At 69.5% G+C, this 57671-nt stretch carries 52 protein-coding genes (1 of these 52 running past the window's edge); 25 read left to right on the top strand and 27 right to left on the bottom strand.

Translation table 11 applies throughout. From position 1 onward, the window contains the following. The 4 genes from AC1DX8_RS18520 to AC1DX8_RS18505 all read left to right on the top strand — a co-directional run. Nucleotides 1-352: the 3' portion of an RNA polymerase sigma factor gene (locus AC1DX8_RS18520; protein ID WP_477631425.1), read on the top strand. Its footprint begins 194 nt before the window's first position; 352 of the gene's 546 nt are visible here — the last part of the coding sequence; the start codon falls outside the window, past its left edge; it ends in the stop codon at nt 350-352. 457 nt (nt 353-809) lie between these two features. Next, on the top strand, nt 810-1202 hold the full coding sequence (locus AC1DX8_RS18515; RefSeq protein ID WP_477631424.1) for a hypothetical protein: 393 nt from the start codon (nt 810-812) through the stop codon (nt 1200-1202). A gap of 44 nt (nt 1203-1246) precedes the next feature. After that, nucleotides 1247-1882, top strand: coding sequence for a cupin domain-containing protein (locus tag AC1DX8_RS18510; RefSeq protein ID WP_477631423.1), 636 nt, complete (start codon nt 1247-1249; stop codon nt 1880-1882). Nucleotides 1883-2018: 136 nt separating this feature from the next. After that, on the top strand, nt 2019-2615 hold the full coding sequence (locus tag AC1DX8_RS18505; RefSeq protein WP_477631422.1) for a VOC family protein: 597 nt from the start codon (nt 2019-2021) through the stop codon (nt 2613-2615). A 229-nt stretch (nt 2616-2844) separates the two neighbouring features. Here the strand turns inward: AC1DX8_RS18505 and AC1DX8_RS18500 are convergent, their stop codons facing one another. Further along, a complete protein-coding gene (locus AC1DX8_RS18500) occupies nt 2845-3468 on the bottom strand; it encodes a hypothetical protein (protein WP_477631421.1) in 624 nt (207 codons plus the stop codon). A 137-nt stretch (nt 3469-3605) separates the two neighbouring features. After that, on the bottom strand, nt 3606-4346 hold the full coding sequence (locus AC1DX8_RS18495) for a hypothetical protein (RefSeq protein ID WP_477631420.1): 741 nt from the start codon (nt 4344-4346) through the stop codon (nt 3606-3608). 226 nt (nt 4347-4572) lie between these two features. Between AC1DX8_RS18495 and AC1DX8_RS18490 the strand changes: the two genes are divergently transcribed. Continuing rightward, nucleotides 4573-5295, top strand: a complete 723-nt coding sequence (locus tag AC1DX8_RS18490) for a DUF72 domain-containing protein (protein ID WP_477631419.1) — start codon at nt 4573-4575, stop codon at nt 5293-5295. A gap of 30 nt (nt 5296-5325) precedes the next feature. Here AC1DX8_RS18490 and AC1DX8_RS18485 read toward each other — a convergent pair whose 3' ends face one another. The 5 genes from AC1DX8_RS18485 to AC1DX8_RS18465 all read right to left on the bottom strand — a co-directional run bounded on the left by AC1DX8_RS18485 (nt 5326) and on the right by AC1DX8_RS18465 (nt 10794). Beyond that, on the bottom strand, nt 5326-6324 hold the full coding sequence (locus AC1DX8_RS18485; protein ID WP_477631418.1) for a molybdopterin-dependent oxidoreductase: 999 nt from the start codon (nt 6322-6324) through the stop codon (nt 5326-5328). After that, complete coding sequence (locus AC1DX8_RS18480) at nt 6321-6593, bottom strand: Smr/MutS family protein (protein WP_477631417.1); 273 nt, start codon at nt 6591-6593, stop codon at nt 6321-6323. Before AC1DX8_RS18480 ends, AC1DX8_RS18485 begins: the two co-directional genes overlap by 4 nt. Before the next feature lie 51 nt (nt 6594-6644). Further along, nucleotides 6645-9035 carry an FdhF/YdeP family oxidoreductase gene (locus AC1DX8_RS18475; RefSeq protein ID WP_477631416.1) on the bottom strand — a complete coding sequence of 797 codons (2391 nt, stop codon included), beginning with the start codon at nt 9033-9035 and terminating at the stop codon, nt 6645-6647. 256 nt (nt 9036-9291) lie between these two features. After that, the gene (locus AC1DX8_RS18470; RefSeq protein ID WP_477631415.1) at nt 9292-10146 is read right to left on the bottom strand and encodes a DMT family transporter; all 855 of its coding nucleotides are present in this window, start codon (nt 10144-10146) and stop codon (nt 9292-9294) included. A 132-nt stretch (nt 10147-10278) separates the two neighbouring features. Continuing rightward, nucleotides 10279-10794, bottom strand: coding sequence for a nitroreductase family protein (locus AC1DX8_RS18465; protein WP_477631414.1), 516 nt, complete (start codon nt 10792-10794; stop codon nt 10279-10281). Nucleotides 10795-10948: 154 nt separating this feature from the next. Here AC1DX8_RS18465 and AC1DX8_RS18460 point away from each other — a divergent pair, with 154 nt between their 5' ends. Then, entirely contained in the window at nt 10949-12847 is a 1899-nt protein-coding gene (locus tag AC1DX8_RS18460) for a potassium transporter Kup (protein WP_477631413.1), read from the top strand. A 691-nt stretch (nt 12848-13538) separates the two neighbouring features. Here the strand turns inward: AC1DX8_RS18460 and AC1DX8_RS18455 are convergent. Continuing rightward, on the bottom strand, nt 13539-13835 hold the full coding sequence (locus tag AC1DX8_RS18455) for an antibiotic biosynthesis monooxygenase (RefSeq protein ID WP_477631412.1): 297 nt from the start codon (nt 13833-13835) through the stop codon (nt 13539-13541). A 242-nt stretch (nt 13836-14077) separates the two neighbouring features. Here AC1DX8_RS18455 and AC1DX8_RS18450 point away from each other — a divergent pair, with 242 nt between their 5' ends. After that, on the top strand, nt 14078-14497 hold the full coding sequence (locus AC1DX8_RS18450) for a Cif family virulence factor (RefSeq protein WP_477631411.1): 420 nt from the start codon (nt 14078-14080) through the stop codon (nt 14495-14497). 219 nt (nt 14498-14716) lie between these two features. Here AC1DX8_RS18450 and AC1DX8_RS18445 read toward each other — a convergent pair whose 3' ends face one another. Next, on the bottom strand, nt 14717-15379 hold the full coding sequence (locus tag AC1DX8_RS18445) for an ArsR/SmtB family transcription factor (RefSeq protein ID WP_477631410.1): 663 nt from the start codon (nt 15377-15379) through the stop codon (nt 14717-14719). Nucleotides 15380-15860: 481 nt separating this feature from the next. Between AC1DX8_RS18445 and AC1DX8_RS18440 the strand changes: the two genes are divergently transcribed. The 3 genes from AC1DX8_RS18440 to AC1DX8_RS18430 are packed head-to-tail and all read left to right on the top strand — an operon-like array spanning nt 15861 to nt 18887. Continuing rightward, entirely contained in the window at nt 15861-16214 is a 354-nt protein-coding gene (locus AC1DX8_RS18440) for a cupin domain-containing protein (RefSeq protein ID WP_477631409.1), read from the top strand. Nucleotides 16215-16245: 31 nt separating this feature from the next. After that, nucleotides 16246-17619 (top strand): MBL fold metallo-hydrolase, encoded by a 1374-nt coding sequence (locus tag AC1DX8_RS18435; RefSeq protein ID WP_477631408.1) that lies wholly within the window; start codon nt 16246-16248, stop codon nt 17617-17619. Further along, entirely contained in the window at nt 17577-18887 is a 1311-nt protein-coding gene (locus AC1DX8_RS18430) for an MFS transporter (RefSeq protein WP_477631407.1), read from the top strand. Before AC1DX8_RS18435 ends, AC1DX8_RS18430 begins: the two co-directional genes overlap by 43 nt. A gap of 229 nt (nt 18888-19116) precedes the next feature. Here the strand turns inward: AC1DX8_RS18430 and AC1DX8_RS18425 are convergent, their stop codons facing one another. Beyond that, complete coding sequence (locus tag AC1DX8_RS18425; protein ID WP_477631406.1) at nt 19117-20226, bottom strand: TIGR03118 family protein; 1110 nt, start codon at nt 20224-20226, stop codon at nt 19117-19119. 301 nt (nt 20227-20527) lie between these two features. On the opposite strand from AC1DX8_RS18425, the gene AC1DX8_RS18420 reads away from it, so the two are divergent. Beyond that, nucleotides 20528-20920: a DUF6933 domain-containing protein gene (locus AC1DX8_RS18420; RefSeq protein WP_477631405.1), complete on the top strand. Its 393-nt coding sequence runs from the start codon at nt 20528-20530 to the stop codon at nt 20918-20920. 148 nt (nt 20921-21068) lie between these two features. Here AC1DX8_RS18420 and AC1DX8_RS18415 read toward each other — a convergent pair whose 3' ends face one another. Further along, a complete protein-coding gene (locus AC1DX8_RS18415; protein ID WP_477631404.1) occupies nt 21069-21407 on the bottom strand; it encodes a DUF4760 domain-containing protein in 339 nt (112 codons plus the stop codon). 317 nt (nt 21408-21724) lie between these two features. Further along, nucleotides 21725-22123, bottom strand: a complete 399-nt coding sequence (locus AC1DX8_RS18410) for a VOC family protein (RefSeq protein WP_477631403.1) — start codon at nt 22121-22123, stop codon at nt 21725-21727. Nucleotides 22124-22266: 143 nt separating this feature from the next. Between AC1DX8_RS18410 and AC1DX8_RS18405 the strand changes: the two genes are divergently transcribed. Beyond that, nucleotides 22267-23226, top strand: coding sequence for a cupin domain-containing protein (locus AC1DX8_RS18405; RefSeq protein ID WP_477631402.1), 960 nt, complete (start codon nt 22267-22269; stop codon nt 23224-23226). 150 nt (nt 23227-23376) lie between these two features. After that, nucleotides 23377-24003 (top strand): hypothetical protein, encoded by a 627-nt coding sequence (locus AC1DX8_RS18400; protein WP_477631401.1) that lies wholly within the window; start codon nt 23377-23379, stop codon nt 24001-24003. A 54-nt stretch (nt 24004-24057) separates the two neighbouring features. On the opposite strand, the gene AC1DX8_RS18395 is transcribed toward AC1DX8_RS18400, so the two are convergent. From AC1DX8_RS18395 to AC1DX8_RS18375, 5 genes are all read right to left on the bottom strand, one after another. Next, the gene (locus AC1DX8_RS18395; RefSeq protein WP_477631400.1) at nt 24058-24753 is read right to left on the bottom strand and encodes a lysophospholipid acyltransferase family protein; all 696 of its coding nucleotides are present in this window, start codon (nt 24751-24753) and stop codon (nt 24058-24060) included. A 54-nt stretch (nt 24754-24807) separates the two neighbouring features. Further along, nucleotides 24808-26418: a glutamine-hydrolyzing GMP synthase gene (guaA, locus tag AC1DX8_RS18390; RefSeq protein ID WP_477631428.1), complete on the bottom strand. Its 1611-nt coding sequence runs from the start codon at nt 26416-26418 to the stop codon at nt 24808-24810. A 63-nt stretch (nt 26419-26481) separates the two neighbouring features. Continuing rightward, entirely contained in the window at nt 26482-26820 is a 339-nt protein-coding gene (locus tag AC1DX8_RS18385; protein ID WP_477631399.1) for a DUF3817 domain-containing protein, read from the bottom strand. Continuing rightward, entirely contained in the window at nt 26813-27556 is a 744-nt protein-coding gene (locus AC1DX8_RS18380) for an SURF1 family protein (RefSeq protein WP_477631398.1), read from the bottom strand. Before AC1DX8_RS18380 ends, AC1DX8_RS18385 begins: the two co-directional genes overlap by 8 nt. Before the next feature lie 4 nt (nt 27557-27560). After that, nucleotides 27561-28820, bottom strand: a complete 1260-nt coding sequence (locus AC1DX8_RS18375; protein ID WP_477631397.1) for a YncE family protein — start codon at nt 28818-28820, stop codon at nt 27561-27563. 128 nt (nt 28821-28948) lie between these two features. On the opposite strand from AC1DX8_RS18375, the gene AC1DX8_RS18370 reads away from it, so the two are divergent. Further along, nucleotides 28949-30697 (top strand): ABC transporter ATP-binding protein, encoded by a 1749-nt coding sequence (locus tag AC1DX8_RS18370; protein ID WP_477631396.1) that lies wholly within the window; start codon nt 28949-28951, stop codon nt 30695-30697. A 38-nt stretch (nt 30698-30735) separates the two neighbouring features. Then, nucleotides 30736-32517 carry an ABC transporter ATP-binding protein gene (locus AC1DX8_RS18365; protein WP_477631427.1) on the top strand — a complete coding sequence of 594 codons (1782 nt, stop codon included), beginning with the start codon at nt 30736-30738 and terminating at the stop codon, nt 32515-32517. Between the two features lie 390 nt (nt 32518-32907). Here AC1DX8_RS18365 and AC1DX8_RS18360 read toward each other — a convergent pair whose 3' ends face one another. The 4 genes from AC1DX8_RS18360 to guaB form a co-directional block, all read right to left on the bottom strand. Beyond that, complete coding sequence (locus AC1DX8_RS18360; protein ID WP_477631395.1) at nt 32908-34626, bottom strand: GMC family oxidoreductase N-terminal domain-containing protein; 1719 nt, start codon at nt 34624-34626, stop codon at nt 32908-32910. Then, complete coding sequence (locus AC1DX8_RS18355) at nt 34623-36215, bottom strand: succinic semialdehyde dehydrogenase (RefSeq protein WP_477631394.1); 1593 nt, start codon at nt 36213-36215, stop codon at nt 34623-34625. The genes AC1DX8_RS18360 and AC1DX8_RS18355 overlap by 4 nt, the downstream gene beginning before the upstream one ends. Nucleotides 36216-36341: 126 nt before the next feature. Further along, nucleotides 36342-37463, bottom strand: a complete 1122-nt coding sequence (locus AC1DX8_RS18350; RefSeq protein WP_477631393.1) for a GuaB3 family IMP dehydrogenase-related protein — start codon at nt 37461-37463, stop codon at nt 36342-36344. A 370-nt stretch (nt 37464-37833) separates the two neighbouring features. Then, nucleotides 37834-39432, bottom strand: a complete 1599-nt coding sequence (gene guaB, locus AC1DX8_RS18345) for an IMP dehydrogenase (RefSeq protein WP_477631392.1) — start codon at nt 39430-39432, stop codon at nt 37834-37836. A 223-nt stretch (nt 39433-39655) separates the two neighbouring features. On the opposite strand from guaB, the gene AC1DX8_RS18340 reads away from it, so the two are divergent. Then, nucleotides 39656-39949, top strand: coding sequence for a WhiB family transcriptional regulator (locus AC1DX8_RS18340; protein WP_477631391.1), 294 nt, complete (start codon nt 39656-39658; stop codon nt 39947-39949). Between the two features lie 92 nt (nt 39950-40041). After that, nucleotides 40042-40266: an RNA-binding S4 domain-containing protein gene (locus AC1DX8_RS18335; protein ID WP_477631390.1), complete on the top strand. Its 225-nt coding sequence runs from the start codon at nt 40042-40044 to the stop codon at nt 40264-40266. 113 nt (nt 40267-40379) lie between these two features. Here AC1DX8_RS18335 and AC1DX8_RS18330 read toward each other — a convergent pair whose 3' ends face one another. Then, entirely contained in the window at nt 40380-41867 is a 1488-nt protein-coding gene (locus AC1DX8_RS18330; RefSeq protein ID WP_477631389.1) for an RNA polymerase sigma factor, read from the bottom strand. 1213 nt (nt 41868-43080) lie between these two features. On the opposite strand from AC1DX8_RS18330, the gene AC1DX8_RS18325 reads away from it, so the two are divergent. Then, nucleotides 43081-43350 (top strand): hypothetical protein, encoded by a 270-nt coding sequence (locus AC1DX8_RS18325; RefSeq protein WP_477631388.1) that lies wholly within the window; start codon nt 43081-43083, stop codon nt 43348-43350. A gap of 526 nt (nt 43351-43876) precedes the next feature. On the opposite strand, the gene groL is transcribed toward AC1DX8_RS18325, so the two are convergent. Together groL and groES are read right to left on the bottom strand one after the other, a co-directional pair. Further along, the gene (gene groL / locus AC1DX8_RS18320; protein ID WP_477631387.1) at nt 43877-45496 is read right to left on the bottom strand and encodes a chaperonin GroEL; all 1620 of its coding nucleotides are present in this window, start codon (nt 45494-45496) and stop codon (nt 43877-43879) included. Between the two features lie 133 nt (nt 45497-45629). Next, nucleotides 45630-45923 carry a co-chaperone GroES gene (gene groES, locus AC1DX8_RS18315; RefSeq protein ID WP_056882342.1) on the bottom strand — a complete coding sequence of 98 codons (294 nt, stop codon included), beginning with the start codon at nt 45921-45923 and terminating at the stop codon, nt 45630-45632. A 259-nt stretch (nt 45924-46182) separates the two neighbouring features. Here groES and AC1DX8_RS18310 point away from each other — a divergent pair, with 259 nt between their 5' ends. Together AC1DX8_RS18310 and AC1DX8_RS18305 are read left to right on the top strand one after the other, a co-directional pair. Then, entirely contained in the window at nt 46183-47022 is an 840-nt protein-coding gene (locus AC1DX8_RS18310; RefSeq protein ID WP_477631386.1) for a GNAT family N-acetyltransferase, read from the top strand. An 81-nt stretch (nt 47023-47103) separates the two neighbouring features. Continuing rightward, nucleotides 47104-49164 carry a class I SAM-dependent methyltransferase gene (locus AC1DX8_RS18305; RefSeq protein ID WP_477631385.1) on the top strand — a complete coding sequence of 687 codons (2061 nt, stop codon included), beginning with the start codon at nt 47104-47106 and terminating at the stop codon, nt 49162-49164. A gap of 103 nt (nt 49165-49267) precedes the next feature. Here AC1DX8_RS18305 and AC1DX8_RS18300 read toward each other — a convergent pair whose 3' ends face one another. Beyond that, entirely contained in the window at nt 49268-50098 is an 831-nt protein-coding gene (locus tag AC1DX8_RS18300) for a ribokinase (protein ID WP_477631383.1), read from the bottom strand. Then, nucleotides 50098-51078, bottom strand: coding sequence for a nucleoside hydrolase (locus tag AC1DX8_RS18295; RefSeq protein ID WP_477631382.1), 981 nt, complete (start codon nt 51076-51078; stop codon nt 50098-50100). The genes AC1DX8_RS18300 and AC1DX8_RS18295 overlap by 1 nt, the downstream gene beginning before the upstream one ends. A gap of 90 nt (nt 51079-51168) precedes the next feature. On the opposite strand from AC1DX8_RS18295, the gene AC1DX8_RS18290 reads away from it, so the two are divergent. Beyond that, a complete protein-coding gene (locus AC1DX8_RS18290; protein ID WP_477631381.1) occupies nt 51169-52431 on the top strand; it encodes a glycoside hydrolase family 3 N-terminal domain-containing protein in 1263 nt (420 codons plus the stop codon). Between the two features lie 199 nt (nt 52432-52630). Here the strand turns inward: AC1DX8_RS18290 and AC1DX8_RS18285 are convergent, their stop codons facing one another. After that, the gene (locus AC1DX8_RS18285) at nt 52631-53065 is read right to left on the bottom strand and encodes a MaoC family dehydratase (protein ID WP_477631380.1); all 435 of its coding nucleotides are present in this window, start codon (nt 53063-53065) and stop codon (nt 52631-52633) included. Nucleotides 53066-53267: 202 nt separating this feature from the next. On the opposite strand from AC1DX8_RS18285, the gene AC1DX8_RS18280 reads away from it, so the two are divergent. The 4 genes from AC1DX8_RS18280 to AC1DX8_RS18265 all read left to right on the top strand — a co-directional run bounded on the left by AC1DX8_RS18280 (nt 53268) and on the right by AC1DX8_RS18265 (nt 57262). Continuing rightward, a complete protein-coding gene (locus AC1DX8_RS18280) occupies nt 53268-54881 on the top strand; it encodes a bifunctional AfsR/SARP family transcriptional regulator/alpha/beta hydrolase (protein ID WP_477631379.1) in 1614 nt (537 codons plus the stop codon). 410 nt (nt 54882-55291) lie between these two features. Continuing rightward, nucleotides 55292-55570: a hypothetical protein gene (locus AC1DX8_RS18275; RefSeq protein ID WP_477631378.1), complete on the top strand. Its 279-nt coding sequence runs from the start codon at nt 55292-55294 to the stop codon at nt 55568-55570. A 17-nt stretch (nt 55571-55587) separates the two neighbouring features. Then, complete coding sequence (locus AC1DX8_RS18270; protein WP_477631377.1) at nt 55588-56172, top strand: MarR family winged helix-turn-helix transcriptional regulator; 585 nt, start codon at nt 55588-55590, stop codon at nt 56170-56172. Then, nucleotides 56165-57262, top strand: a complete 1098-nt coding sequence (locus AC1DX8_RS18265; RefSeq protein WP_477631376.1) for an MBL fold metallo-hydrolase — start codon at nt 56165-56167, stop codon at nt 57260-57262. Before AC1DX8_RS18270 ends, AC1DX8_RS18265 begins: the two co-directional genes overlap by 8 nt. Nucleotides 57263-57671: the final 409 nt, after the last annotated feature.

Here is a 57671-nt window from a genome sequence, read left to right as displayed (position 1 = left end):
CCGGCTGGATAACCCGGAGGCGTGGCTGCGCACGGTCGCCGTCAACGTCAGCCGCACCCGTGCGCGCCGACGCAGGCTGCTCGGCGAGCGCGAGCACGCGCAGGTCGCGCGACACCCGATGCTCGAGGACGACCGGTTGGCGCTCATGGCTGCGCTGCGGACGTTGCCCGCCAGCCAGAGGGAGGCAATCGCGCTGCACTACCTGGCCGACCTGCCGGTGCATGCGGTCGCCGAGGCGACCGGCGTCCCCGTCGGCACGGTGAAGACCCGGCTGCGCCGGGGAAGGGCTGCCCTCGCCCTGAAGCTTGCCGACCTTCCGGACCCCCGTCAGGAGGATGAGACCCATGCCTGACCTCGACCGGCTCCTGAACTCCGACATGTCCAACGCTGCGGCTCAGGCGGCACAGCCGCCCGACTTCTCGGTCATCGAGCGGCGTGGAGCACAGCGACACCGGACGCGCACCGTGCTCACCGCTGTTGCGGCCGCCGTGTTCATCGTCCTGGCCACGCTCGGAACGTCTTTCATGGCCGGGTTCGATCGCACTGCTCCGCAGCCGGCCAAGGATCCATCCCCCCAGCCCACGGGGTATCCGTCAGGGGCCCACGACCCGACCCCCCGGACAACAGGGGATCCGCTGGCGAGGCACTGGACTCCGCTTCGCCCGGACACCCTCAGACGGGTCACTGCGAGGCAGTCGCAGATCGATGCAGCAGATACCACCTACGGTGGGATCGACATCCGCGAGGTCAACTCCGGGGACCCATCGCATTCGCTGTCTTGGGGCATCAAGCTCCGAGAGAGACCCCAGTTGGCATCGACACTTGACCCCGCGAGCCGCGTCATCGAGCACGGACTCGTCTTCGACACCGATCGTGATGGAGCCGCCGACTGCCAGATCGGGATCAACACCGACGCCCCGAAACCCGGGCAGCTGCGGGTGTGGGTCAAGAACCTGACCACCGGCGTCACCGAAGAGCGGGTCGGCGGGCCGTACGGCATACCTTTCGACTTCGCCCACCCCAGCGAGAACGCGAGTGAACCGCCGCGAGATGTGAGCATCTTCTTCTTGTCGGGGGCATCCAAACCCTGCGTCTTCCCGGCCTCGACGGGCTACTACGCCTACGCGTCGGTGGCCGAGAACGGGCTGGTCACCGACGTGGACTACGCACCGGACGACGCCTGGCTCGAACTCACCAACTGACCCGGCCCGGGGTCGTGTCGTGGGTGCGGCGCCACCCTTTGACCATGGATGGCAGCACCGCCGCGAGGGGCGCCCGCACGTCGAAGCTTGAGTCAGGTACGGGCAGTCGCGACCGCACCGATGATCGGCAAGTCAACGCGGCGCCAAAGACGCTGTCGCTGCTCTGTTTCGTCTCGGCTATTGCTGTCAGGCCCCCACTCCCGCAACTCTGGCACATGGACCAAGGATTCGTCGTTCTTCCGGGTCAGGGCCGCCTCCTGGACCTGGGCAACTTCCAAGCCGTCGTGCTCGCAGGCGACCACACGTCGGGCGACCTGACCGTGTTGCAGACTCAGAATGAGCCGCCTGGCTTCGGCCCTCCTCTGCATCGCCATCGTGACGCGGCGGAGGCCTTCTACGTCCTCGAGGGCGAGTATTTGATGTTCCTGGACGACGAACAGCACCGATGCCCTCAGGGCGCCTTCGTCTACGTTCCCCGCAACGTGCCGCACACGTTCAGGGTGTCTTCCGAGGGCCCCGGGAAGAAGCTCAACCTCTTCACGCCAGCCGCGATGGTCGGCTTCTTCGAGGAGCTGTCTGCCGCCGAGGAGTCTGGAACCGCCACACCCTCCGCCCTAGACGGAATCGCGGCCAGGCACCACATGGAGGTGTTGGGCCCCGTGCCGGACAGCTACCTCTGACGATGCGCAATGCGGTCGGCGGCACGGGCCACACAAGAGCGCACTCACGTGTCGCGGCCTGTCCGGACAGTGGGCGGGGCGGCCTGGTGCGTCCACCCCACAACGCGTCTTACGATGAGGCCGAGAGGAGGCTGCGATGGCCGATCCGGTGAGCGACATCATCGGGGACTATCGGGCCTTCGCCGCGCAGCAGCAGTCCCGCCTCCTCGACCGCGGCATCGACATCCGCCCGTACCCCCTCAGCCACCTCGCCGTCCGCGTGCCGGAATGGGACCAGTACGTGCACGTGCGGACCCTGCTCGAACGCCACGCGGCCGCCAATCGCGAGAACATCTGGAACGGGCGCCCGATCTCCTTGATCGTGCCAGCTGAGCCGCTCGAGGTCCTCGATGGCAAGGTCGTGCCGCTCATCGAACTCATCCCACCCGTGCACCAGCGCGTCTACAAGATGGGACTGGAGCACCTCGGCGTCGTCATCGGGGACACCTTCGAACCGTTCGTCGAAGCCCACAAGCCCGTTCTGACGGGACAGCAGTTCCAGGGCCCGAACAGCACACCCGACCCCGTCTACATCTTGTTCGAGGACTTCACCCACGTGAAGTTCTACCGACTCTCACTGAGGGCGTCCGTCGAGCTCGACGCTGGCCCGTTCGAAGACGGGTTCCATCACGTCGATGACTGGGTGCCACAGCGGCTCGTGACCGCGACCGGCCCGAACCCTCTGCCCCGCTGATCCCCGTCCACCGCGCAGCGGTGTGGCATGAGCCGTCGAGCAGGGCCCCGTCGAAGCGGCCGGAGGCCCTGAAGAGAACATTGTTTTCGATAGCGCCGATCCGTGGACCTCGATGGACGCGGACGGTCGCGGCCCGACTACTTGCAAAAAGAGCGCTACCAGAGTGCGCGCCGTCGAGTGACCAGCATGGTGACTCGACGGCGCGCGCCCGTGTGATGCCCTCGAGAGGTCAGACGAGCTCGGGCACGTGCAGGTGTGCCATCGCCACCTCCATCTCGGCCACATCGTCGACCACGGCGTTCATTCGTGCGCTGGCCTGTTGCCGTAGGTCCTTGGCCGCCTCGCGCGTCGCCTCGAGCTGCTCTCGCGTCTCGAAGGTCACCGTGCCGACGATGCGACCGGTATCCCGGCTGATCATCAGGTTCGCGCTGCAGAAGCCGTCCCAATCCTGCAGCGTGGGAAGGATGAGCGTCCTGTAGACGTCGGCGGCCAGGTCGGCCAGTCCTTGGTCGCTACTGAGCCACGTGACGCGAGCGCATGCCCCATCAGGGCTGGCGTGGTCGCGGTGCATTACGGCGACCTCCCAGGTCCCGACCTCGCTGGACGTCGCTCCAAGGGTCTGCTCCGCGTCGGTTCGCAGGGGCTTCACCTGTTCGGCGCTGGCCCGCATCGCGTCCTCCGACTCCCACGAGGTCGTGGCGATGGAGCGACCCGATTCGCGGTCGACGAGCAGCGACATTCCGGCACAGCCGTCCATGGCCGTGACGGCGGGGAAGACCTTGTCCCGGACGTGGGCGATCCCGTCCTCGACCTTGGAGCGGTCCGCTTGGATCGTTGTGGTGCGTGCGTACACGACGTGCTCCCTTGATCGGGGCAGCGCCCCGACGGCGCTGCCGTCACCGCTCACCTTTCCCCTTTGACGCGGGTCGGGCAAGGGACAATCAGGGCATCCTCAGATCGATTCCGGTCAGGCCCCGTCGCCGCAACCGCTCAGCCTCGGGGAGCCGCGGCTCCCGGTGGGCGCGCGTGGTCCGGACCAATCCGATCCTGGTGCCACGAGGTGTCATTCCTGACGAGCACCACAGCCAGGACGACGGCAGCGCCCGTTGCCGCCACGAGGAGCAGCATCCGTACGAGCGCCCCCGGAACCCGCGCTGCACCACCCCGACGGACCGTCAACTTCACGGCGGGGACGATGCGACCCAACAGGTGCAACCCGGTAGCCACGCACCACACTGCGAACACCCCCTGGTGCACGCTGACCCAGCTGATGCCGAAGCCGAGGACAGACAGAATGCGCCGCCGACCGCTCTCCTCGCCGAGCAGGACGAGCACGATGCCCGAACCCAGCAGCGCGAGGGTGGACGCCACGACCAGGGGGCCTAGCCAGCGCAGCACGGTGGGCGGAGGCCCCGCGACCCGGTACGGCTCGCGACCCGCGTAGTAGCCCACGAAGCGCCAACCCGTGCTGGCCGTCTTCATCAAGGCGGGCGGCACCAGGATGGCACCGATGGCGACGTGCCAGGAGATGAGCCCTCGGACGTCGACGAGGGTGATCAGCTCCCCCACGAACAGCGCGAGTAGGACCAACCCGGTCCAAGCGGTCAAGATGGCGTTGCCAGCGGGGCCACCCGTCGTCGGCAGCACAGGGTCGCTGCGCTGGTCCCTGCCAGTGGCCTCGACAAGGAACGGCTGGCCCAGGTCTTGCACGATGTCTCTCGCCGCTCGCACATCGCCAAGATAGCTGTTCCGAGCACCCGGCGAGCCCCCGCGAACCTGGGTACCACGGTCGGGCCACCGAGCAGCCCGTTTCCGTCGACCAGCATTAGTTGCGGAATGCCACACTCGCGACGGTGGCGACGCCGCACCGTGTTGCGATCACGGATACTCGGACGCATGCCTCCGTGTAACCCATTGCGCCCGCCGTTCGGCCACTTCGACCGGAACCGGTAACAGCGTGGACGTTCGAGTTGGACTGTGTGGGTGGACGATCTCCCAGTCGTCGTATGCGCGTCGCTTCCCCGTGGTCGAGGTGCAGAGCACGTTCTACGAACCGCCAGCGGACGCCGTGCTGGCGCGCTGGCGGAGCCAGGTACCGGCCAGCTTCGAGTTCACCATCAAGGCATGGCAGGTCGTGACCCACGAGTCCAACAGCCCCACCTACCGACGACTCAAGAAGCCTCTGCCGGACGGCGCCCACGGTCAGGTCGGCGGCTTCCGGACCACGCCCCAGGTGCTCGCGGGCTGGCAGCGCACCCTCGAGTGCGCCCGGATCCTGCGAGCCACCGCCGTGCTGCTGCAGTGCCCCAAGAGCTTCCGCCCGACGACCGAGAACGTCGCCCGGTTGCGGACCTTCATGGGGCAGGTCGAGCGGCCAGCGGGGCGGATGCTCTGGGAGCCGCGGGGTGAGTGGCCGACGAACTTGCTCATCGAGCTGTGCGCCGAGCTGGACCTGGTTCACGTCGTCGACCCGATGCAGAGCGAGACGGTGACGCCCCAGCAGACCTACTACCGGCTGCATGGGACCACGGGCTGGCGGCACGTCCATACCGATGACGAGCTGCGCCGGCTGCGCGATCTGGTCGAGGGCCGGCCCTCGCCGTACGTGATGTTCAACAACATCCCCCGCGCAGGCGACGCCGACCGGTTCATCAGCCTGCTTCGCCATCAGGGTCCTTGACCCCGGCAGGTTGACCAAGGGCGGGCCGCCTCAGTGCAGCGGTAGAGGTGGCTCGGCCCACCATGGGCGGTCGTCGTGGTTGATCCGAACGACCCACTTGACCCAATGGAAGCCGCGGCGACCAGGGACCACCAAACGAGCCGGCGCCCCGTGGGCTGGCAAGAGATGGTCGCCGCTGATCCCGGTCGCCAGCAGCAGGTTGTCGGTCAACGGAAGCCGTCGGGAGTATCCCGTCGCGCTGATCACCTCGACGGTTCCCTTCGCCTCCGGTGGCAGCAGTCTGCTCAGGCGCACCCCCGACCACTCCTGCTCGGTCCACCACCCGCCCGTGCAGTCCAGGACCGCCACCTGCCGGTCGTCCCACTGGGCGAGCTCGGCCAGTGACCAGTCGCGCGACGAGCCGCCCGTCGCCACGGTCAACCGCCAGCGCGCTGAGTCGACGGCGGGCACCTGGTCGAACAGCCACGACGTGGCAGGGATCGCGGTGACCGCGGACGACGTGAGCTGGAACGACCCGGTCGGCCGACGTATGCCGGGCTGCGCCGTGAGCGCGCCGGTCGCCTGGACGCTCGCCTCGAACGCGGCCGCCACGGAGGTCAGCAGCGTCAGTCGCACGAAGGAGCGACGTGACAGATCAGTCCGGCGCGGGCGGACCCGGCGCTGGCGCGCGTGAGCAACCGTCAGGAGCCCGCCCAAGACGCCGGCACCCACGTGCACCTGCATGGTCGTCACGGGCGAGTTGGCGAACAACACGCCCACTACGTGCGCGACTCCCGTGATCAGGGCCAGGAGAACGCCGAACCCCAGGAGCAATGACGTGATCCGCCCACGGCGCCCGGGCCGCCGCAGCCCTCGTCGGACGACCATCGACTTCCACGGCACGAGCACTATCACCAGGAGTGCGACGACCCCGTGGATGATGGCGACCGGCCAGACCGGCCCACCGCCCAGCAGGAACATCGTGAACCCGGTTGCGACCGCCAGCGGGACCGCGACCAACAGGGTCAGGTTGGCCAGCCGACTGCTCATCGGCGTCGGGCCGGGCCCTTCCACCTGAAGTGCACGAAGATCCGGCCGTGGTTGTCCACGTCCTTCTCGACCCGGTGATAGAGGGCGCGGTTCTCCTTCTGGTCGAGGAAGCGCAGCACCCGCTTCTTCAGCGCCCCAGACCCCTTGCCCGGGATGATCTCCACCAGGGGAGCCTTCTTCGCCACGGCTTCGTCCATGACGGCACGCAAGGCGCGGTCGATGTCCGCGCCGCGGTTGTAGATGTCATGCAGGTCGAGCGTGAGCTTCACCCTGCCATCCTGCACCCGACCCTCGCGGTCGACACCATCCCCGGCTGTTGCTCAGGACAGGTGCTTGGGTTCCGGGGTCTTCTTGTGGTCCCAGTCCGAACCCGTGGGGTTCTGGGAGGTGCCAGCGGTCTCCGCCGGCGTGGTGCCGTTCACGGCGCTGGGCCCGGCGGCTGGCGTCAGGGACACCACCACCGACTTGGAAGTCGGGGTGTTGCTCCCGATGGCTGTGGAGTCCAGCGGCACCAGCGGGTTGGTCTCGGGGTAGTAGGCGGCCGCCGATCCGCGCGGGGTGTCATAGCTGACCACGCGGAACCCTCGGACGCGGCGGACGATGTCGTCACCGGCCCAGCGGGTGGTGATGTCGACGAGGTCGCCGTCCTTGAGCCCGAACGCCGTGATGTCGTCGGGGTGCACGAAGACCACCTTGCGGCCTCCCTCGATGCCGCGGTAACGGTCGCTGAGGCCGTAGATCGTGGTGTTGTACTGGTCGTGGCTGCGCAGGGTCTGGAGCAGCACGTGACCCTCGGGGACGTGGACGACCTCGACGGGGGAGGCGACGAACTCGGCCTTGCCGGACTTGGTGTCGAAGCTCCGGGTGTCGCGCGGCGGGTGCGGCATGATCATGCCGCCGGGCTTGCGGACGTTGACCTCGTAGTCCTCGCACCCGGGGACGACCTTGGCGATGTGGTGACGGATGACGCGGTAGTCGTCACGCATCGCCTTCCACTGCAGGCCGTAGCGGTCCCCGAGCGTCGCCTCGGCGATGCTGGTGATGATGTCGACCTCGGACTTGAGTAGGGGGCTGGCCGGCTCCAGCGGGCCGCGGGAGGCGTGTACGGAGCACGTGGAGTCCTCGACTGAGATCCACTGGGCGCCACTTGCCTGGATGTCCTTCTCGGTGCGGCCCTTGGTCGGCAGGATCAGCGCGGTCTCCCCGCAGACGAGGTGCGAGCGGTTGATCTTCGTGGACACCTGCACCGTCATGCGGACCTTGCGCATGGCCGGGATCGCGATGTCGGTGTCTGAGACCGCCTGGACGAAGTTGCCTCCGAGGCCCATGAAGAAGTGGACCTTCCCATCGCGCATGCCGCGCAGGGAGTCGACGACGTCCAGGCCGTGCTCACGTGGCGGGTCGAAGCCGAACTCCTTCTGGAGGGCGTCGAGGAAGGCAGCCGGCGGTCGCTCCCAGATGCCCATCGTGCGGTCGCCCTGGACGTTGGAGTGGCCGCGCACCGGCAGCAGGCCGGCGCCCTCGCGGCCGATGTTGCCCTGCGCCAGGGCGAGGTTGACGACCTCCTTGATGGTCGCGACCCCGTTGCGGTGCTGTGTCAGGCCCATCGCCCAGCAGTAGACGGTGCGCGTTGAGCCGCGCAGCATCTCGGCGGCCTGGGTGATCAGCTCGCGGGACAGCCCGGTCACCTCGACGACCTGGTCCCAGTCGACGGCGCGGACGTGGTCGCGCCACTGCTCGAAGCCCGTGGAGTGGGCGTCGATGAACTCGTGGTCGAGCGCATCCCACTCGACCAGGAGCGAGCCGATCGCCTGGAAGAGGGCCAGGTCGCCGTTGACCTTCACCGGCAGGTGCAGGTCGGCCATGGCCGTGCCGTGCCCGATGACGCCCTTGGGTTTCTGCGGATTCTTGAACCTGACCAGCCCGGCCTCGCGCAGCGGGTTGATCGAGATGATCTTCGCGCCGTTCTGCTTGGCGATCTCGAGGGCCGAGAGCATGCGCGGGTGGTTGGTCCCGGGGTTCTGGCCGGCGATGACGATGACGGAGGCGGTGTGGACGTCGTCGAGCGTGACGCTGGCCTTGCCGATGCCGATGGACTCCTGCAGGGCGATGCTCGTCGACTCGTGGCACATGTTCGAGCAGTCGGGCAGGTTGTTGGTGCCGAACGCGCGGACGAACAGCTGGTAGGCGAACGCAGCCTCGTTGGAGGCCCGCCCGGAGGTGTAGAACGTCGCCTCGTCGGGACTGGCGAGCGAGCGCAGCTCGGCCCCGATCAGGTCGAAGGCCTCGTCCCACTCGATCGGCTCGTAGTGCGTTCCTCCCGGCCGCTTGACCATGGGGTGGGTGATGCGGCCCTGCTGGCCGAGCCAGTGCTCGGTGTGGGCGTCGAGCTCGGCGATGCTGTGCTGGGCGAAGAACTCCGGAGTGGCCCGGTCGCGGGTCGCCTCCTCCGCGACGGCCTTGGCGCCGTTCTCGCAGAACTCCGCCGTGTGGCGGTGGCCCGGGTCGGGGTCCGGCCACGCACAGCTCATGCAGTCGAAGCCCTCGGCCTGGTTGAGCTTGAGGAGGGTCTGGGCGGTCCGCTTCACACCCATGTGGTCGAGGGCCCGCTTCATCGACACCGCCACCGCGGTGGGGCCGGCTGCGTGGTCCTCCTGGCCCCTGACCTCCAGGTCGGCCTCGGAGTAGTCACGCTCGTCGTGCTTGGACATGCTGAGCCTCGTTCTGCAGGTGAGAGGGCGGCCCCTCGGGGGACGTGCGCAGGGCACCTCGAACGTACCCATCGCGGACGGGCACAAACCACTCGGGGCCGCCAACACCCTGACCATCTCCTTGGCCGCGGCCATGCCCCAGCCGTGAGCATCGCGCGACCGTCGGGCGACCTGTTGCGGGTCGCGGGCACTGGTTCACCACGGGCCACGACCACCGGCGTCGAGATGGAGATCGCGGTATGGCGATGTGCCGCAGTCAGTCTGCGGACAAACCGCGCGCGAGCTGAGTTGCGCCGCCGGCCACCACCGCAAGACACAGCAGGTATGCCGCGACGTGCCCTGGCGACGTGGGTAGCCGCTCATGGAGCAGGGCTGCCCCGAGGACCACGGCGACCACGGGAGCCGTTGCCTCGTTGGCCGGGAAGCTCGCCGCCAGCGAACCCACCTGGAAGGAGAACTGGGTCAGCAACAGCGCGGCCGCCCCGACCAGCAGCAGGCAGGCGAGTGGGACCCAGCCGGCGGGGTGGGTCATCCCCGCCAGGCCGGACCGCGACCAGGTGGTGGCCACGGAATCGAGCAGCACCCCGACGAGGCCGAACCAGGCACCGGCCACCGCGCCATACGCGGCAGCTCGCACGGTCCGGGTCGCTGTGTTCACCGCGAGTAGCACGCCGGCGCCGACGACGGCCGCGACCGCCAGGGCCCAAACCGCGGACGTGGTCGGAAGCGGTGCGGCGTGGCCGGGGTCGCCGACGAGGGCGAAGAAGACCGCCAGCGATCCGAGGATTCCGACGCACGCGGCATAGTCCCGCCAGCCCGGCGCGGGGCCGCCGAGCAGGCGCCCCACCGGGAGCGCCACGGGGACCGCGAGGACGAGCAGCGGCTGGACCAGGAGGACGGGTCCGGTCGCGAGGGCGACGACCTGCAGGACCAGCCCGAGCGCGTCACCGCCCACCGAGGCCAGCCACCGCGGGTCGCGCGCGAGGCGCCGGAGGTCGCGCGCGTCGGCGCGTCCGGTGTCGCGGTGGGCCGCCCGGTGCTGGACCGCCGTCGCCGTGCCGTACGCGAGTGCTGACGCCACGGCACAGGGCACCGCGATAGCCAACGACATGCCGCGACGCTACCCCGCCGTGTTCGCGCGCAAGCGACCTGGCGCTGCTTCGGGCAGGCCTGACGTTCACGCTAGGCACTGCTCCGCCCCATGCTCGACTATGACGCCGGTCCCGTGGCGGCGTCGCGCTGGTCACCACACTCCGCGGTGGACAACCTCGTCGAAGGGGCGTCGGTTGAGCCGGTTGATGACRGCCAACGGCTTGTCCGACGGATAACCGACGGAGAGCAGGTAGGCCAGGAATCGCCCCTCGGGGAAGCCCAGAACGGTCCTGGCCTGGTCCTGGTCCGTCGCCGCGGCATGGCCCGTGCCGATACCCAGGTCGGCCGCGGCGACGGTCATCGCATACGTGGCCTGGCCAAGGTCGTACTGGAGCAGTTCGGACTGCCGATCGTCCTTCGGCTCTGGCGCGACGATCGCGATCGCGGCCGCCGCGCCGGCGACATGGCGCGCGCCCTGCCAGACCTTCGCCAGCTCGACCAGCCGCGCCCTGTCCGTGACGAGCACGAAGTCCCAGGGCTGCCAGTTGCCAGCCGACGGGGCACGCCGCCCAGCCTCGAGAATGCGGTCGAGCGCCTCGTCAGGGACTGGCTGCTCAGTGAACTGCCGAACATTTCGTCGTGCCCGCAGGGCGTCCCAGGTTTCCACGGTCTCATCCTGCGCCTGCAACCCCATGCTTGGCGACCGTCTACCGCGCCCGCTGGTTGCCGAGCTGTGCGCCGCACGCGCCTTGATGCATTCCTAACGGGTTGGAGGCACGGTCTTACCCCTGCGGCGGGCGTGATTGCACGATCCTTGTCTTGTGGACGACAGCCTCGCGCGTGCGAGAAATTCAGGGTGGGGTCTGGCTCTTGGCGCGCTGGGCGTCGTGTTCGGAGACATCGGGACGAGCCCGCTCTATGCGCTCCAGACCGTCTTCTCCATCGACCACAACATGGTCAAGACGAGCCCGGGCGACGTGTACGGAGTCGTTTCCCTGGTGTTCTGGTCCATCACCCTCGTGGTGTCGCTCAAGTACGTCGCCTTCATCCTGCGTGCTGACAACGACGGCGAGGGAGGGGTGATGGCGCTGGCCGCGTTGGCGCGCAACGCGGTCAGGTCCGGTGGGAGACGGTTCGGTCTTGTCATGCTGCTGGGGGTGCTGGGGGCGTCACTGTTCTACGGGGACAGCGTCATCACCCCGGCCATCTCCGTGATGTCGGCCATCGAGGGCCTGACCGTGACCGCGCCCGGACTGGGCCACCTGGTCGTCCCACTGGGGGCGGCGATCATCACCGGCCTCTTCGCCGTGCAGCGGTTCGGAACGGCCCTGGTCGGGCGCTACTTCGGGCCGGTGATGCTCGTGTGGTTCATCGTGCTGGGTGTGCTGGGTGCGGCACAGGTCGTGCGCGATCCGGCCATCCTCGGTGGCCTGTCGCCGCACCATGCGGTCCTGTTCGCCCTTGACCACCCGGTGATCGCCTTCGTCGCCATGGGCGCGGTCGTCTTGTCCATCACGGGCGCTGAGGCGCTGTATGCGGACATGGGTCACTTCGGCCGCGGACCCATCAGCCGGGCCTGGTTCTTCTTGGTCTTCCCGGCACTGACGCTCAACTACCTCGGTCAGGGCGCGCTCATCCTCAAGGACCCCTCGACCGCCAGCAGCCCGTTCTTCCACCTCGCCCCCGACGCTCTCGGCATCCCCATGGTGGTGCTGGCGACGATCGCCACGGTCATCGCCTCCCAAGCGGTCATCTCCGGTGCGTTCTCGGTCTCCCGCCAGGCCGAGCGGCTCGGGTACCTGCCGCGACTCACCGTGCGACACACGTCCCGGATCGAACGCGGCCAGATCTACGTGCCGGCGGTCAACTGGACTCTGTTCGTCGGTGTCCTCTTGCTGCTGGTCGTCTTCAGGTCCTCGGAGAGGCTCGCCACGGCATACGGACTCGCAGTGACCGGCACGTTCCTCATCACCACCACCCTGTTCCTCGTCCTCGCCGAGTCCGCGTGGGGATGGGGCCGGGGCCGGCTCGCGGCCATTGGCTTGCCCTTGGCCGCTCTCGAGCTGACGTTCTTCGGGGCGAACCTGACCAAAGTCGCCCACGGTGGTTGGCTTCCCCTGCTCATCGCCCTCATCGTGGCGACGGTGATGCTGACCTGGCAGCGCGGGCGCACCCTGGTCACCGCCCGCCGAGCCGACATGGAGGGTCCGCTCGAGCCGTTCATCGCCTGGCTGGCCAGCGAGGCGGTGGGGCAGGTCCCCGGCACCGCGGTGTTCCTGCATCCGGACAAGACCTCCACACCGCTGGCCCTGCGCGAGAACGCGACGTTCAACCACGTCATCCACCAGACCGTCCTCATCGTCTCCACCGCATCGCAGAACGTGCCGTTCGTCGACGACGCCGACCGCGTCGAGCTCGACCAGTTGGGAGACCCCTACGACGCCATCACCCACCTCACCCTGCGTTTCGGCTTCCAAGAGGACCAGGACGTCCCGCGCGCGCTTGCCCTCGCCCGCGACCAGGGCGTCATCAGTGTCGATCCGGAGGAGGCGTACTACTTCCTGTCGCGCATCACCCTGCAACGGGGCACGGGCACGGACATGCCGACCTGGCGCAAACGGCTCTTCCTCGGATTGGCGCACAACGCGGCCTCGCCCATCGAGTACTTCCGGCTTCCCCAGGATCGAACGGTCGCCATGGGCGCGACCGTGGTCCTCTAGCAGGACCCCTCGCTCTGATCACGGGGGGACTCTGCATCCTCAACCACGCGTCGTACGCCTCCGACGACCGATCCCGTCCCGGAAAGGCATCGAGTTCAGCTGCTAGCACCCTTGGTCGAGGTTTGAAGCTCAGATGCCCGTGCGGGACAACAAACGAACCTTGCAGTGACGGGACGGGAAGACGTGCCCGTCGATGAGGGTTGTCCAGCGGGTAGTCCATGGGGTGTCGTACACCACTGTGCTGGACTCAACTGAGCGACGCTCGACGGGTCGGAACCGCGCGTCACCGTCGCGGTCGCCCCGAGCGTGGACGAGGGCGCCGCTTGCCGCGGTACCGTTCGCCGAACGGATGAGGGGAGACATCAACCGTTCGGCCAGTTCATTTCGGACAAAGCGTGAGCAAAGCGGATCCTGTTTTACCGCGCCTTTACCCAATGATGACACTCTCTTGGCTCGGCTCTAGCCTTCCATTCGGGGGCCACGGACGACCTGGGGAGGTCGCACGAGGCAAGAGGGGGCAGGGTACGGCTGGTCCGGTTGCTGCAGGGGGATGGCGACTGGACCGGCCAAACCCGGAGGCTGCCGGGGTCGTTCCAGTCGCGGAGGGTCTCTGCCGACGCGGTCGCCAGGCCGCGCCAATACGGACCGTGGCTTCGGGCCATTCGTCGGCCCCGAGACCTGAAGGGGTTGATCAGGGCCCTCGACGGCTGTCGACCAAGACATTCATGACTGCCAATACCGGCTGCGCCGAGAATCGGCGGAACAGCGTTGGAGCTGCAGGCGGGTCGGGCGCAGCACGCATGGCGTCAAGCGCAGCGAGGTCCCGCCACAGCGAATGAATCGCCCAGCGTCCCTTGCCGTCGCCCAGTAACTGCGTCTCGAGCAGTCCGTCGGGCAGGCCCCCTGCCAGCAACACCTCGTAGGCTGCGATCAAGTCCTGAGCGCGGCCCTCGTCCACATTCGCGGTCACGATGGTGAGGATGTCCATGCCACGAAGGCTCCTCCACGCAACCACCTCGGAAACCGACAAGTTGCGTATGCGTCGCGGAGTTGCCCCAGCTCAGTCGAAGCCTCCATCGGCGAACGGGGTGCGCTTGGCAGGCGGCGGAAGACGGGGCCCTTCCTGCGTGAAACACCGATGAGGGCCGAACTATTCAAGGGTTCCCTTGACAAGATCACATTCACGGATCATATTCAAGTGATCACTTGAAAATGTCGGAGGTGCTGATCATGACTGAGACCACGGCAACTCGCGTCATGCCGAACCCGGTGGATCTGAGGTCGCCAGGCGGCCAGCTTCTGGAGGCTCTGGCCGCACGCGACTTCGACCACCTGCCTGACTGCTTCGAGGCCGACGCAAACATGCGAGCGATGCTTCCCAGCGGACCCACCGAGTTTCGCGGAGCCGCCCAGATCGTCGAGAACCTTCGCATCTGGTTCGGAGGTGCCCACGAGTTCGAGGTGCTCGACGGTGCTGTCAGCGATGTCGGTGGCAGGCCGCACGTGACGTGGCGGCTCCGCATGCATCCAACGCCTTGGGGCGACGATGCTTGGCACGTCATCGAGCAGCAGGCCTACCTGCAGGCTGGCGAGCGCATCGCGTCGATCGACCTCCTGTGCTCGGGATTCCAGCCCGAGAAGCGCATCTGACCGACTCTAACCGGGCCCATGTAGCAGTTGGCCCGGTTCGACGGCACCGGCTAACACGACCGATGCAAGTACCGCGACTTGCCGCCTTGTCGAGGATGAGCGCGATCGAGGGTCAGGGCGGGGATCCGCCAATGCGGCTATCGCGATATGGGCTACGGGTTACACCGAGTTGCCCTGTCGCGGGGCGGTCGAGGCGGCTTGGTCGGTGAATGGTGGTTCCTAGGGGCGGGTGACCGGCAGGCGGGCCGCCTTCCACTCGGGAAAGCCGTCTTCGAGTCGCGCGGCGGTCACGCCCTGCTTGCTGAGCAGCCGGACTGCCTCGTCCGCATACACGCAGTAGGGACCACGGCAGTAAGCGACAACTTCGGCGCCGTCGGGGATCTCCCCGAGGCGTGCCCGCAGATCGTGGATCGGGATGGAGATAGCACCACGGATATGGCCGCCCGCATACTCGGGCTCGGGGCGCACGTCGATCACGACGATGTCGCCGTCGCGCAGCCGTGCGCGCAGGTCGTCACGGCTGATCGTGCGGAGTTTGGTCCGATCGCCGAGATAGTCCGCGGCCAGCTGCTCAAGGCCCGCGACGTGCTCCTCGGCGGATCGTCGCATGGTGCGCCATAGCTCACCGACCAGCTCGGTCGACAGCGAGTAGTAGATCCGCGTGCCTTCACGGCGTGACCGGACCAGTCCCGAGCGCAACAGTCGCTGGAGGTGCTGGGAGGTGTTCGCCACACTCTGGTCGATCTCTTCGGCGAGCTCCTCGACGGACCGTTCGCCCTGAGACAGGACGTCGACCAGTTCCGCGCGCCGCCCGTTGGCCAGCGCCTTGGCTGACTCCGCCAGGGCGTCGTAAAGAGCGGCCTTTGCACCAGGGTCCGGCATCGTGTCCCTTTCCGCACACCAGCATATTCAAGGAGCCTCTTGACAATCGCCACTCTAGCGGAGTTCTATTCAAGATAACCGTTGAATATCCGGGGAGGTTGCGGAGACGATGATCACCACCGTGGACACGAAGGTGCTCGAGGCCAAGGTCAAGGACATGCACCGGCACGTGGCGCAGCAGCCCCGCGACCGCTTCCACTTCGAGCCGGCTCGCGATCGCCGACATCATCAGCGAGCGACAGCTCAAGGATTCCATCGTCTGCAACGCGGACCTGTGGGCATCCTGCATCGGCGGCGCGGCCCAGCAGGACCGGTACCTAGAGGCCATCGAGTCGGCCGGCTTCACCATCACCCGCCACCGCGAGAACGCGTACACGTTCATCTCCGACCAGGCCCGCAGTGCCAGCGCCAGGTACGGCGTCAAGAGCACTCCATCCTCGCCACCCTGACCACCGATTAACCCACACCACCCGAGGAACCCATGTCCGACAAGCAGAACATCGACACCCCGCACGAGCAGCGGCCCTTCAAGGCTCACGGCCACCTGGACGTGGTCACCCTCGGCGACTTCACGCTCGGACGCGGCGTGTTCGAACCAGGCTGGCGCTGGTCCGACGACGTCAAGCCCATCGCGGGCACCGACTCCTGCCAGACCCACCACACCGGAATCTGCCTGTCGGGAAAGATGACCGTCCGGTTCGACGACGGCAGCGAGGTCTCCATCGGCCCCGGCGACGTCGTGGACCTTGACCCCGGGCACGACGCGTGGACCGACGGCGACGAGCCCTGTGTCCTGCTCGACACCGGAATCAAGGCCTATGCCAAGCCGAGCTGAGTGGTGACATGCTGATGGAGCCGGACAGCACATGACGCAAACCTTCGCGCTTCCGATCGCGGACACTGGGCTGGGTAACTCGGCATACCTGGTCGACCTCGGCGACGGCCGCGCCCTGGCCGTCGACCCCAGTCGTGACCTGCGTACGCTGCAGGCGGCCGCCGACGCCCGGGGTCTTCGCATCACCATCGCCGCGGACACCCACCTCCACGCGGACTTCCTTTCCGGTTCTCGCCAGCTCGCTGCGACTACGGGCGCGACGGTGCTGGCCTCGGCCGCGGGGAACCGGGGGTACGACCACCACGGAATGAGTAGCGGTGACGACTTCGACCTCGGGGGACTTCGGCTGCGCGCCCTCGGAACGCCGGGCCACACCGACGAGCACCTGTCCTACCTTCTGCTGGACGGCGACCAACCCGTCGGGGTCTTCACCGGGGGCTCACTGCTGGTCGGGGCAGTTGCTCGAACCGATCTTGTCGACCCCGACCGCACGATCGAGCTCGCCCGGGCCCAGTACCGATCGGTACAGCGACTCCTGGAACTGCCCGACGACGTCGAGGTGTGGCCAACTCATGGCGCCGGTTCCTTCTGCGCCGCACCCGCGGGCGCCGCGCGCACCAGCACCATCGGCTCCGAACGAGCCAACAGCCCGCTGCTGTCCGCCGCAGACGAGGACGCGTTCGTGGCCCGGCTACTCGACAGCCTCGGCTCGTTCCCGCCCTACTTCTTGCGGTTGGGCGAGATCAACCGGAGCGGACCAGCGGTGCTGCCCGGTCGGCTCGGGCTCGAGCAGATCACACCACAAGCGGCCGTCGCGGCGCAGACCGCCGGCGCCATGATCGTCGACGTCCGCCCGTTGCCCTCGTTCGCAGCCGGACATCCCTCGGGCGCCCTCTCGATCCCGCTACGGCCCGCGTTCGCGAGCTGGCTCGGCTGGCTCGCGCCACACGACAAACCACTCGTCGTTCTCCGCGAACCCGACCAAGAGGTCGAGGAGGTGCTCTGGCAAGCGGCCAAGATCGGCTACGACAACATCATCGGCGAGCTGGCCGGCGGCCAGGAGGCCTGGTCCGCCGCCTGCCTGCCGACCACTTCAGTGCCGCTGGTCGAGGCAAGCGCCGAGGCGAAGGCCGCGGGCACCGTGCGGGTCCTGGACATCCGTCAGGGGGCGGAGTACCGAGCGGGACACGTCCCCGGTGCCCTCAACATCGAGCTCGGCGACCTCCCCGCCGTGCTCGGCCACCTCGCCGATGTGCCAACCGTGGTCATGTGCGGGCACGGCGAACGTGCCATGGGAGCAGCATCTCTGCTGTCCAGGGCCGGATTCACCCAAGTCGCCGTATTCGTCGGCAGCCCTCAGCAATGGGCCACCGCCCGCGGCGAGGACCTGGTCAACGGCCCGTGAGACGCACAGAGGGGTCGGTGTCTCCCGTCTTCGGGGTGCGAGCGAACGCTGCCCAGTTCGGCCTGCTTGTTGCCGTAAACGCTCTGGTCGGCGGAACGCTCGGCCAGGAGCGCACCGTCCTGCCGCTCCTTGCGACCCAAGAGTTCGGGCTCGACTCCTACACTGCGGCGCTGACGTACATCCTCGCGTTCGGCCTGGCCAAGGCTTGCACCAACTACTTCGCTGGGGCCTGGTCGGAACGTATTGGGCGCAAGCCAGTCCTGGTCGCCGGCTGGTTGCTCGCCGTCCCCGTCCCCCTGCTGCTCATCTGGGCGCCCGAGTGGTGGATCGTTGTCGCCGCAAACGTTCTGCTGGGCATCAGCCAGGGGCTGACCTGGTCCACCACCGTGATCATGAAGATCGACCTGGTCGGTCCCCGAAATCGGGGCCTGGCCATGGGCCTGAACGAGTCGGCCGGCTACCTCGCCGTCGCCGTGACGGCACTGCTCACCGGCAACATGGCGGCACACTACGGACTTCGGCCGGAGCCGTTCCTGCTCGGCGTCGCCTACTCCGCGCTCGGTCTGGGCCTTTCCACGCTCTGGGTCCGGGAGACTCGTTCACATGCCGCCTACGAGGCCGCCGAGGACCCCACCACCAGCGACCTCACCAACCGGCAGGTGTTCGCCCTGACCAGCTTCCGCGAGCCCGCCCTCTCCTCGGCCAGCCAAGCCGGCTTGGTCAACAACCTCAACGACGGCCTCGCCTGGGGCCTGTTCCCCGTCCTCTTCTTCTCAGCCGGAATCGGCCTCACCCAGGCCGGCTTGCTCGTCGCCCTCTATCCCGCTGTCTGGGGCGTGGGACAGCTCGTCACGGGGGCGCTGTCAGACCGTTGGGGCCGCAAGCGCTTCATCGCCGGGGGCATGCTGCTTCAAGCGGCTGCTCTGATGGCCATCGCAACAGCCAACTCGCCGGTCCCGTGGGCCCTTGCGTCCGTGCTGCTCGGCATCGGCACTGCCATGGTCTATCCCACCCTGCTGGCCAGCATCGGCGATGTCGCCCAGCCCAGCTGGAGAGCACGCGCCGTCGGCATCTACCGACTCTGGCGGGACCTCGGATTTGCCGTCGGCGCACTGCTGACCGGCGTACTGGCCGACACCTTCGGTATCCGCCCGGCGATCTGGGCGATTGCCGCCCTGACCGCCGCATCGGGGCTCGTCGTCGCCAAACGCATGTACGAAACGTGCGCCACCGCACGGCATGACCCGGTCGTTGTCGACCAACGTTGAGCAGGCGAGTCGAAGAACTGCGCCATGCGTTTGGCGCCGGCCGGTCCTCATCGGGAGTCCGTGGACGTTCGTTGACGTGCATGGACGTTCGGTGCCCCACCTGACCTCTTCCCATGCAGGGAAGAGCTCAGGTGCCAGCGGCGCGAGACCGACCCCGTTGCTGCGAAACGCGCACGGTGCGGCGGACTCGTTCCCGGCTGGGCCCGAGTCCGTGGCACCCCACCTCGGGTCAGGGAGTTGCGCGCAGCAGGCCGAGCAGGCCGTGTTGCTCGTCCTGCGGACCGGCTGTGAACAGCACGTCGTGGGTTGATCCCTCGGTGCCGTTGCCCGGCAGGAGCGCCCAGAGCCCGTCGATCGCGACGGCCTCGCCGCCAAGGGCCCGCAAGGTTCCGGCGAAGGCCAGCGTCGTGGGGTTGAAGGCGTGGATCCGTCCATCACCGAAGTTGCCCACCAGCAGGTCCCCGGAGTACCTGCCGAAGCCAGCCGGGGCAATGGTGAGGCCCCATGGCGCGTTCAGCACACCGTGGTTGGGCAGACGCCGTTGCAGGACACCGTCCAAGGTGAAGACGTCGACCCGGCCACGCCCAGCACCGGCGATCTCGTCGTGGCGCTCGTTGTCCTGCCTTGCGTACGCGACGTACACCTTGTCGCCCGCCACCATGACATTGAAGGGCGCGTAGCCGTCGGGCAGCCGAGCATCCATGAAGTTCCCCTTGGTGATGACGCGCTGGAAGTCACCGTTGTAGACGTCGACGACGCCCGCGGAGAAGTCGGCGACATACAGCCGTGGGCCGTCTGGCGTCATGCCCATGGCCATCCCCTTGTCGACCGCGCCAGGGGTGACGACGGCGTCGACGGCGTGGGTCGACGGAGGCGCCCCGGTGCCACCCACCGCGGGATTCCACCCGCTGAGGTGGCCGGACTCCCCGACGAACAGGAACCGCGCCGGTCCGGAGTGACCGGCCGCGTCATGCACCACGAAGGACGTCGTGGCGTTGGACACCTGGCCGGTGGGCGCACCACCGGGGATGCTCACGACCAACGGCGCGATGGCTTGCTGGCTGCCATCGACCCCTCCCGAGTACAAGGTGGTCACGTCCTTGGCGTTGTCCGAGACCCACAGGGGGCTGGTGCCCAGATAGGACGCGCCCCAAGCGTTGACCAGGTTCGGGTCGGTCACCTGGGCCATTCCGGGCACATCCGAGACGAGGTTGACCTGCTGGTATGCCGCGAAGGCGGAGGCCCCAGCCGGGGCGCTGACGGCCAACAGCCCCAGGGCTGCGCCGAGGCTGGCGCCGAGCGCCAGCAGTGCTGACGGACGACGGACGATGCGTGTCATGGACAACCTCCTGTTCAGGAGCAACGGCCCGGGCTCGGACCGCGCCAATAGAGACACGTGGCCGGGCATCGCGTGGTTCAACGCCAGGGACCGGGTGCGTCCACGAAAGGAGCACATCCACACGACTATTGGGCACAAACGCGACGGATAGACGCACGTGGCAGGTGGGAGATGGCGGACGAGATGATGTACCTCGTCGTCATCGTTCGGCCAACTCAGAAGGCTCTTGGCCCGTCTCAACGCCCCTGCACCCTCGCCGGCAGACGAGGCCACGATGTTGGGCGACTGGTACGCCACCTAGTTGCCGTGGCGGCCTCGTCAGGTCGCGCTGCTGGTGAGCGAGACGACGCTGCTTCCGGTGATGCTGCCGTTGGCGCCCTCCTCGACGCTGCTCGACCGTTTCCCGTCCCAGCTCGCGGAGGTCCTTCGACGACACGGGGCGGACGAGGCCGTCATCGCGCTCGAGTGCAGCGGGACGGCCGAGTACCGTCTTGCTCGCACCAACAGCCGCAGCGTGCTCGGGTCGATGAATGAGTTCAGCTACCTAAGGGATGCCTACCGAACTGGCCGACCCGACCCAGACCTGGTCGGCCTGTCCATGAAGCTGTCCACCACCCCGTGTGGGCCTCTGTATCGGCGTCACGTCAGCCCCGACCGAGAACTCCGGGCTCTGATCCAAGCCACCACCGCATAGGCCGGCGGCGGCTCGCGGTGGAATGGGGCACCTCGGAGGCACATTCCGCGCGGCCTTCCAACCGTGAGCGCGGTCTTCCAACCGTGAGCACGGAGGTAAGGCCAATGGCGTCCGCCGGCCGAGATCGCGTCCAGCCGAAGGTCTTTGGTCAGGTGCCTTGCTTGCTTGCCAGGGCCTCGAAGTTTTCGTAGAGCCCTGACACTCCGTGCTTTTCGCGGAGCTTGATGGCCGCTGGTCCCACGCGGGACCACATTCCCGCCACCCAGAGCCAGTCCAGCACGAGGTCCGTGTCAAGGATCCCGTTCTTGGTCAGCGTCCCGATGGTCTCGCCCCAGACGAGGACCCGGGACACCAGCACGTCGTCGACGGAGGCTGTCTCGGGGTCGAACCCGTCCGCCCACAACGCTTGTTGGGCCTCCTCGAGACCCATGGTCGCGCCCCATTGCGCCAGCTGTACGAGCAGTGCGGCATCTTCTCGACTCGCCATGTCACTCTCTCCTATGCCTGTCCCGATCTGGTCACCGATCCACGGGAGGTGTTGCTGGTTGTTGCGCCCTGAAGGCGTTCTCCCGGAGGTCCCCGGTGCGGGAAGGGTTTCACCCGGGTAGCGGCCGGGGAAGCCACATTCGCACTACGACATACGCGTGTGGTGGCCGCATCCGGCCGGGGTCCCGGCCGGCCGGGTCCGGGCCGGCCGGGTCCGGGCGGGTCGCGCTGGCGCACCGCGATCGCGCCCGTGACCCGACCGTCGCGAAGGGTCATCGTCCGGTGCTTCATCCGGCTCCAAGGATTCGTCGGTCGGGATCACGCGGGAGGCGCAAAGAACTCCAGGGCGATCCCGTCCGGGTCGCGGAACGCGAGCCCGGACCCGTAGTGGGCGTCCTTGATGTCGCCGTGCCCGATGCCGAGTTCGTCGAGGCGCGCGGCCCACTTCTCGAGCTCCTCGCGGCTCGTCAGGGCAAAGGAGACGTGGTCAAGGCCGACTCGATACTCACTGAAGGCCTCGACTGGAGCGGGGGTCGCGTGCTGGTGCAGCCCGATCATCGTCTGGGCGCCGACCACCCAGACGGTGTGGTGGAAGTTCGGGTCGGTGTCCTCGTCGATGACCGGGTCGACACCGAACAAGGTCGCGTACCACGGAGCGCTCACGCTGAGGTCGCGGACGGTGAGGGCGACGTGGTTGAGGGGCGGAAATGCGGTCATGACAGTCCTTTGTTCGATGGAATAGTGGTCCAACCGAGTCTGCTTCTGACCTCTGGTGCGACCCATGACTGGACGACCGAGTCGGATAGCAGAAACCCCGAACCTGCGGAAGGGGGTGCGAGGTGGAGGATGCGGGTGGACGCGTGCCTGCTCTGGTCGTGAACTCGACGCTCGAGCAGCTGCGCCTCGAAGGGGCGATCTTCTTCCGGGGCGAGTTCACCGATGAGTTCGCCTTCGAGTCGGCGCCCCTCGCCTTCGCCGCAGCACTCACCCCCCGCGCCGACCGCATGATCCTGTTCCACATCGTCGTGTCCGGCGTCTGTTGGGTCTCCGTCGAGGACGGCATCCGGCACTGGGCGTCCGGGGGTGACGTGATCGTGATGCCCTACGGCGGTCACTACGTGCTCGGGGGACGCACGCCCGTCGACAGGCCCAGACAGCTCGACCTGCCAAACCCCCCGCCCTGGCAGGACCTGCCCGTGGTGCACCAGGGTGGCGGCGGCGAGCGGACCGACATCGTCTGCGGATACCTGCATTCCGAGCATCCGTTGTTCGACCCCTCGATGAGGGCGCTGCCGCCGGTATTCGTCGTCCGGCTGCCAGAGGGAGCAGCATCGACCTGGGTGCACGCGAGCATCGCCTACGCGCTCGAGGCGACCACACCTTCGAACGAGAGCCCATCGGTGCTCACCACCCGGCTGCCCGAGCTCGTCCTGATTGAAGTTCTCCGGGTCCATCTATCCGCGGAGCCGTCGGGCAACCGCGGGTGGCTCGTCGCCCTGCGCGACCCCGTGCTGGCACCCGCGCTGGCGCTCATGCACGCCAACCCCGAGCACCGCTGGAGCGTCAGCGAGCTCGCGCTGCGCACCGCGGTGTCGAGGTCGGTCCTCGACGACCGGTTCCGCCAGGTGCTGGGCCGGTCCCCCATCCGATACCTCACCCAGTGGCGCATGCACCTGGCCGAAACCCAGCTCGGGACCACCGATCTCACCGTCTACGAGGTCGCACGCCGAGTCGGCTACCAGTCCGAAGAGGCATTCAGCCGGGCCTTCAAGCGCGAACACGGACAGTCACCCACCCACTGGAGGTCCGCGCGGCGCTGACCGGTGCCCCATGGACAGCAGGGCGGCCTCGGGCAGCAGAAGCGTCCCACTTCATCCCCGTACGTGTTTCCTCGGACGCGGTCACAGCGGACTGCGCATTTGACTGGCGTTGGAGCGGATTCACGCCTCGACAACGGAAAGGGCACGACGATGAACGAACGGATGAAGCATGCAGCCCTCGCGGTAGCCGTCAGCGGCATGGGGCTGATGGCGCTGCCCGGGGCAGCCGCAGTCGCGGCACCGCCGACGACGGGGGCGCTGAACCCACAACCGCCCGCCAGCTACACGTGCTCGGCGATCGGAGCCGGAACTCGCTGCGTGTCGGACACGACCGAGGTGCTCGACCCGGAACCGTCCGGAATCATCTGTGGCAGCGGGCCCGACGCCTTTGAGGTGATGGACCGTGCAACGCGCCGGGTCGTGGCCGAGCGCTGGTACGACACGGACGGCAACCTGGTGAAGCGAGTGCGCTCCAACCTCTTCTCCGACAGCGCCCTCTTCGACCCGGTAACCGGCGCAGCAGTGCCGTACGACCAGCACGACACCGACACCGACCTCTTGGCGGTGCCGGGCGACCTCGACTCGAGGACGACCTACTCCGTCGAGTCATTCCTTGCGACGGCTCCGGGCGTGGGCGCCGTGCTGGTCAACCAGGGCAGGTCCGTCTACACCGCCGACGGCGAGGTCCTCGAGCGCACCGGTCGCAGGGACTTCGACGCCTATGCCAACGGTGACCTGTCCGTCATGGACGGGCTGTGTCGGGCACTGAACGGGTAGGCATTGCGCCGCACCAGGTTGCGCCGGCCTCCCGGCGCTCCGCTGGGCGAGGAGTCAGGACGAGGGTTGGCCCGTCGACATGGCCGCCTTCACATCGGAGGCGTACTGCCCGGACCGCTCCTGTCCCGACAGCTCACCGATGGCGTCCATCGTGGCGTCCGTGATCGCCCGCAGCAGCGCCGCCTTCTGGAAGCGAGCCGAGAGACCGGCCACGTCGATCGGCATACCGAACTTGACGGTGACCTTCGCGGGCCGGAAACCGTTGGAACCAGAGGGCTGCACGTGGTCGGTGCCGATCACGGCACAGGGCAGGAGCGTCGCTCCGGTGGAGAGCGCCATGCGGGCCACGCCGGTGCGGCCGCGGTGCAGCCGCCCGTCGGGCGAGCGAGTGCCCTCGGGGTAGACGCCGAACGCCTCTCCCTGGCGCAGCACGTCCTCCGACATCTCCAGCGACGCCGCCGCAGCCCGCGGGTCCGAACGGTCCACCGGGATGGTGCCGGCCGTCGAGTGGAACCACCGCACGGCGGCTCCCCGCATGCCCTTCCCCTGGAAGTACTCGGCCTTGCCGAGGAAGTGCACCTGCCGCCCCGACGCGAGCGGGATGACGATCGAGTCGATGAAGGACAGGTGGTTCGACGCGACGATGAGCCCGCCCTCGCGGGGCACGTTCTCCCGGCCCTCGACGTGCAGCCCCGTGAGCAGCTTGAGGGGCGGCCCGATGAGCACGTAGCGCATCACGGCCCGGCTCACGGCGTCGTTGACGCTGGCCGTGCTGAGACCGCGTGCCCTACCCGGCCGCACGCCCTACTCCCACTCGATCGTGCCCGGCGGCTTGCTGGTCACGTCGAGCACCACGCGGTTCACCTCACGCACCTCGTTGGTGATGCGGGTGGAGATCTTGGCGAGCACGTCATACGGCACGCGGGTCCAGTCCGCCGTCATGGCGTCCTCGGAGGACACCGGGCGCAGCACGATCGGGTGGCCGTACGTGCGACCGTCACCCTGCACCCCCACCGACCGCACGTCCGCGAGCAGCACCACCGGGCACTGCCAGATGTCGCGGTCGAGACCCGCCGCCGAGAGCTCGTGCCGCGCGATGGCGTCTGCGGCCCGCAGGATCTCCAGCCGTTCGGCAGTGACCGACCCGACGATGCGGATGCCGAGCCCGGGACCGGGGAACGGCTGGCGCCACACGATCGCCTCGGGCACCCCGAGCTCGAGCCCGACCTGGCGCACCTCGTCCTTGAACAGCGAGCGCAGCGGCTCGACGAGCTTGAACTGCAGGTCGTCGGGGAGGCCACCGACGTTGTGGTGCGACTTGATGTTGGCGGCCCCGGTGCCGCCACCCGACTCCACCACGTCCGGATACAGCGTCCCCTGCACGAGGAACTCGACCGGGTGCTCGGAGTCCCCGCGCGACCCCACGACGTCGCGGGCCGCCTGCTCGAAGACGCGGATGAATTCGCGGCCGATGATCTTGCGCTTCACCTCGGGGTCCGACACCCCGGCCAGCGCCGAGAGGAACCGCTCGCGGGCGTCGACGACCACGAGGTCCACCCCGGTGGCCGCGACGAACTCCTTCTCGACCTGCTCGGCCTCTCCGGCGCGCAGCAGGCCGTGGTCGACGAAGACACACGTCAGCTGGTCGCCGACCGCCTTCTGCACGAGCGCGGCCGCGACGGACGAGTCCACGCCACCCGAGAGCGCGCAGAGCACCCGTGAGTCGCCGACCTTCTCGCGGATCGCGTCGACCAGCTCGTCGACGACGTTGGCCGCGGTCCAGTCGGGCTCCAGCCCGGCTCCTCGGTAGAGGAAGTTCTCCAGCACGCGCTGTCCGAACGTCGAGTGCATGACCTCGGGGTGCCACTGCACGCCGTAGAGGTGACGCTCGTCGTCCTCGATGGCTGCGACGGGTGCACCAGCCGTGGCAGCTGTGACGGCCATGCCCGCCGGTGCCTCGGTGACCGAGTCGCCGTGGCTCATCCAGACCGACTGGTCGACGGGCTGACCGTTGAAGAGCGTCGACTCGGTGTCGGAGACGGTGGCCGGCGTCGCGCCGTACTCCCCCAGCCCGGTGTGCGCGACCGTTCCGCCGAGGGCTTGGGACATCGCCTGGAAGCCATAACACATGCCGAACACCGGAACGCCCGCCTCGAGCAGCGCCCGGTCGAGCTCGGGCGCCCCCTCGGCGTAGACCGAGGACGGACCGCCCGACAGCACGATCGCCGCGGGGTCCTTGGCCAGCAGGTCGGCCGTGCTCATCGTGTGCGGCACGACCTCGCTGTAGACCTTCGCCTCGCGCACGCGTCGCGCAATGAGCTGTGCGTACTGGGCGCCGAAGTCGACGACGAGCACCGGCCGGGCCTGGAGGGGCGTGGCCGGCTCGTCCGAACGCTCGGCGTCGGGGGCCTCCACCCTGTCGTCGTCCTGGGCCTGGGTCACCACGTCGGCGGCTGCGGGGTCGCTCACGCGCACAGGTTACCGGCGTGCCGCAGCCAGCCGCGCCTCGGTCTCACGCGCGAACCGCCGCTCAGCCCAGAACGGCAGCAGCGGCACGAACCCGGTCAGCATGATGAGCACCATCTTGGGCAGGCTCCAGCCCACCTTGAAACCCAGGTTGGCGATCGAGAGGACGTAGACGAAGTAGATCAACCCGTGGATGGGGCTCCACACCTCCGACGCACCGCCCTTCCCGAAGCCACCGTTGGCCACGATGATCCCGATCAGCACGAAGAGTGCGAGGCCGGACAGGATTGCCATCACCTTGAAGAAGCGCAGGGCCTTGGTCGTGGACACGGGGTCCTTGATGTCAGTCACGCTGGGCATCCTCTCGCACCATCCTGAACCACATGAACGCGGCAAAGCCGCCGAAGATCCACCACTGCAGCGCGTATGCCGCGTTGCGCCACTTCAGCCCGCCGGTCACCTCGGGTGGGGGCACCCGCTCGACCCCCGCCGGCGTCGGGATCCCGACCCCTGCACCGGTCTTCTCCCCCTGCGCGAACACGAACGCGTTGTAGAGCTCCCCCGGCCACTCGTTGACCAGCAACGAGAAGTCGATCGATCCGCGGGCCTGCTGTGGCCAGGCCGGCAGACCGGTCGGCGCAGGAGCAGGCGACTCCCCCGGTGCGAGCGTGCCGTCGACCGAGACGACCCCGGTGGGCGGGTCGATCGGCGAGGTCGGGTCGGTGATGAAGCCGCGGACGACGGCGAGTCGCGCGCCGCTCTCGGTCACGTCCAGCGGGGTCACGACCCAGAAGCCGGTGCGGCCCCCCAGGCGACGCGGACCGACGAGGAACTGGTCCGACGCGGCATACGTGCCTATCGCTGTGACCGCGCGGTTGGACTGGGCGTTCGGGAAGGCCTGGTGCGGCCGGATGACCGTGTCGAGCAGTGCGGGTCGCGCCTCGTGCGCCTTGCGCAGGGCATCGGCCAGACCCTTGTCCTGGGCGACGTGCAGCTGCCAGAGCCCGAGCTGGGTGCAGGCGGCCATGATGACGAGCAGGAGGGCGAACAGGCCCAGCCAGCGAGGCTTCAGGGCGGTTCGCAGCACCGGGTCAGGCTACGGGAAGCCTCGAGTCGTCGAAGACGAGGATGCTCCCGCCGTAGCAGGCGACCCACACCCGCTTCGTCGTCGGCTCGTACGTGATGCCGATCGGGTGGTAGTCGGTCTTGACCTCGTCGACCACCTTGAGGTCTGAGGTGCGCACCTTGGTGACCGTCGAGGACTCGTAGTTCACCGAGTAGATGGCGCCGCCGTCGGGCGAGATCGCCATCGACCGCGGCTCCTTGCCGGTGCGGACCCACGCGAGGACGCGGCCCGTCTTGCGGTCGAGCTTGCTCACCGTGCCGTCACCGTTGTTGGTGACGTAGAGGTATCTGCCGTCCGGGCTCTCGACGATGTGGCGGGGGCCGTCGCCGGTCTGCGCGTAGGGGTGGACCGTCCGGGCTGCGAGGTCCACCCTGACCACCCGGTCTGAACCCATCAGCGCGATGTAGGCGTTGCGACTGTCGGGCGAGACAGCGATGCCGCGGGGATACTTGCCCCCCAACGGGATTCGCGCGGTCTCCTTGCCGGTGGTGGCGTCTACGACGGACAGGTCCCAGGAGCACCAGTTGGTCACCAGCACGGTCCTGCCATTCGGCGTGACGGCGACGTACTTCGGCACCGCCCCGACGGCGACGACCTTGTCGATGGCGAAGGTGCGGGTGTTGACGCGGTAGACGGTGCTGGGCGAGGTGCCGTCGCCCTTCGTGCAGGTGTCGAGCCCCTCGGGCCCGTAGCCCTTGCCGTACATCGAGTAGTTGGACACCCACGCGTAGCGGCCGTCGGGGGTGAAGGCCGCTTCTACCGGCGATCCCTTGGACGTGCCGGCGTGGCCCTTCACGCCGAACGACGCCAGGTTGACCGAGTCATCGATGGTCCGGAGCAGCACGCCGTCGGCCCGGAACACCGAGACCGTGTGCTGGTACATCATGTTCTGGGCGAGGACGAGGCCCTGCTTCGACGCCACCACCGACTTCGGGGTCAGGTCGCCGGTCAGCCGCAGGACGCGCACCAGCGCCGTCTTCGCCGAGGGACCCGGAGGGCCCTGTGGCTCCACCGGGCTGGGCGTCGGCACCGGGATCGTGGGCTTGGTGGGCGTCGTCGCGACCGGCTTCCGGGCCACCGTCGGGGTGGGAGCCGCCGCCTCCGCCGCACCGCCCGAGAGGACCCCGACCAGGCGGCTGATGCCCAGGACGCTGAGGGCGACGAACGCCACGACGACCAGCAGCGCGACGCGCCTGCGGCGCACGAAGACAGCTTCGTTGCGCACCACCATCGCCACTCACCCCTTCCCCCAATCACGGTATGCCGGGTGCGAGCGGCCGCCCCGAAGGCTCACCGCACGGCCGGAAAACCGGTGTCGGGATGTCGCCACCGCCGCATACGGTGGTGACCCTGATGCAGACGATCCCGTTCCCCGACCCCGGTCGACCCGACACCCGCAGCACCACGCGGTTCATGCTGTGGGTCGGTCGACAGCAGTGGCGCACCCAGGTGCTGGGGATGCTGGCCGGGATGGCGTGGATGCTGGCGATCGCGCTCGTGCCGGCGGCCGTCGGCAAGGGGGTCGACGACGGCATCGTCCCGGGCGACCTGGGTGGGCTCGTCCGCTGGGCCCTCGTGCTGATCGGTCTGGGCGCAGTCTGCGCCGTCACGGCGGCCATCCGACACTACTTCGCCGTCTACAACTGGCTGTTCGCCTCCTACCGGGGCGCGCAGCTCACCGCGGAGGGCGCTGATCGCGCCGGGCCGGCCCTGACCCGCGCCATGCCCTCGGGTGAGGTGGTCGCCGTCTTCGCCAACGACGTGATGCGCCTCGGCGGTCTCTACGACGTGATGGGCCGGTTCTCCGGCGCGGTCGTCAGCTATGCGGTGGTCGGTGCGATCCTGCTCGCCGCGTCGCCGCCGCTCGGGTGGCTGGTGCTGCTCGGGGGGCCGGTCATGCTGGCCAGCCTGAGCCTCATCGTGCGACCGCTGCAACGGCGTCAGGCGAGGCAGCGCGAGGAGGCCGGCCACCTGACCACCCTCGGCGCCGACACCGTCGCCGGGCTCCGCGTGTTGCGTGGCATCGGCGGGGAGCAGACCTTCCTGCGCCGCTACGAGCAGCAGTCGGCCAGGGTCCGCGAGCGCGGGTTCCAGGTGGCCGGCATCCAGGCCGCGCTCGACTCGGCCGAGGTGCTGATCCCCGGCATCTTCGTCGTCCTGGTGACGTGGCTCGGCGCCCGTGAGGCGGTGGCCGGCGACCTCACCGCCGGGCAGCTCGTCGCGTTCTACGGCTACACCGCCTTCCTCACCATGCCGCTACAGACCGCCATCGAAGTCGTTGACCGCGGCATCCGGGCCCAGATCGCGGCCGGCAAGATGCTGCGCGTCATGGCGGTCCAGCCCGACCACGACGCCACGAAGCCGAGCGCCGTGGCCGTGCCGTCCGCCGACGCCGACCTCGTGGACCCGTTGTCGGGCACCGTCATCCGCGGCGGGCGGCTGACGGCCATCGTGTCCGCGCGACCGGAGGAGTCCTCGGCCGTGGCCGACCGACTGGGTCGGCACGGACCGGGTCCGCACCAGACGACCTGGGGTGGCGTCCGGCTCGACGACCTGTCGATCGCCGACGTCCGTGGACACATCGTGGTCAGCGAGCCCGACCCGCGGCTGTTCACCGGGGTGCTGCGCGACCAGCTCCGGGGCGACACCCACCGAACCCACAGCGCTGAGGGCAACGGGCACAGCCCCGACCGCGAGGTGCTCGCAGCCCTCACGACGGCCAGCGCGCTCGACGTCCTCGACGCGGTCGCCGACGGACTCGACGGCACGGTCGAGGAGCGCGGGCGGTCCTACTCGGGCGGCCAGCGCCAGCGCCTCGCGCTGTCGCGCGCCCTGCTCACCGAGGCCCCCGTCCTCGTGCTGGTCGAGCCGACCAGCGCCGTGGACGCCCACACCGAGGCGCGGATCGCCGGCCGGCTCGCCGAGCACCGGCGCGGTCGCACCACCGTCGTCACCACGGTCAGCCCGCTCCTGCTCGGCCAGGCCGACGAAGTCGTGGTGCTCGAGGACGGGCTCGCCACGCTCACCGGCACGCACCGCGAGCTGCTCGAGCACCCGGCATACCGACACATCGTGATCCGCGGAGAGGAGGACGACCAGTGATCACCGACCACGCCCGCCGCACCCTGCCCATCGCCGACATGAGCGGTGTCTGGCAGCACACCCGCGGACTCGTGCGCGAGCACCGCGGGCTCGTGGCGCGGGTGCTGGGGCTGCACGCCCTCGCCGCGCTCGCCGCCCTCGCCGCGCCGTGGCTGGTGGGTCGGCTCGTCGACGTCGTCAGTGGCGGTCGCGGCGACGCCGGCACCGTCGACGACATCGCGATCGGGCTGGCCGTGGCCGTCCTCGCCCAGACCGCCCTGACCTGGGCAGCCCGACGCTGGTCCTTCATCCTCGGCGAGACCGTGTTCGCCGAGCTGCGCGAGCAGTTCGTCGGGCGTGCGGTCAACCTGCCGTTGTCGACGGTCGAGCGCGCCGGGACGGGCGACCTCGTCGCCCGCACCACCAACGACGTCGAGGCGCTGTCGCACGTCGTGCGGTTCGGCATCCCGTCGCTGTTCGTCGCCTCGATGACGGTGCTGATGACGACAGTCGCCGCACTGTTCACCTCGCCGCTGGCGACCCTCCCGATCCTGCTGGGCGTGCCGTTCTACTGGTTCTCCACGCGGCGCTACCTCCGGCACGCCTCCGACGGCTACCTCTGGGAGCGGGCCACCTACGCCCAGCTGAACGGCGTCGTCGCCGAGACCGTCGACGGGGCGCGCACGATCGACGCGCTGTCGCTCGGCACCGCGCGGCGCAGGCGCTTCCACGAGGCCCTGCGCGAGTGCTTCCAGGCCGAGCGCTACACCCTGAACCTCCGCCTGCACTGGTTCCCCGCCGTGGTCTTCGGCTACTACGTGCCGACTGCTGGTGCGGTGCTCTGGGGCGGCTGGCTGGCCATCAACGGCCACATCAGCGCCGGGGCAGCCACCGCCGTGACCCTCTACATCCACCAGATGACGAATCCCCTCGACGAGGTGCTCGGCTGGCTCGACGAGATCCAGGTCGGTGCGACGTCACTGGCGCGCGTCATCGGCGTGGGCGACGTGCCGCCCGACCGCGTCGCCACCGGGGAGGAGCCCGAGGGTTCCGACCTCGCGGTCGACGACGTCCGCTACGCCTACCGTCCCGGGCACGACGTGTTGCGCGGCGTCTCGCTCGACCTGCGACCCGGTGAACGGCTCGCCATCGTCGGCCCGTCCGGCGCCGGCAAGTCCACCCTCGGCCGCCTGATGGCCGGCATCGACGGGCCCCGCGAGGGCAGGGTCGAGGTCGGGGGCGTGCCGCTGGTCGACCTCACCCTCGGGCAGCTGCGGGGCGAGGTGGCGCTGGTGACACAGGAGCACCACGTCTTCGTCGGCACGCTGGCCGACAACCTCCTCCTCGCCCGGCCGGGTGCGTCGCGCGACGAGCTCGACGAAGCCCTGCGCGCGGTCGACGCCCACGAGTGGGCTGCGGGGCTCCCCGACGGCCTCGACACCCGGGTCGGCAGCGGTGGCCACGTGCTCAGCGAGGCGCAGTCGCAACAGGTGGCACTGGCCCGTCTCGTGCTCGCCGACCCGCACACCCTGGTGCTCGACGAGGCCACCTCGTTGCTCGACCCGCGAGCGGCACGGCACCTGGAGCGCTCGCTCGCCGCCGTGGTCGAGGGTCGCACCGTGGTCGCCATCGCCCACCGGCTGCACACCGCGCACGACGCCGACCGCGTCGCCGTGGTCGAGGACGGCGTGGTCAGCGAGATCGGCACGCACGACGAGCTGGTCGCCGCCGACGGCCCGTATGCCGCGTTGTGGGCATCGTGGCGCGACCAGCCGGGGGCGGCCTCGGGTGCGACCGGCGGGGCGAGTCGGGCGAACGGCAGCGGCGGCAGCACCGACTGACCCTGGGTCGGACGAGAGTGCGCACTCTCGTCCGACCCCACGCCCGCTGCCGGAGAAATGTCCGGACGGCGCCGTAACCCCCGCCCACCCGCCTCGTTGTCTGGGTGGTGTGGCTGGAGACCCACCCCCCGGCTCGTCTCCAGCCACACCACTCGGACGGTGGTCGGCGCAGCGCAGGGGCGTGCGTCGCCCACCGTCTTTCGCCTCACCCGCCACCCCTGCCCACTGGTTGCGATCTGGTCCTCACCAGACCCCAGGACCCGGCCTCCGTGCCCACCCCACGGCAACAGGTCGCGCCCCCTGCCCACTGGTTGCGATCTGATCTTCACCAGGCCCCCAGGACCCGGCCTCCGTGCCCACCCCACGGCAACAAGTCGGGGTGGGTCGGCGTCAGACCTTGGCGCTCTCGTGGGTGTAGCGCGTCACCGCAGGGTTGGCCGCCTTGACGGCGTCGAGCCGGCGGTAGGACTCCCCCTGGTCGGGACGCGGGTCGGCCTCGCCCTTGTTCGGCCACAGCGACATGGCCCGCTCGGCCTGCGCGGTGATGGTCAGCGCCGGGTTGACGCCCAGGTTCGCCGAGACGGCCGAGCCGTCGACGACGTGCAGTTCGGGGTAGCCCCAGATCCGCTGGTAGGGGTCGAGCACCCCTCGCTCCGGACCCGAGCCGATGGTCACGCCGCCGAGGAAGTGCGCCGTCAGGGGGATGTTGGCGATCTCGCTGACGCTGCTCCCCGCGAACGCCCTGAGGCCGGTCGCCTCGCTGAGCCGAACCGCCAGCGCCTTCATCGCCTGCTGGCCGGCCGGGATGTAGGTCGGGTTGGGCTCGCCATGACCCTGCCGGGACGTGAGCCCCCGCCCGCTGAGGCGCCCGCGCGTGCCCGTGACGTCGAGGGAGTTGTCGCGCGACTGCATGATCAGGCCGATCACCGTCCGCTCGCTCCACCGGTACTGCGACAAGGAGCGGACGAAGACCACCGGGTGCCGCGTCACCTCGACGACGAACTGCGCGAGCCGTGGGCGCTGGCCGCCGGGCACCAGGATCGTCGCGAGCAGACCCATGGCGTTGGAGCCCTTGCCGTACCTGCAGTTCTCGACGTGCGTGTCGGCGTCAGGGTGGAACGACGACGTGATCGCGACCCCGCGCGACAGGTCCTGCCCGGGCTTGACCTTCTCCAGCATCACGCCGTTGACGGCTTCGGAGTTGGTCCGCGTGAGGCGGCCGAGCTGCGCCGACAGCCGTGGCAGCACGCCCGTCTGGCGCATCGAGTGCAGGAGCTTCTGGGTGCCCCAGGTCCCGGCCGCGAACACGACCTGGTCCGCAGTGACGGTATGCCGCGCGCGCCGGAACCACGCGCCGCTCGCCTCGTGCGTCACGGCATACCCCCCGCCGCGGCGCGGGGCGACGCGGACGACGGTGCGCATCGGCTCGATGGTGACGCCGAGCTGCTCCGCCAGGGCGAGGTAGTTCTTCACGAGGGTGTTCTTCGCGCCGACCCGGCACCCGACCATGCAGTTGCCGCACTGGGTGCAGCCGGTCCGGTCGGGCCCGGCACCCCCGAAGTAGGGGTCGGGCACCCGCTTGCCGGGCATGCCGTAGAAGACGCCGGTGGGGGTCTTGCGGAACGTGTCGCCCACCCCGAGGTCCTCGGCGGTCCGCCGCATCACGTCCTCGACCACGCCCTCACACGCGTTGGTGACGACGCCGAGCATCGTCGAGGCGGTGTCGTAGTGGGGGGCCAGCTCTGACTGCCAGTCGGTGATGTCGGCCCACTGGCGGTCGGTGAAGAACGATGCCGGCGGCACGTAGAGGGTGTTGGCGTAGTTGAGCGAGCCACCGCCCACCCCTGCCCCGGCAAGGATCATCACATCGGGCAGCCGGTGGACCCGTTGCACGCCAAAGCACTTCAGCTTCGGTGCCCACAGATAGCTGCGCAGGTCCCAGGAGGTCTTGGCGAAGTCCTCGTCGCGGAACCGCCGCCCCGACTCGACCACGTGGACGCGGTAGCCCTTCTCGGCCAGTCGCAGCGCGGTGACCGACCCACCGAACCCCGAACCCACCACGAGCACGTCGAAGTCACTGCCCGAGGCAGTCGTGCGCGAACCCGTCACGCGCGCCCCACAGCCTTGAGCACGCGCAGTGCGGCGGTCATCAGGCGGGTGTAGGTCTCCTCGCTCATCCCGCCGACCGGGGCGATGGGCAGGACGTACTGCGCCGTCACATTCTGCGACTCGGTGTACTTGAGGATGCCCTCACTGCCGTGGCGCCGTCCGACGCCGGACTGCTTCATGCCACCCATCGGCGAAGCGACGCTCCCCCACGCCGCGGCATACCCCTCGTTGATGTTGACGGTGCCGGCCTGGATCGCCGTCGCGATGCGCCGACCCCGCGCGACGTCGCGGGTGTACACCGCGGCGTTGAGCCCGTAGTCGGTGTCGTTCGCGAAGCGAATCGCCTCCTCGTCGCTGTGCACGGGGTAGATGGCCACGACCGGTCCGAAGGTCTCGTCGTCCCGCAGCGTCATCGCGGCGGTGACGCCTTCGAGGACGGTGGGCTCGTAGAAGTAGGGGCCGACGTCGGGGCGGGGGCGCCCACCCGTCAGCACCCGCGCCCCCTTCGCCCGGGCATCCTCGACGTGGGCCGTCACCCGCTCGAGCTGCGCGGCGGAGACCAGCGATCCCATGTCGGTGCCGTAGGCGAGCTCGGCGCCGAGGCTCAGCTGCTCGACCGCCGCCACGAACCGCCGGGTGAACTCCTCGACCACCGCACCGTGCACGAGCAGCCGCTCGATCGAGATGCAGAGCTGGCCGGCGGAGGAGAAGCAGGCCCGCACCGCACCCTCGACCGCCTTGTCCAGGTCGGCGTCGTCCGCGACGTACATCGAGTTCTTGCCGCCGAGCTCGAGGGAGTAGCCGACCAGGCGTCCGGCAACCGAAGCAGCCACCCGCCGCCCGGTGTCGGTGGAGCCGGTGTAGCTGACGTAGTCACAGAGGTCGACGACTGCCTGGCCCACGGTCGGACCATCGCCGAGCACCACCTGCAGCACCGACTCCGGGAGCCCGGCCTCGGTGAGCAGCTGCACCGCCCGCAGCGCGGTGAGCGAGGCCTGCTGGTCGGGCCGCAGGACGACGGCGTTGCCGGCCATCAGCGCGGGGATGGCGTCGGTGATCGCGAGCGAGAGGGGGTAGTTCCAGGGGCTGACGATGCCAACCACCCCGCGCGGGTGGTGGTGCACCGAGCTCTGCGTCAACACCGGGAACAGCCCCGCGCGCCGACGCGGACGCAGGTATGCCGCGGCGGAGCGGGCGTAGTGCCGCGCCACGATCGCCACGTCGGCGACCTCCTCGAACGCCTGGCGGCGGGTCTTGCCCGACTCGAGCTGCACGATGTCGAGCAGCTCGACCTGCCGCTCGAGGACGAGGTCGTGGTAGCGCAGGAAGATCCGCTCCCGCAGCTCCATCGGCGTGCGGGACCACTCGCGCTGGGCGGCCCGCGCCGCGTCGACCGCGACCACGACGTCCTCGCGCCGCGACATCGGCAGCGAGCCGAGCGGTGCGCCGTTCAGCGGCGTGTGGCTGACGTGGTGGTCGGCCCGGGGGGCGGCGACCACCCGCCGGGCCAGCCGTCGGACGAGTGCCGGGTCCACGGCATACGTGGCGGTGGGGTCGGTCTCGGGGTCGGCGACGACGTCGTGAGCCATGCCTCGCAGCCTAGGTCCGCCAGCCGCTTCTTACCAGTAGTAAGTTAGCGACCTTCCCCACACCGCCCGCAACCTGGGCGCCCCCTAGGGGGCTCAGGTTGCGGAGATGGCGGCGTCGGTGGCTGGTCAGCTGCGTTGGTAGGGGGCGACGACGACCTCGACCCGCTGGAACTCCTTGAGGTCTGAGTAGCCGGTCGTGGCCATCGCCCGGCGCAGGGCCCCGATCAGGTTGCTCTTGCCGTCGGCCGTGCGACCCGGGCCGAAGAGGATCTGCTCCAGCGGGGCGAGCGCCCCGACCTCGACCCGCTCGCCGCGCGGCAGCTCGGGGTGGTGCGCCTCCGAACCCCAGTGCAGTCCGCGACCAGGAGCGTCGGTGGCCCGGGCGAGCGCGGCACCGAGCATGACCGCGTCGGCGCCGCAGGCGACGGCCTTGACGATGTCGCCGCTGTCACCCATGCCGCCGTCGGCGATGACGTGGACGTAGCGGCCGCCGGACTCGTCGAGGTAGTCACGACGGGCCGCGGCCACGTCGGCGATCGCGCTGGCCATGGGGGCGTGGATGCCGAGCGTGCGCCGCGTGGTGTGCGCCGCTCCCCCGCCGAAGCCGACCAGCACGCCGGCGGCACCGGTGCGCATGAGGTGCAGCGCCGCGGTGTAGGACGCCGCCCCACCGACGATGACCGGCACGTCGAGCTCGTAGATGAACCGCTTGAGGTTGAGCGGCTCGGCGCGGCCCGAGACGTGCTCGGCGCTGACCGTCGTGCCACGGATGACGAACAGGTCGACTCCCGCGTCCACGACGGTCTTCCAGAACTGCTGGGTGCGCTGGGGGCTGAGCGCGCCGGCCGCCGTCACGCCGGCCTCACGCACCTGCCGGAGCCGCTCGGTGATGAGCTCGGGCTGGATGTCGGCGGCGTAGATCTCCTGCATGCGCGCCGTGGCCAGCGCCGGGTCGAGCGTGGCGATCTCGGCCAGCAGCGGGGTCGGGTCCTCGTAGCGGGTCCAGAGCCCCTCGAGGTCGAGCACCGGAAGCCCACCGAGGCGGCCCAAGGCGATGGCGGACTCCGGCGACATCACCGAGTCCATCGGCGCCGCGATGACGGGGATGTCGAAGTGGTAGGCGTCGATCTGCCACCCCACCGACACGTCCTCGGGGTCGCGGGTGCGGCGTGAGGGCACCACGGCGATGTCGTCGAAGGAGTACGCGCGGCGGCCACGCTTGCCTCGGCCGATCTCGATCTCAGTCACCGCGCAAGGCTATCGGGCGCGAGGGTGGGCCCGTGTGCGTGCCCGGAGCAGCAGGCGGCCGAGGTGCGGGCCGGAGCTCCACCCGCCGCGAGGCCAGGGCGCGACGCCCCGTCGCCGGGTGAGGGGGGCGACCGGCGACGGGACGTCTTTGGATCGTCGCGACCGACCAACGGCCCGTCAGCGACGACGTTCAGATGCACCCCTGCTCGGACGCGGAACGCCCGTGTGGCAACCCTAGGTTGCACGCTCGCGGGGCGACTCACCCAGATTGCGTATGCCGCTCTGGACGCCGTCCGGACACCCCGCACGAGGGCGCGCAGCGGCTCAACCACGCGGCATACGGGTGGTCGTGGACCGGTGGAGGAGGCGGTCAGCGACCGCTGTAGTTGGGCGCCTCGACGGTCATCTGGATGTCGTGCGGGTGGCTCTCCTTGAGTCCCGCGGAGGTGATCCGCACGAACTTGCCGCGGGCCTTGAGCTCGGGGATGGTCGGGGCGCCGACGTAGAACATCGACTGCGCCAGACCACCGACGAGCTGGTGGACGACGTTGCCGAGCGGGCCGCGGTAGGCCACCTGGCCCTCGATGCCCTCGGGCACGATCTTGTCGTCGCTGGCGACGTCGGCCTGGAAGTAGCGGTCCTTGGAGAAGGACTTCTTGCCGCGCGAGGCCATCGCCCCGAGCGAACCCATGCCGCGGTAGGACTTGAACTGCTTGCCGTTGACGAAGATCAGGTCACCCGGCGACTCCTCGCAGCCGGCGAGCAGCGAGCCGAGCATGACGGTGTCGGCACCGGCGACGATCGCCTTGGCGATGTCACCGGAGTACTGGAGGCCGCCGTCACCGATCACCGGCACCCCGGCCTTGCGGCAGGCGAGCGAGGCGTCGTAGATCGCGGTCACCTGGGGTACGCCCACGCCGGCGACCACGCGGGTGGTGCAGATCGAGCCCGGCCCGACGCCCACCTTGACGGCGTCGACACCGGCGTCGACGAGCGCCTGGGCCCCGGCGCGGGTGGCGACGTTGCCCCCGATCACCTGGACGTGGCGCGTGGCGGGGTCGGACTTGAGCCGCCGGACCATGTCGAGCATGAGCCGGGCGTGGCCGTTGGCGGTGTCGGCGACGAGCACGTCGACGCCTGCCTCCACGAGGGTGGTCGCCCGCTCCCACGCGTCGCCGAAGAAGCCGATGGCGGCACCGACGAGCAACCGGCCGTGGTCGTCCTTGCTGGCGTGGGGGAACTGCTCGGACTTCACGAAGTCCTTGACGGTGATGAGGCCGGCCAGGCGACCCTCGTCGTCGACCAGCGGCAGGCGCTCGCGCTTGTGCTGGCGCAGCAGGGCGGTGGCGTCCTCGCGCGAGATCCCGACCCGGCCGGTCACGAGCGGCATCGGCGTCATGACGTCGCGCACCAGGGTGGTGGCCCACTGCGCGACCGGGGTGAAGCGCAGGTCGCGGTTGGTGATCATGCCGAGCAGGTGGTCACCCGGGTCGACGACGGGGAGCCCGGACACGCGGTACTCGCCACAGCGGCGGTCGAGGTCCTCGAGCGTCGCGTCGGGGCCGATCGTCACCGGGTTGCTGATCATGCCGGTCTGGGTCCGCTTCACGAGGTCGACCTGGTAGGCCTGGTCCTCGATCGAGAGGTTGCGGTGGAGGATGCCGATGCCGCCCTGGCGGGCCATCGCGATGGCCATCCGTGACTCGGTCACGGTGTCCATGGCTGCCGAGACGAGCGGGATGCGCAGCGACAGCTCACGCGTCAGCCGGGCCGTCGTGTCGACGTCGGAGGGGATCACGTCGGTCTCGCCGGGGAGCAGCAGGACGTCGTCGTAGGTGAGCCCGAGCTTGCCGAACGGGTCGTGCTCCTCGACCTCGGGAGCAGGGGCTGCGGCCGCGGCTGCGCCGGTGGCAGTCACCGGGGCGGACTCCTGCAGGCTCTGACGGTCGAGGTCCACACCAAGGCTCATTGCCCAATCGTAACGGGCCTCGGCACGCACCACGGACGGCCCACCCGGGCGGGGTCACGACCAGTCACGGGACGCCGCCCCGATGCCCCGTCCACCATCTGGGACGGCTGGCTTTCGTGTGAACGGCCTTGAACAACTCCTTACGTTACGGGCCTGTTTCCGCAGGTCACGCGGCGGTAGCGTCCGAGACGTGCGGCATCGTGCCGCGGGAGATGAGGACGACATGGCTGAGTTGTCACGGCTTCCAGGGCCTGTTGCCGACCTGTGGGAATGGCAGCTCGACGGATCCTGTCGGCAGATCAACCCAGAGGTCTTCTTCCACCCGGAGGGAGAGCGCGGCCCGGCCCGTCGCTCCCGCGACTCCCAGGCCAAGGAAGTCTGTCTCGCCTGCCCGGTGCTCACGCAGTGCCGCGACCACGCCCTGCGGGTCCGTGAGCCCTATGGCGTCTGGGGTGCGATGACCGAGGACGAGCGTGAGGCGCACTACGCCGGTCACGCCGTCCCCGCCGCCAGCTGACCAACGCCTGCTGACCGACGTCAGCTGACGGACGGCTGCTGACCGACGCCTGCTGGCCGGCATCAGCCGGCCACGGACCTAGACTCGGCCGCGTGAGCAGCCCTGTCGACGTCCCCATCCGCGACGAGTCCATCCGGCTCGGGCAGCTGCTCAAGCTCGCGGGCGTCGTCGACGACGGGGCCATGGCCCGCTCGGTCATCGAGCTCGGCGAGGTGCAGGTGGACGGTGCCGTCGAGGTGCGGCGCGGCGCCCAGGTGCGCCCCGGCCAGGTGGTGACGTATGCCGGTGAGTCGCTGCGCGTCGTCACTGGCGGCTGATCGCGTCGTCGCCTGAGCTCGTCGTCGCCTGGGCTCGTCACCTGAGCACGTCGTCGCCTGAGCGCTTGGTCGCCTAGGCGCGTCGTCGCCTTGGCCGGACCGCCTGGGCCGATTCATTGGGCGACGAGCAGGGCGCGCAGCATGTCGCGCGTCTGCGCGCTGACGGTCCAGTTGTCCCGCGACTGCCAGTCCACTGAGAACACGTCGGCACAGGGGCTGCTCAGCTCGAGCCTCCGACCGTTCGTGGTGCGTGCCTCGATGACGAAGAGGGAGGCCCCGGTCGTGCAGGCGCTCCCTGCCTGCGTCCTCGATCCGGTCCGCGCGAGGTCGGCGTTGAGCTGGGCCAGCTGTGGCGCACCCATGACGTTGGCGCGGATCGGGCGGAAGCGAGGGATGGCCGTCGCCACCGCGCGCGGGTGCAGACACGCGGTGGCGGCTTCCAGGACGGTGCCGCGGGGGAGGCTGGGCGGCGCCACCCCGGGCGGGGTGAGGGACTTGCCCAGCACCGTCGGGCAGCCGAGGAAACCGTCGTCGGTCGCGCCCGACCCAGAGTCGTCCACGGCTCCCTGCTCGGCGAGGGCCGCGTAGTAGCTGGCCAGGGCCGGCCAGCCGTTGCACGCGAGCCCCTCGTTCGCGTACGTGCGCACCGTGCGATCGGCGCCGAGCAGCACCAGTCGGAACGCTGGCCCCCGCGGCAGGTCAGGGCACTCGGCGCCCGTCGTGCGAGGCGCCAGCACGAGCGCGTCCACGGCCAACGGCACACTCACGGGAGCATCGGGCGGCAGGAAGCCCGACCAGACCGACCCCTCGTCGGTCTGCGCGCACACCAGCACGGCGGAGACGGTGCGGCTCAACGGCTCGGTCGTCACCGGTGGTGGGGTCGGTGCTGCGAGGGAGTCCCGGCAGGTCACCGCTGACGGCTGCGGGGTGGGCAGCGGCACGACACGGTCGGGTCCTCCGCCTGCGACGAGCCCTCCAACGACGACGGCCACCAGCACGGCCGCTCCCCCCAGAGCCCACCCCCGCACGCCACGCCAGCGGGCGGCATACGGTCGGGTCGGGTCGAGCAGCCCGGCCAGGGAGGGGTCCTGCGGTGGGAGGGCGTCCAGCGCCACTCGGAGTCCGTCCTCGTCGAGGCCGAGTCGCGCGCCCACTGCGGCGATGCCGTGCAGCCGCTGGCGTCGCACCGCGGCGAGGTCGTCGTCGAGGGCCGCGGACACCTGACCGTCCGCGAGCCTGTCGAAGGTCCACAGCACCACCGCCACGCGCTCCCGCGGGCTCAACAGGTCGAGGGCCRCCAGCACGTCCGCACGGCTCGGCGGGTGCGGCACCGGCCCATCCTGCGTGGCGGGACGGTGCCGCACATGGTGCCGCCTGAGGTAAGTCGCCACCAGCGCCCGGCGCAGCTCGGCATCGTACGAACCCGCGCCGACGTGGGACAGGTGGCGCCACTGCGGCCAGCTGCGGGCGAGCGTCGCGCGGACCAGCTCCTCGGCGCCCCGGTCATCCCCGACGAGCAGCCACGCCGTTCGCAGCAGGTCGGCGCCCCGAGCCACGACGTACTCGTCGAAGCCGGGGGGTTCGGCGAACCGCTCCGCCATGGCCACCTTCGTTCTGCGGCACCCTGCGCTCCCAAGCATCGTATTCCGCGTGGCCGAGCCGCGCCCCGGCCTTCGCGCTCTTCAGCCCCGCTCCCCAGCCCACGCCGGTCCCGTGTTTCTCGCTTGCCCCGGTGGACCGCGTTGAGGGCAGCAGCAAGCTTCCGCTCATGGCCATGACGTCAATGAAACAAGTAGCCGATGAACGGACTCGGCGGGCCGGCCGGATTTAGAACCACGGGCAGACCGAAGGGCTTCGATGCGCCATTTGGCCAGTCAGTAGGAGCGTCCCCCCATCACGAACGGCCCCCAGCGCGGGGTAGCTTCCCCGGGACTCCAGGCCGCTCCCAATCCCTCCTCACGATTCGGTCGGTATTCCAGCGGCCGCTATCGGGGTTGCACCCCGCATCGCCCCATGCCGGGTCGTCGCTTTCTGGGTCTGCACCGCCCCAGACTGCGTAGTTCCCGAGTAGGCCGACGCATGCCTCCGCGTCGATGACCGCTTGCGCGAGAGCCAGCAAGGTCTCCGACTGACAGACCTTCAGGAACGCATTCGGCAAGCGCCGCTCACCAAGCACGATGAGGTGCGCAACCTGCGCATAGTCGTCGGGCTGCAACCGCTGGCCCACAACCAGCCCACGCTGAACCGCCGTGAGGACCACTCGCCGTTGCTCGCCAGGCAACCGGGAAAGTGCCTCGGTGTGCGCGGCCTCGACGGCGTCGGGGGACGCCTCCCTCAGCAAGAAACGGTACTGCCGGACAATGGGCCCCTCGTCAGACGACGTGTCCCCTTCCCGGTGTCTTCGACCGAGACTGACCATGGTCAAGGATACGACCGCCGAAGTAACACCACTAGGCGGAACGCCCGCTCATGCCTGCGGACAGTGCGATCGGAACTGCCGATGTGCGCGCATCTGCGATTGGCCTTCGTGGACACTTGGGGTGTGAGTACGGACTTCCGTGAAGTGATCCCTGACGATGCCGCCCCCTCTGACTGTCCCGCGTGCGGCGCACCGGCGAGCCAGAGCACCGATCCAACGAACATGTCGAGGAGCGTTTGCTACTGCGGACATCCTCGCTTCTACGACTACAAGCACGTCACCGGAGAGTGCGAGTGCCGGGCCAAATGACATCCGCTCATGCCGCGCCAAATGACATCCGCTCATGCCGCGCCGCGTTGTGTTGTTCCCGGGCTCAACTTTGACAGGGTGAACTCGTGACACATCCCAACCTGGACGACCTCCTGCGACCTGGCGAGTTCCTTGTCGCCTACGACTACGGAATGGGCGGGCTCTGGGGCATAGTGATCGCGTCCTCCGCTAGCGAGATTCTGGCGAGGTACCCCGAGGTTGCGATCGCCGAATCGCTGCCGTCGTGGATGAGCGAGGACGACTTGCAGCGGGAGCGGGCGGAGCCGCTTTGGCTGGACGACGCACCGCCGAAAGGGCTGTTGGGAGTCGTCATCGCCGATCGCGGTCGCGGTTGATACGTCCTCATCTGCCGCTGTCCGCTCGTGCCGAACGGAGGATCCTCGCTCGGCAACGCTCCCTGGAGAGCCGCTTATCCCGTGCGGTCCTGGCCGGCCCTCCGCGAGCGCAGCATGGCGAGCGCCTGCCACAAGCAACCGACGGCGGCGACCGCGCAAAGAAGGCGCATGCCAACCCACTGCGACGCCCAAGTTGCTTCTGACAGCGCCAAGACGCTGAGGACAAACCAACCGGCTGCACGGATGCGCGCGGTGCGTTCGGAAACCTCCGCCTCAGGTTCGTCAAGCATGGGGCGGAGCGTACCCATAGAAGAGCCGCACGATCGCCGATCCGTCACTTCGTCACCTGACGCGACAGCGCCCACGGTCGGAACCTGATCGGGACTCAACCGGTCAGGGCTGGGGCCTGGTATGCCGTGCCCCACCCTCAGGGGCACGGCATAGCGCCGCCAACCCTGGCTCTGCAGGAGCATGGCGAAGGCCCGCCCCCGAAACGGGGACGGGCCTTCGACGAGAGGTGCTGTGGTCAGTGACCGTGGCCGTGACCGTGACCGCCACCGGCGGACTCGGTCTCCTCTTCCTTCTTCTCCACGACGAGCGTGTCGGTGGTGAGCACCATCGACGCGATCGAGGCGGCGTTGACGAGCGCGGAACGGGTGACCTTGACCGGGTCGATGACGCCGGCCTTGATCAGGTCGCCGTACTCGCCGGTCGCGGCGTTGAGGCCGTTGCCCGCGGTGAGCTCGCGCACCTTGGAGACGGCGACGTAGCCCTCCATACCGGCGTTCTCGGCGATCCAGCGCAGCGGCTCGGCCGACGCCTTCTTGACGATCAGCGCACCGGTCGCCTCGTCGCCCTCGAGGTCGAGGTCGTCGATGACGGTGGAGGCGTGGACGAGGGCCGAGCCGCCACCGGCGACGATGCCCTCCTCGATGGCCGCGCGAGTCGCCGAGATGGCGTCCTCGATGCGGTGCTTCTTCTCCTTGAGCTCCACCTCGGTGTGGGCACCCACCTTGATGACGCAGACGCCACCGGCGAGCTTGGCGAGGCGCTCCTGGAGCTTCTCGCGGTCCCAGTCGGAGTCGGTGCGCTCGATCTCGGCCTTGATCTGGTTGACCCGGCCGGTGACGTCGTCGGAGTTGCCGCCGCCGTCGATGATCGTGGTGGTGTCCTTGGTGACGACGACGCGGCGGGCCTGACCCAGCACGTCGAGGTCAGCCTGGTCGAGCTTGAGGCCGACCTCCTCGGAGATGACCTGGCCACCGGTGAGGGTCGCCATGTCCTGGAGCATCGCCTTGCGGCGGTCGCCGAAGCCGGGGGCCTTGACCGCAACCACGTTGAACGTGCCGCGGATCTTGTTGACCACCAGGGTCGACAGCGCCTCGCCGTCGATGTCCTCGGCGATGATCAGCAGGGGCTTGCCGGTCTTGACGACCTTCTCCAGCACCGGCAGGACGTCGGCGATGGCCGAGATCTTGCCCTGGTTGATGAGGATGTAGGCGTCCTCGACCACGGCCTCCATGCGCTCGGCGTCCGAGACGAAGTAGGGCGAGATGTAGCCCTTGTCGAACTGCATGCCCTCGGTGAACTCGAGCTCGGTAGTCGCGGTGGACGACTCCTCGACGGTGATGACGCCGTCCTTGCCGACCTTGTCGAACGCGTCGGCGATGGTCGAACCGATGACCTGGTCCTGCGCGGACAGCGACGCGACCTGCGCGATCTCGTCCTTGCCCTCGATCTCGCGGGCCGTCTCGAGCAGGCGGGCGCTGACAGCAGCGACCGCGGCGTCGATGCCGCGCTTCAGGCTGGCCGGGGCGGCCCCTGCGGCAACGTTGCGCAGGCCCTCCTTGACCATGGCCTGGGCGAGCACGGTCGCGGTGGTGGTGCCGTCACCCGCGACGTCGTTCGTCTTGGTGGCGACCTCCTTCGCGAGCTGGGCGCCGAGGTTCTCGTAGGGGTCCTCGAGCTCGATCTCCCGCGCGATGGTGACACCGTCGTTGGTGATCGTGGGGGCGCCCCACTTCTTGTCGATGACGACGTTGCGGCCCTTCGGACCGAGCGTCACCTTGACCGCGTTCGCGAGCGCGTCAACGCCGCGCTCCAGCGACTTGCGGGCGGAGTCGTTGAACTCCAGCGTCTTAGCCATGAAAGTCCTTCTCTAGCAATCGGATTCAGGGGTGCAGTGACCTTCGGAGTGCACTGACTTCGAGGTGAACGTGACGTGCCCCGTATGCCGGTCAGCCGGCATACAGGGCACGTCACTCACGAAGTGCGGATGCTCAGCCGACGATGGCGAGGACGTCGCGGGCGGAGAGGATCAGGTACTCCTCGCCGCCGTGCTTGATCTCGGTGCCGCCGTACTTGCTGTAGATCACGCGGTCGCCGACGGTGACGTCGAGCGGGACGCGGTTGCCGTTGTCGTCGATGCGGCCCGGGCCGATCGCAAGGACCTCGCCCTCCTGGGGCTTCTCCTTCGCGGTGTCCGGGATGACGAGGCCAGACGCGGTGGTCTGCTCGGCCTCGACGGACTTGACGACGATGCGGTCTTCGAGCGGCTTGATGGAAACCGACACGGTGAGGACCTCCCCTTCGGGAATGTCGAAGTTGGACAGTGGTGGGTGGAGCATGGTGCGGCCGGACGGTCGCCGTCGCGGGGGTCGACCGGCTGGCTGCGTTAGCACTCGGCGAACCGGAGTGCCAACGCAAATCTAGGCTCGTGGTTAGCACTCGGTCAACTCGAGTGCCAGAAGTTCCACCCGCGTTCGCCGAGGGCGGACGGCGCGGCCCATATCCGGTGGCGCGACGCACCCCGGAGGAGGCAGGGTCGGGGCCATGACGAGCCCCGACCCCAGCCCCGGCGGGAGCGACCCCGCCGTCCTGCTCCGCGCCTACGACGAGCAGCTCCGGCAGGACGCCGAGGTGCCGTCTGCCATCACCGTGGACCGGCTGGGCCCACTGGTACTCGCCACCTACCTCGGGGGCCGGGGGTTCATCACGTACAAGTCCCTCGACGTCGACGGCACTCCCGCGACCGAGGAGTCGGTCCGGCAGCTCGTCGAGCAGGCGCTGGCCCACTACGAGGCGATGCCCGAGATCGACCGGGTGGAGTGGAAGACCCGCGGCCACGACCACGCCCCCGGTCTGCACGAGGCGCTGGTGGACCGCGGCTTCGTCCCCGACGAGCCGGAGTCGATCATGATCGGCGAGGCCCGCCTGTTCGCGGTCGACGTCGAGCTCCCCGAGGGCGTCACTGTGCGCCGGGTGACGGACGAGGACGAGGTCCGCGCCATGACGGCCATGCAGGGCGAGGTGTTCGGCGACGAGCCGGCCGAGCTCCAGGGCATGGTCGAGCAGATCCTGCACCGGCTCCGGACGCGCGACGACATGGAGATGTGGGTGGCCGAGCACGACGGCCGCATCGTCAGCGCCGGTCGGCTCGAACCGGTCGAGGGCACCGAGTTCGCCGGGATCTGGGGTGGCTCGACGTTGCCCGACTACCGGGGCAAGGGCATCTACCGCGCCCTGACGGCAGCCCGGGCACGGTCGGCGATGGGCTACGGCAAGCGCTACATCAACAGCGACTCGACCGAGTTCTCGCGACCCATCCTCGAGCGCTCCGGCTTCGTCAAGGTCTCGACGACCACCCCCTACGAGTGGCGCCGCAGCCGCTGAGCCGCCCGCCGCAGGCTCAGCCCCCGATCAGGGGACGCCGACCCGCGACCTGGGCACGCGGCATACGCAACAATGCGCGACATGGACCTGGCCCTCTTGCGACGGCTGACCACCGGCGAGGGCTGGGGGTTGCTGCAGTCGCTCCCGCCGTATGACGAGTCGTCGGCCCTCGCGCTGCAGCAGCGGCTGCGGGGCGCGGGCTTCGACCCCGAGCTCGTGGCGGCCGCCCTCAACCAGGCCCGGCTGCGGGCTCGCGCGGTCGACAAGTTCGGCGAGTTCGCCCGCGGCATGGTGCTCACCTCCGACGGCCTGGAGCAGGCCACCCGTCTCGGCGTGGCCGCCCAGCACGCCCAACGGTTCCGGGCGGCGGGCATCCACACCGTGCACGACCTCGGCTGCGGCATCGGCGCGGACGCGATGGCGATGGCCGGGCTCGACCTGCGGGTGCGCGCGATCGACGCCGACGAGCTGACCGCCGGCATCGCCGCGGTCAACCTGCGGCACTGGCCCGACTCGACCGCCCAGCAGGGTGTCGTCGAGGAGTTCACCGCCCCGTCCGGCGAGGGCGCCCGGGGGGTCGGCGCGTGGCTCGACCCGGCGCGGCGCACCCCCGGTGTCGCCGACGTGACCGGCCGGACCCGACGGATCTTCAACCTCGCCGAGATCTCCCCGAGCTGGACCGTGGTGCAGGAGGTCGCCCGCGCCCTCCCCGCCACCGGAGCCAAGCTCAGCCCCGCCTTCCCGCACGCGGCACTCCCCCCGGGTGCCGAGGCGCAGTGGACCTCGTGGGAGGGCGACGTCGTGGAGTGCGTCGTCTGGTGGGGGCCGCTGGTCCGGACCGCGGGACGCTCCGCCGCCCTGCTGCGCGCGAGCGGCCCCGCGGTCGTGGTCACCCAGGCCGACGCCGACGGCGACGCCCCGCCCCTGCAGAACCTCGCCGACCTCGGCGGCTGGCTCTACGAGCCCGACAAGGCCGTCCTCCGAGCCGGGCTGGTCGGCGCCCTCACGGCGGCGACCGACGGGGCGGAGCTCGATGCCGGCGTCGGCTACGTGGGGTCGGCCCGCTCCGTCGACGTCCCCTTCGCCCGCCGGTATGCCGTGGTCGAGGCGATGCCCTTCAACGTCAAGGCCCTGCGTGGCTGGCTGCGCGACCACGGGGTCGACCGGCTCACCATCAAGAAGCGTGGGGTCAGCGTGGACGCCGACCTGTTGCGCCGCCAGCTCCGTCTCCCGCCCAAGGGCCACCAGGAGGCGACGGTCGTCCTCACGCGGGTGCGCAGCAATGTAAACCCGCCGGTGATCCCCGGCGGGTTTACATCGACCCACGGTGGGGTTTGCGGCGCAGACGAAGGCAAACTGGGGCAAGTCGGGGCAAGCTGCGCCCGAAATCGCCGGGAGTTGGCCCTGCGCCGTTACCATCTCGTATCCTCGGCGGCGATGTCCTCCCCCCACTCCAGCGGTCACGGCCGCCACCGCGGCGCCAGCCCCCGACCCACGGCGCAGCTGTCCCGGCTGGTCCGGCGCCCGAGCCACCGCTCGGCGGTCAAGGGACTCGGCCTGGTCGCGTCCGCGCTCGGAGTGGCCACCGCGTTCGCCGCCCCCGCGCCCAGCGCGTCGTTCGAGCTGACCGCGGCCGACGTCAAGCAGCCCGTGGTCGCCCGGGCCGAGGCAGTCTCCGCCCCCGCACGGATCGCCGACTACGGGATCATCGGGTTCACCGCGGCCGCCGTCCCCGCGCCGAAGGCCAAGGCCACCGAGGCAGCCAAGAAGGCCCGCACGACGACCGGCGTCTCCCGCAACACCTCCCGCGCCGGCCTCAGCAACGTCGGCGGCATGACCCCGAACGCCATCGCCGTCATCAACGCCGTGAAGGCACAGTTCCCCGGGTCCGGCCCGTTCGGGGGCTACCGCCCGGGCGACCCGCTCGACCACGGCACCGGCCACGCCGTCGACATCATGTGCAGCACCACCGAGGGCAACGAGATCGCGGCCTTCCTGCAGGCCAACGCCGCGACCCTGAACATCAAGTACCTCATCTGGCGCCAGCGCATCTGGTACCCCGGCGGCACGTGGCAGGCCATGGAGGACCGTGGCAGCCCGACCGCGAACCACATGGACCACGTGCACGTCTCGGTCTACTAGCTCGACCTCTGCCGCCCGCTCTCCCGGCCTCACCCTCCCGGTTCGATGTAAACGCGCCGGTGATCCCCGGCGGGTTTACATCGAACCGGCCTCGGCGAACGCCTCAGAGCTCGGGGTCGACCTGCGCGCCGCGGTGACGGACCGCGTCCGCCCCGGCCTGGCTCGCCGCCCTGACGGCCGCCTCACGGTCCGCTCCGGTGGCGAGCGCCGCAGCGAGCGCACCACAGAAGGCATCGCCCGCGCCGGTCGTGTCGACCACGTCCGCGCCGTCGACGGGTATGCCGTCGTGCCGCTCGCCGTCCCAGCTGCACCCCGCCGCGCCGAAGGTCACCAGTAGCGACGTGGGCTGGGCGTCGCTGTCGGCCAGCTGCAGTGCCTCGTGCTCGTTGACCACCAAGGGGTCGGCGAGGGCGGCGACGTCGTGCGGGAGGGCGGCATACGGAGCGGCGTTGATGACGACGCGCGCACCGGCACCGTGGGCGAGTCGCGCCGCGGCGGCCACCGTCCGCACCGGCACCTCGAGCTGGAGCAGCAGCACGTCGCCGGGGCCGAGGCTGTGGAGCGAGTCGAGCGAGTCGGGGCCGACCTCGCCGTTCGCGCCCGGGATGACGACGATGGCGTTCTCGCCCTCGTCGTCGACGGTGATCCACGCCTGACCCGTCGGCACCGAGGTGGTGCGCACCGCGGAGACGTCGATCCCCCGCGACCGCAGCCGCTCGACGTAGGCCTGCCCGCCGTCGTCGTCGCCCACCGCGGCGACCATGGCGACAGCGGCGCCGGAGGCGGCGGCCGCGACGGCCTGGTTGCCCCCCTTGCCGCCCGCGAACCGCTCCAGGCGACCGTCGGCCAGGATGGTCTCGCCCGGCCCCGGATGGCGTTCGACCGAGGCGACGAGGTCGACGTTGAGGGAGCCCAGCACCACGACCCGGCCCATCAGCGCATCCCGCCGCTCACCGTGTCGAGCCACAGCGTCGCGTAGCGCTGGGCGTCGACCTCGAGACAGACATCGATCGTCGACCGCGCCTGCCCGTGGGGGTCGTGGTCGAGCCCGGCGGTCCAGTCGCGGCGGTCCACGATCGTGCGGCCGCGCGACCAGGTGCCGCCCAGCTCGACGCGCACCGGTAGTCGCTCGCGTCGCACCCCGGCCGGCTCCAGCACGACGCAGACGGCTCCGGCATCGCCGATGGTGGCGTCGGTCGATCCGAACCTCTCGCACTGGAACGCGATCAGCTGGCCGGCGAGGTCTGCCGCGTCGTGGCTCGAGGGCGCGGACAACATCTGTGCGGTCTCGCGACCAACCCGGGGAGCGTGGAAAACGTCCAAGCCATACATCGTCACCTGGATGTCGAGGTCGGCACAGGCGTCGATCACGACCGCTGCGGCCTCCGGGTCGTGGAACACGTTGGACTCGGCGGAGGCAGTCGCGTCGTCGGTATCGGCGGCTCCGCCCATGAAGACGATCTCGCGAATTCCCTTGGCAACACTGGGATAAGTACGTAGGAGCAAGGCGATGTTGGTGAGCGGTGCGAGCGGGATGAGCGTCACCCGACGTGGGGGGGCGCCCTCCCCTGCCTCGAGGAGGACGTCGCGCAGGAGCTCGACGGCGTGCCGCGCGTCGGGCCGGCGCTRCGACTTGGGCCAGTCGAGGTCGCCCATGCCGTCCTGCCCGTGGCCGTGCCTGGCATCGACCGGGTCCTCGAGCAGCGGGCGCTCGGCACCTCTTGCGACGGGCACGTCGCGGCGGTCAGCCGCGTCCAGGACGGTGAGGGTGTTGGCGACCACGGCGTCGACTGGCGCGTTGCCGCCGACGCAGGTCACCGCTCGCAGGTCGAGGGCGGGGTGCATCGCAGCCAGCAGCAGCGCACAGGCGTCGTCGACGCCGGTGTCGACGTCGAGCACGACGGGGATGGCCATGTCGCGATCCTGCCAGAGCGGGCGGCGCGTCACCCGGGGACGCAGGTCGGCGGTTTCGTGGGGCGCTGCACCGCGAGATAGGTTCGTGCGGTGACTGAGCACCCGGCCCGCCACGCCCGCGTCCTCCTGACCGGACTGGCGGCGCTGGCCCTGACCGCGACGGCGGCCTGCACCGGCGCCCCGGGGGGTGGCTCGTCCTCGACCGACAGCACGAGCGTGGCAGGCAGCTCGTCCTCGGCACCGTCCAGCTCGGCCAGCTCGTCCAGCTCGTCGGCCTCGAGCTCCTCCTCCAGCTCGACGACCACCCCGGCACCCACCTGCGGCGAACGGCTGGCCGCTGCGATGACCCCGGCCCAGCGCGCCGGTCAGCTGCTGATGGTCGGGCTCCAGCCGACAGGGAGCTCGCGCGCCCTCGCCGCCCAGGTCAAGGCCCAGGGACTCGGCGGGGTCATCTACCTGGGCGGATGGTCGAACGGCGTGTCTGGCATCGCGGCCATCTCGGCTCGCCTGCAGGCGGCCGCCCCCGCCGGACTGCTGGTCGCGGCCGACCAGGAAGGCGGCCAGGTGCAGCAGCTGCGAGGAACAGGGTTTGCCCCGATGCCCTCCGCCCGCACGCAGGCACAGTCCGGCGTCGCCACCGAGGAGAAGAACGTGCAGGCCTGGTCGCGAGCGCTCGCGAAGGCCGGGGTGAACGTCAACCTGGCCCCCGTCGCCGACACCGTCCCCACGTCACTGGGTGCGGCGAACCAGCCCATCGGTCGCTACCGTCGCGACTTCAGCCCCGGATCACCCCAGACCAATGCCAGGTATGCCGCGGCGTTCGTCCGCGGGACCCTCGCCGCAGGCATCGCCCCGACCGTGAAGCACTTCCCCGGGCTCGGCCGGATCACCGGCAACACCGACGTGACCAGCACCGGCATCACTGACCGGACCACCGATGCCGACGACCCCTACCTCGCGCCCTTCGCGGCCGGGATCAAGGCCGGCGCACCACTGGTCATGGTCTCGTCCGCGCACTACCCGAGGCTCGACGCCAAGAACCCGGCGATGTTCTCCAAGCCCATCGTGACCGGTCTGCTGCGCGACACCATGGGCTTCGACGGCGTGGTCATCACCGACGACGTGGGTGCGGCCAAGGCCGTGGCCGCGGTGCCCGTCGGACAGCGGGCGACCCGGTTCATTGCCGCCGGTGGCGACATCGTCCTGACGGCGAAGTCGGCGCAGGCGCCGGTGATGCTCAAGGCCATCGCCGCCCAGCGGGCAGCGAGCCCGGCGTTCGCCGACCAGGTCGACGCTGCGGCCGCGCGGGTACTCGACCTCAAGGCCGACCTCGGCCTCGTGAAGTGCGGCTGACCTACGCGGACGGATAGCGCTTCCTCAACAAGCCACAAAGGCGAACAGGGTCCGGGCCACTTCGGCTCCACATTGACGCGCAACAATGGCAGCCCGTCCCTTCCATCTTTCGGCCGTAGCGCCTGAGTGGCTTGCTTTGCCGCCGTACTGAGGCAGAGGGCGCACCTCAGCCGACCCGGCGTCGCGAGGAAGGCTCGACTCATCCCTGCGTGGCGGCGAGGTCCACGGTCCAGCACACGGCGTCGCCCTCGAGGGCCACCACTCCATCGTCGCGGACTACGCGAACGTCCAGCGTGGTAATCGGTTTGTCGTGCCGCACAGCCGTGACGGTGACCTCGCCAGTGATGGTGTCTCGGGGGCGGACCGGCGCGAGGAACCGCAGGTTCGTCTGCATGAAGACCGTGCCGGGGCCGGGCAGACGCTCGGCGACGACGGCGTTGAGGATCGCGCTGGTCACGCCCCCTTGGACGACGATGCCGCCGAAGGGAGTGCGCCGCGCGGCTTCCTCGTCGTAGTGGAGTGGGTTGCGATCGCCGCTCAGGCTGGTGAACAGCGCGATGTCTTCCTTGGTGATGGTCCGGGACAGGGCGGCCTGTTCGCCCACCTGCGGCGCCCGGTGCGACCACGTGCTCATGACTGCCTCGTATTCTGTCGTTGGGACTGGTGCACTCCAGTCGTTCTCGCTGAGGTGCAAGGTATGCAGCCGACCTTTCGCAACCCTTCCGCGCCCGGGCCGCCCGCGTTCGTGGAAGGTCTGTGGAAGCGACGTCGCTACCTTGGCGAGGACCACCCGCACCACTCGACGGGTCCGAGCACGAGGCAGGAACATGGAGCGCATGGCCCGCACCGACCACGAGGTCGTGGTCCACGTCCAGCTCCTGGGTGACGTTGTGGTCCGCGTCGGGGAGCGAGCGGTCATCGCCGGCGCGCGGGGTCGTCGAGACCCGATCCGCCTGGCCGAGTACCTCGCGCTGGCGCCCGGTCGACGCGCCCACCGCGAGGTGGTGGTGGAGGCTCTGTGGCCGGACGCCTCCATCGACTCGGTCGGCAACCGGCTGCACATGGCGGCCCACTACCTCCGGCGCGCGATGGGCATTCCAGAGAGCGTCACGTTCACCGCCGGCACCGTGGCGCTGTTCCCCGGGGACCTGGTGCATGTCGAGGTCGACGCGGTCGTCTTCGAGCGGCTGGCCCGGACCGCTCTCGACCCGACGTCCTCGCCCGAGGAGCGGGCGTCCTGCGCGGAGCGCGCCCTCGACATGTATCAAGGCGACCTCCTGCCGCACGAGCTCTACGAGGACTGGGCCTTCCACCACCGTCAGCGCCTCCAGCTGCGGCATCGCGAGCTGCTCCGGAGCAGAGGCCGGTTCGCGGAGCTCGTGGCCCTCGACCCGGTCGACGAGGAGGCGCGGGTGGCGCTGATGCGCGAGCTGCTGGACGCCGGAGACCGTGCCGGGGTGTTGCGCCACTTCACCGCGCTGACCGACGCGCTGGAGCGTGAGCTGGGGATTGGACCCAGCGCCGAAGCCAGCGCCGTGCGGGACCTTGCCCTGACGCCCATCGTGCGGCCGGCGGCGCCGGTGGCGTCTCCGCGGGCCGCGACTCTCGCCGACCAGCGGGTCAGCTTCTGCCACACACCAGACCACGTACGCCTCGCCTACGCGGTCAGTGGATCTGGCCCGCCCTTGGTGAAGGCGTCGAACTGGCTGACCCACCTCGACCATGACTGGGAGAGCCCCATCTGGCAACCGTGGTGGAGCGCGCTCTCGCAGCGACACACCCTGGTGCGTTACGACGAGCGCGGTTGTGGTCTCTCGGACTGGGAGGTGGACGACGACTCCTTCACGCTGGAGGCGTGGGTGCGTGATCTTGAGACCGTCGTCGACACGATGGCACTGGAGCGCTTCCCGCTCCTCGGCATCTCCCAGGGCGGACCGATAGCCATCACGTATGCCGCGCGCCACCCCGAGCGCGTATCTCACGTCGTCGTCTACGGCACCTGTGCCCGGGCCACCTGGGCTCGCGCGGACGACGAGCTGCGACGCGAGCTGGCGGCGTTGGGGGAGCTGATCAAGACGTCTTGGGGCAGCGACCACCCGGGCTTCCGACAGGTCTACGACGCGCGGTTCCTGCCCGACGGCCCACTGGAGACCTGGCGTGCCTTCGATGAGCTGCAGCGACGCTCAGCGTCAGGCCGCAACGCCTATCGCTTGTGGCGCGCGTTCGGAGACCTCGACTGCACCGAGGCCGCCCGCACCCTCGACGTGCCGACCCTGATCATGCACTCGTCAGACGACCGGGTCTGGTCCTTCGCCGAAGCGGAGGAGCTGCATTCCATGGTCCGCGGGAGCCGGCTGGTCAGGCTGGACAGCAAGAACCACATCCTGCAGGGCGCAGAGCCGGCGTTCGGGGTGTTCATCGACGAGGTCCACTCCTTCCTGGCCAGCTGACCGGAGAGGTGGGACCTCCTGACGTCGCAGAGTGGCAAACACGACTTAGTCAGCGGCGTACGGCGTAGGAAGCCACGTCATTCGCCGCGAGGCGGGAACGAGATGCATGCGACCGTGCCGGTGTGCGGTAACTACCCGACACGCGGGTCCGGACCCAGCGCAGCGGTTCGGCGCTCCGATGTCAGCGTTGGCGTTGGCGTCGGCATGACGCCGCCGCAATGCCGCGGTCGACGTGACTGCCGCTCGACAGCCAGGCGCTGTTCGCAGCCGTTCTCCGCGGCCCGTTCGCAGCAAGAACGGTCACGTGTCATACACGCCCGATTGCCTATTGACGAAGTTCTCGCTTCGGAGTATTTCTTAGAGATCTAAATATCGGACCCCTAAGGAGTCCGCTGACCAGGGAGGTAGAGATGACGGCAACTCTGCTCGTGCGCCACACCGTCGACAGCTTCGACGACTGGAAGCACGCATTCGACGACCATGAGGCGAACCGCCGCCAGCATGGCGCGACCGGGCACCGGGTACTGCACGACGGCAACCAAGTGACCGTCCTGATCGACTTCCCCGATCGCGGCTTGGCCGAGGGTTTCGCCTCCGATTCCGCTCTGTCCGCAGTGATGCGCAAGGGCGGCGTGACGGGTGCACCCGACATCGCATATCTCGAGTCGTCCGAACAGCTCAACTATTGAGCAGGTCGAACACCGAGGTGACCCCGGACGACGGGAGGCACGAGCCGACTGCCAGGCGGGTCGACCGCCGCGCGTTCGCCCGCGAGTTCCCGTCCGGTGATCCATCGGCCACCGAATGCGCTCAGAACCTGATGCTCGCCTCGAGCCGGTTCACCGAGGCCGACACCCGCGCGTTGCGCCGGCACGGCCTGTCACTCGCGGCGCGGATTCTTCTTGCCACCGTCGAAGGCGCCGGCGAACCGCTGCCCGCGAACGTGCTCGCCGAACGCCTGCTCGTCAGTGGCGCGAGCATCACCTCGCTGGTTGACACCCTGGAACGCCGGGGCCTGGTCCGGCGGGTGCGGCCCGACCACGATCGCCGGCTCGTGCTCATCGAACTGACCGATGCGGCCCAGCCCGTGATCGACGCGTATCTGGCCGAGGTGACTGCGCTGCACGCCGCAGAATTCTCGATCTTCACCGCCGATGAGCGGGAGCAGCTCACCGATTTGCTAGCCCGTCTGTCGGCACATCTCAACACTCTTGACCTCGAATCGATCACCGCAGCGGCGAAACCACGCAGGGCCAAGGCGCGCCAGCGGAAAGGAGCACCACATGACTGACATCCCGCAATCGGCAACACACCCCAACCGGCGTGGCTTTCTCGGACTCGCCGCGCTCGTGGCGGCAGCGACGCCCGCAGCCGCCATCCTCGGCCCAACCCTCACCCCGGCAAGCGCCGCGGCCGCAGCCGCGGCCGGCGACCTGCCGTCGTTCGCGCCCGTTCCGCCGAGTGCCTTCGGTCCGGCGCTCAACGCTGATGGGTACTTCGTCGGCCCGATCAAGGACAACCTGTACTGGGTGACGGACGGCTTCTACCAGTCGATGTTTCTTGCCACCGCGCACGGCGTGGTTGTCGTGGATGCGCCTCCTACAATCGGTCACAACTTGCTGCGGGCGATCAAGCAGGTCACCACCAGGACGGGCACACCGTCCACCGTGACCCACCTGGTGTACTCGCACTTCCATGCCGACCACATCGGGGCCTCCTCAATTTTCGGCGACGACGTGCTCCGCGTCGGACATGAGCAAACCCGACGGTTGCTGCTCGAGGCCAGCGACCCGAACCGTCCGGCACCGACGCTGACGTTCAAAGACCGGCACGTCCTCGAGTTCGGCACCGATCGGCTTGAACTGGCCTACCACGGGCCGAACCACACGCCGGACAACATCTTCATCTACGCGCCGAGGCAACGCACGCTGATGGTGGTCGACGTCCTCTTTCCGGGCTGGGCGCCGTTCAAGAATCTGGCCGTGTCACAAGACATTCCAGGCTGGGTGCGCGCGCACGACACCGCCATGGACTACCGCTGGACAACCCTCGTCGGCGGCCACCTCGGCCGCCTCGGAGTCCGCGCCGACGGCGACCTGCAGCGACAGTACATCCGGGATCTGGACGCAAGCACCAAGCAGACGCTGGCGTCCCTCGACCCCACTCCGTTCTTCCAGAAGTACGGGCCGTCTGGCAATGCCTGGGCGATCTTCAAGTCCTATCTCGACGCGGCCGCACTGCAATCAGCCGCCCCCGTCGTCGACAAGTACCTCGGCAAGCTGGCAGGAGCAGACGTCTTCACCGTCGACAACGCCTACGCGCTGTTCGAGTCACTGCGCGTCGACGCCGGCGCGCTGGGACCATTCGGGATCAGGCCCTAGAACCGCCACTGGTCGAGAGGGCTCTACGCCACGCGACAGGGCATTCCAATCGAGCGCCAACTCGAGTGCGAAATCCTTCTGGACACCGGACTCCAGCACCGTTCCACCAGCGTCTAACCGTAGCCGCGTGCGTCCGTCAGTCCGTGGGGAGGCGACGTTGGCGTTGACGGCTGGCATGCCCGTGTGGACTCCGCTAACGCCACGGACGTCGACTTCGGCGGCATTTCTCGAATACTGCTCCGGCGCTCGGCCCGCCCTCCACCGACTGACGAATTCATGCGTTCGACCAGCGCCCCGGCTCACAACCGTAGGTCGGCGAGCTCTGAGGGTGTAGGCAGGGGTGGGCGCGACCTGCGCGTTCGTCAGCCAGGAGGATCCCATGGCCACACTCGACAACGCCCAGTTGCTC

This window comes from Pedococcus sp. P2_A3 (assembly GCF_056405035.1).
The sequence above is the reverse complement of the archived record's forward strand: the minus strand, read 5'-3'. Positions and strand labels throughout refer to the sequence as shown.

Bases quoted from the DNA above. Each gene is read 5' to 3' on its own strand.
- AC1DX8_RS18370 (WP_477631396.1), top strand. From the start codon at position 28,949: ATGCAGACGATCCCGTTCCCCGACCCCGGTCGACCCGACACCCGCAGC.
- AC1DX8_RS18430 (WP_477631407.1), top strand. From the start codon at position 17,577: ATGGGCCACCGCCCGCGGCGAGGACCTGGTCAACGGCCCGTGAGACGC.
- AC1DX8_RS18425 (WP_477631406.1), bottom strand. From the start codon at position 20,226: ATGACACGCATCGTCCGTCGTCCGTCAGCACTGCTGGCGCTCGGCGCC.
- AC1DX8_RS18265 (WP_477631376.1), top strand. From the start codon at position 56,165: ATGACTGACATCCCGCAATCGGCAACACACCCCAACCGGCGTGGCTTT.
- AC1DX8_RS18485 (WP_477631418.1), bottom strand. From the start codon at position 6,324: ATGAGCAGTCGGCTGGCCAACCTGACCCTGTTGGTCGCGGTCCCGCTG.
- AC1DX8_RS18435 (WP_477631408.1), top strand. From the start codon at position 16,246: ATGACGCAAACCTTCGCGCTTCCGATCGCGGACACTGGGCTGGGTAAC.
- AC1DX8_RS18470 (WP_477631415.1), bottom strand. From the start codon at position 10,146: ATGTCGTTGGCTATCGCGGTGCCCTGTGCCGTGGCGTCAGCACTCGCG.
- AC1DX8_RS18475 (WP_477631416.1), bottom strand. From the start codon at position 9,035: ATGTCCAAGCACGACGAGCGTGACTACTCCGAGGCCGACCTGGAGGTC.
- AC1DX8_RS18445 (WP_477631410.1), bottom strand. From the start codon at position 15,379: ATGCCGGACCCTGGTGCAAAGGCCGCTCTTTACGACGCCCTGGCGGAG.
- AC1DX8_RS18510 (WP_477631423.1), top strand. From the start codon at position 1,247: ATGGATGGCAGCACCGCCGCGAGGGGCGCCCGCACGTCGAAGCTTGAG.
- AC1DX8_RS18415 (WP_477631404.1), bottom strand. From the start codon at position 21,407: ATGGCGAGTCGAGAAGATGCCGCACTGCTCGTACAGCTGGCGCAATGG.
- AC1DX8_RS18355 (WP_477631394.1), bottom strand. From the start codon at position 36,215: ATGGCTCACGACGTCGTCGCCGACCCCGAGACCGACCCCACCGCCACG.
- AC1DX8_RS18305 (WP_477631385.1), top strand. From the start codon at position 47,104: ATGGACCTGGCCCTCTTGCGACGGCTGACCACCGGCGAGGGCTGGGGG.
- AC1DX8_RS18455 (WP_477631412.1), bottom strand. From the start codon at position 13,835: ATGGACATCCTCACCATCGTGACCGCGAATGTGGACGAGGGCCGCGCT.
- AC1DX8_RS18285 (WP_477631380.1), bottom strand. From the start codon at position 53,065: ATGAGCACGTGGTCGCACCGGGCGCCGCAGGTGGGCGAACAGGCCGCC.
- AC1DX8_RS18275 (WP_477631378.1), top strand. From the start codon at position 55,292: ATGACGGCAACTCTGCTCGTGCGCCACACCGTCGACAGCTTCGACGAC.
- AC1DX8_RS18400 (WP_477631401.1), top strand. From the start codon at position 23,377: ATGAACGAACGGATGAAGCATGCAGCCCTCGCGGTAGCCGTCAGCGGC.
- AC1DX8_RS18505 (WP_477631422.1), top strand. From the start codon at position 2,019: ATGGCCGATCCGGTGAGCGACATCATCGGGGACTATCGGGCCTTCGCC.
- groL (WP_477631387.1), bottom strand. From the start codon at position 45,496: ATGGCTAAGACGCTGGAGTTCAACGACTCCGCCCGCAAGTCGCTGGAG.
- AC1DX8_RS18310 (WP_477631386.1), top strand. From the start codon at position 46,183: ATGACGAGCCCCGACCCCAGCCCCGGCGGGAGCGACCCCGCCGTCCTG.
- AC1DX8_RS18340 (WP_477631391.1), top strand. From the start codon at position 39,656: ATGGCTGAGTTGTCACGGCTTCCAGGGCCTGTTGCCGACCTGTGGGAA.
- AC1DX8_RS18410 (WP_477631403.1), bottom strand. From the start codon at position 22,123: ATGACCGCATTTCCGCCCCTCAACCACGTCGCCCTCACCGTCCGCGAC.
- guaB (WP_477631392.1), bottom strand. From the start codon at position 39,432: ATGAGCCTTGGTGTGGACCTCGACCGTCAGAGCCTGCAGGAGTCCGCC.
- AC1DX8_RS18300 (WP_477631383.1), bottom strand. From the start codon at position 50,098: ATGGGCCGGGTCGTGGTGCTGGGCTCCCTCAACGTCGACCTCGTCGCC.
- AC1DX8_RS18280 (WP_477631379.1), top strand. From the start codon at position 53,268: ATGGCCCGCACCGACCACGAGGTCGTGGTCCACGTCCAGCTCCTGGGT.
- AC1DX8_RS18440 (WP_477631409.1), top strand. From the start codon at position 15,861: ATGTCCGACAAGCAGAACATCGACACCCCGCACGAGCAGCGGCCCTTC.
- AC1DX8_RS18450 (WP_477631411.1), top strand. From the start codon at position 14,078: ATGACTGAGACCACGGCAACTCGCGTCATGCCGAACCCGGTGGATCTG.
- AC1DX8_RS18365 (WP_477631427.1), top strand. From the start codon at position 30,736: ATGAGCGGTGTCTGGCAGCACACCCGCGGACTCGTGCGCGAGCACCGC.